The sequence below is a fragment of the Sedimenticola sp. genome (assembly GCF_050289425.1).
Classification (GTDB): domain Bacteria; phylum Pseudomonadota; class Gammaproteobacteria; order Chromatiales; family Chromatiaceae; genus Sedimenticola.
Genome location: NZ_JBNKFS010000029.1, coordinates 1 through 42,224 on the forward strand (window position 1 = coordinate 1; position 42,224 = coordinate 42,224).

General features: G+C 55.9%; 48 protein-coding genes. 26 read left to right on the forward strand and 22 right to left on the reverse strand.

Annotation, left to right across the window (positions count from 1 at the left end; translation table 11 throughout):
• Both ACQY5R_RS16360 and tnpA read left to right on the forward strand, forming a co-directional pair.
• A partial coding sequence (locus tag ACQY5R_RS16360) for an exosortase-associated EpsI family protein (RefSeq protein WP_428610191.1) occupies window positions 1–222 on the forward strand: 222 nt, incomplete at its 5' end.
• Window positions 223–325: 103 nt separating this feature from the next.
• Entirely contained in the window at window positions 326–757 is a 432-nt protein-coding gene (tnpA, locus tag ACQY5R_RS16365; protein WP_428610192.1) for an IS200/IS605 family transposase, read from the forward strand.
• A gap of 298 nt (window positions 758–1,055) precedes the next feature.
• Here tnpA and ACQY5R_RS16370 read toward each other — a convergent pair whose 3' ends face one another.
• Genes ACQY5R_RS16370 through ACQY5R_RS16380 form a run of 3 tightly spaced genes read right to left on the reverse strand, consistent with a single transcriptional unit; the run spans window position 1,056 to window position 3,006 of the window.
• Complete coding sequence (locus ACQY5R_RS16370) at window positions 1,056–1,814, reverse strand: Mut7-C RNAse domain-containing protein (RefSeq protein WP_428610193.1); 759 nt, start codon at window positions 1,812–1,814, stop codon at window positions 1,056–1,058.
• A gap of 6 nt (window positions 1,815–1,820) precedes the next feature.
• Window positions 1,821–2,507, reverse strand: coding sequence for a protein-L-isoaspartate(D-aspartate) O-methyltransferase (locus ACQY5R_RS16375; protein ID WP_428610195.1), 687 nt, complete (start codon window positions 2,505–2,507; stop codon window positions 1,821–1,823).
• Window positions 2,508–2,529: 22 nt separating this feature from the next.
• Entirely contained in the window at window positions 2,530–3,006 is a 477-nt protein-coding gene (locus tag ACQY5R_RS16380) for a YbhB/YbcL family Raf kinase inhibitor-like protein (RefSeq protein WP_428610196.1), read from the reverse strand.
• A 152-nt stretch (window positions 3,007–3,158) separates the two neighbouring features.
• Here ACQY5R_RS16380 and ACQY5R_RS16385 point away from each other — a divergent pair, with 152 nt between their 5' ends.
• The 4 genes from ACQY5R_RS16385 to ACQY5R_RS16400 all read left to right on the forward strand — a co-directional run bounded on the left by ACQY5R_RS16385 (window position 3,159) and on the right by ACQY5R_RS16400 (window position 5,968).
• Window positions 3,159–3,620 (forward strand): OsmC family protein, encoded by a 462-nt coding sequence (locus ACQY5R_RS16385; protein WP_428610197.1) that lies wholly within the window; start codon window positions 3,159–3,161, stop codon window positions 3,618–3,620.
• A gap of 33 nt (window positions 3,621–3,653) precedes the next feature.
• The gene (locus ACQY5R_RS16390; RefSeq protein ID WP_428610198.1) at window positions 3,654–3,845 is read left to right on the forward strand and encodes a CPXCG motif-containing cysteine-rich protein; all 192 of its coding nucleotides are present in this window, start codon (window positions 3,654–3,656) and stop codon (window positions 3,843–3,845) included.
• 89 nt (window positions 3,846–3,934) lie between these two features.
• Complete coding sequence (locus ACQY5R_RS16395) at window positions 3,935–5,650, forward strand: GNAT family N-acyltransferase (protein WP_428610200.1); 1,716 nt, start codon at window positions 3,935–3,937, stop codon at window positions 5,648–5,650.
• Window positions 5,651–5,677: 27 nt separating this feature from the next.
• Window positions 5,678–5,968 carry a TraR/DksA C4-type zinc finger protein gene (locus ACQY5R_RS16400; RefSeq protein WP_428610202.1) on the forward strand — a complete coding sequence of 97 codons (291 nt, stop codon included), beginning with the start codon at window positions 5,678–5,680 and terminating at the stop codon, window positions 5,966–5,968.
• Window positions 5,969–6,073: 105 nt separating this feature from the next.
• Here ACQY5R_RS16400 and ACQY5R_RS16405 read toward each other — a convergent pair whose 3' ends face one another.
• From ACQY5R_RS16405 to ACQY5R_RS16425, 5 genes are all read right to left on the reverse strand, one after another.
• Window positions 6,074–6,736: a thiopurine S-methyltransferase gene (locus ACQY5R_RS16405; RefSeq protein ID WP_428610204.1), complete on the reverse strand. Its 663-nt coding sequence runs from the start codon at window positions 6,734–6,736 to the stop codon at window positions 6,074–6,076.
• 8 nt (window positions 6,737–6,744) lie between these two features.
• Entirely contained in the window at window positions 6,745–7,686 is a 942-nt protein-coding gene (gene hemF / locus ACQY5R_RS16410) for an oxygen-dependent coproporphyrinogen oxidase (protein ID WP_428610205.1), read from the reverse strand.
• A 28-nt stretch (window positions 7,687–7,714) separates the two neighbouring features.
• Window positions 7,715–8,329, reverse strand: coding sequence for an NADPH-dependent FMN reductase (locus ACQY5R_RS16415; RefSeq protein ID WP_428610207.1), 615 nt, complete (start codon window positions 8,327–8,329; stop codon window positions 7,715–7,717).
• A gap of 529 nt (window positions 8,330–8,858) precedes the next feature.
• Window positions 8,859–9,227: a hypothetical protein gene (locus ACQY5R_RS16420; RefSeq protein ID WP_428610208.1), complete on the reverse strand. Its 369-nt coding sequence runs from the start codon at window positions 9,225–9,227 to the stop codon at window positions 8,859–8,861.
• 156 nt (window positions 9,228–9,383) lie between these two features.
• Complete coding sequence (locus ACQY5R_RS16425; protein ID WP_428610209.1) at window positions 9,384–9,956, reverse strand: transglutaminase-like cysteine peptidase; 573 nt, start codon at window positions 9,954–9,956, stop codon at window positions 9,384–9,386.
• 390 nt (window positions 9,957–10,346) lie between these two features.
• On the opposite strand from ACQY5R_RS16425, the gene ACQY5R_RS16430 reads away from it, so the two are divergent.
• From ACQY5R_RS16430 to ACQY5R_RS16465, 8 genes are all read left to right on the forward strand, one after another.
• Window positions 10,347–10,562, forward strand: coding sequence for a hypothetical protein (locus tag ACQY5R_RS16430; protein WP_428610211.1), 216 nt, complete (start codon window positions 10,347–10,349; stop codon window positions 10,560–10,562).
• Window positions 10,563–10,593: 31 nt separating this feature from the next.
• Window positions 10,594–11,031 carry a GFA family protein gene (locus tag ACQY5R_RS16435; RefSeq protein ID WP_428610213.1) on the forward strand — a complete coding sequence of 146 codons (438 nt, stop codon included), beginning with the start codon at window positions 10,594–10,596 and terminating at the stop codon, window positions 11,029–11,031.
• A 298-nt stretch (window positions 11,032–11,329) separates the two neighbouring features.
• Window positions 11,330–11,908: an ANTAR domain-containing response regulator gene (locus ACQY5R_RS16440; RefSeq protein WP_428610215.1), complete on the forward strand. Its 579-nt coding sequence runs from the start codon at window positions 11,330–11,332 to the stop codon at window positions 11,906–11,908.
• 318 nt (window positions 11,909–12,226) lie between these two features.
• Window positions 12,227–13,663 (forward strand): CmpA/NrtA family ABC transporter substrate-binding protein, encoded by a 1,437-nt coding sequence (locus ACQY5R_RS16445; RefSeq protein ID WP_428610217.1) that lies wholly within the window; start codon window positions 12,227–12,229, stop codon window positions 13,661–13,663.
• Between the two features lie 63 nt (window positions 13,664–13,726).
• Window positions 13,727–14,749, forward strand: a complete 1,023-nt coding sequence (locus ACQY5R_RS16450) for an ABC transporter permease (protein ID WP_428610219.1) — start codon at window positions 13,727–13,729, stop codon at window positions 14,747–14,749.
• Window positions 14,750–14,760: 11 nt separating this feature from the next.
• Entirely contained in the window at window positions 14,761–15,627 is an 867-nt protein-coding gene (locus ACQY5R_RS16455; protein ID WP_428610220.1) for an ABC transporter ATP-binding protein, read from the forward strand.
• Window positions 15,628–15,816: 189 nt separating this feature from the next.
• Window positions 15,817–16,773 carry a DnaJ C-terminal domain-containing protein gene (locus ACQY5R_RS16460; protein ID WP_428610221.1) on the forward strand — a complete coding sequence of 319 codons (957 nt, stop codon included), beginning with the start codon at window positions 15,817–15,819 and terminating at the stop codon, window positions 16,771–16,773.
• A complete protein-coding gene (locus ACQY5R_RS16465) occupies window positions 16,774–17,094 on the forward strand; it encodes a chaperone modulator CbpM (RefSeq protein WP_428610222.1) in 321 nt (106 codons plus the stop codon).
• 120 nt (window positions 17,095–17,214) lie between these two features.
• Here ACQY5R_RS16465 and ACQY5R_RS16470 read toward each other — a convergent pair whose 3' ends face one another.
• The 5 genes from ACQY5R_RS16470 to ACQY5R_RS16490 form a co-directional block, all read right to left on the reverse strand.
• Window positions 17,215–18,534 carry a TRAP transporter large permease gene (locus ACQY5R_RS16470; RefSeq protein WP_428610224.1) on the reverse strand — a complete coding sequence of 440 codons (1,320 nt, stop codon included), beginning with the start codon at window positions 18,532–18,534 and terminating at the stop codon, window positions 17,215–17,217.
• Window positions 18,531–19,046, reverse strand: coding sequence for a TRAP transporter small permease (locus ACQY5R_RS16475; RefSeq protein WP_428610226.1), 516 nt, complete (start codon window positions 19,044–19,046; stop codon window positions 18,531–18,533). Before ACQY5R_RS16475 ends, ACQY5R_RS16470 begins: the two co-directional genes overlap by 4 nt.
• Window positions 19,043–20,101, reverse strand: a complete 1,059-nt coding sequence (locus tag ACQY5R_RS16480) for a TRAP transporter substrate-binding protein (protein WP_428610227.1) — start codon at window positions 20,099–20,101, stop codon at window positions 19,043–19,045. Before ACQY5R_RS16480 ends, ACQY5R_RS16475 begins: the two co-directional genes overlap by 4 nt.
• Window positions 20,102–20,149: 48 nt before the next feature.
• Window positions 20,150–21,727 carry a benzoate-CoA ligase family protein gene (locus ACQY5R_RS16485; RefSeq protein WP_428610228.1) on the reverse strand — a complete coding sequence of 526 codons (1,578 nt, stop codon included), beginning with the start codon at window positions 21,725–21,727 and terminating at the stop codon, window positions 20,150–20,152.
• Between the two features lie 336 nt (window positions 21,728–22,063).
• Window positions 22,064–23,029, reverse strand: coding sequence for a sigma-54 interaction domain-containing protein (locus ACQY5R_RS16490; protein WP_428610229.1), 966 nt, complete (start codon window positions 23,027–23,029; stop codon window positions 22,064–22,066).
• Between the two features lie 245 nt (window positions 23,030–23,274).
• On the opposite strand from ACQY5R_RS16490, the gene ACQY5R_RS16495 reads away from it, so the two are divergent.
• Window positions 23,275–24,522: an MFS transporter gene (locus ACQY5R_RS16495; protein ID WP_428610230.1), complete on the forward strand. Its 1,248-nt coding sequence runs from the start codon at window positions 23,275–23,277 to the stop codon at window positions 24,520–24,522.
• A gap of 337 nt (window positions 24,523–24,859) precedes the next feature.
• Here the strand turns inward: ACQY5R_RS16495 and ACQY5R_RS16500 are convergent, their stop codons facing one another.
• From ACQY5R_RS16500 to ACQY5R_RS16510, 3 genes are read right to left on the reverse strand one after another with little or no spacing between them, the layout of a single operon-like run.
• Window positions 24,860–26,074, reverse strand: a complete 1,215-nt coding sequence (locus ACQY5R_RS16500) for a vWA domain-containing protein (protein WP_428610231.1) — start codon at window positions 26,072–26,074, stop codon at window positions 24,860–24,862.
• 18 nt (window positions 26,075–26,092) lie between these two features.
• Window positions 26,093–26,662, reverse strand: a complete 570-nt coding sequence (locus ACQY5R_RS16505) for a hypothetical protein (RefSeq protein WP_428610233.1) — start codon at window positions 26,660–26,662, stop codon at window positions 26,093–26,095.
• On the reverse strand, window positions 26,659–27,195 hold the full coding sequence (locus ACQY5R_RS16510) for a PspA/IM30 family protein (protein WP_428610235.1): 537 nt from the start codon (window positions 27,193–27,195) through the stop codon (window positions 26,659–26,661). The genes ACQY5R_RS16505 and ACQY5R_RS16510 overlap by 4 nt, the downstream gene beginning before the upstream one ends.
• A gap of 187 nt (window positions 27,196–27,382) precedes the next feature.
• Here ACQY5R_RS16510 and ACQY5R_RS16515 point away from each other — a divergent pair, with 187 nt between their 5' ends.
• Entirely contained in the window at window positions 27,383–28,084 is a 702-nt protein-coding gene (locus tag ACQY5R_RS16515; RefSeq protein WP_428610236.1) for a response regulator transcription factor, read from the forward strand.
• Window position 28,085: 1 nt separating this feature from the next.
• Entirely contained in the window at window positions 28,086–30,185 is a 2,100-nt protein-coding gene (locus ACQY5R_RS16520) for a sensor histidine kinase (RefSeq protein ID WP_428610238.1), read from the forward strand.
• On the opposite strand, the gene ACQY5R_RS16525 is transcribed toward ACQY5R_RS16520, so the two are convergent.
• Together ACQY5R_RS16525 and ACQY5R_RS16530 are read right to left on the reverse strand one after the other, a co-directional pair.
• A complete protein-coding gene (locus ACQY5R_RS16525; RefSeq protein WP_428610240.1) occupies window positions 30,170–30,613 on the reverse strand; it encodes a CBS domain-containing protein in 444 nt (147 codons plus the stop codon). The two genes, ACQY5R_RS16520 and ACQY5R_RS16525, sit on opposite strands and share 16 nt — an antisense overlap.
• Window positions 30,614–30,707: 94 nt before the next feature.
• Entirely contained in the window at window positions 30,708–31,007 is a 300-nt protein-coding gene (locus tag ACQY5R_RS16530; protein ID WP_428610242.1) for a hypothetical protein, read from the reverse strand.
• A 175-nt stretch (window positions 31,008–31,182) separates the two neighbouring features.
• Between ACQY5R_RS16530 and ACQY5R_RS16535 the strand changes: the two genes are divergently transcribed.
• The 5 genes from ACQY5R_RS16535 to ppc all read left to right on the forward strand — a co-directional run bounded on the left by ACQY5R_RS16535 (window position 31,183) and on the right by ppc (window position 36,952).
• On the forward strand, window positions 31,183–31,635 hold the full coding sequence (locus ACQY5R_RS16535; RefSeq protein ID WP_428610243.1) for a YHS domain-containing (seleno)protein: 453 nt from the start codon (window positions 31,183–31,185) through the stop codon (window positions 31,633–31,635).
• Window positions 31,636–31,761: 126 nt separating this feature from the next.
• A complete protein-coding gene (gene nosD / locus ACQY5R_RS16540; protein WP_428610244.1) occupies window positions 31,762–32,973 on the forward strand; it encodes a nitrous oxide reductase family maturation protein NosD in 1,212 nt (403 codons plus the stop codon).
• A 74-nt stretch (window positions 32,974–33,047) separates the two neighbouring features.
• Window positions 33,048–33,557: a HugZ family protein gene (locus ACQY5R_RS16545; protein WP_428610246.1), complete on the forward strand. Its 510-nt coding sequence runs from the start codon at window positions 33,048–33,050 to the stop codon at window positions 33,555–33,557.
• A gap of 6 nt (window positions 33,558–33,563) precedes the next feature.
• Window positions 33,564–34,280, forward strand: a complete 717-nt coding sequence (locus ACQY5R_RS16550) for a tRNA1(Val) (adenine(37)-N6)-methyltransferase (RefSeq protein ID WP_428610248.1) — start codon at window positions 33,564–33,566, stop codon at window positions 34,278–34,280.
• 68 nt (window positions 34,281–34,348) lie between these two features.
• Entirely contained in the window at window positions 34,349–36,952 is a 2,604-nt protein-coding gene (gene ppc / locus ACQY5R_RS16555; protein ID WP_428610249.1) for a phosphoenolpyruvate carboxylase, read from the forward strand.
• 99 nt (window positions 36,953–37,051) lie between these two features.
• On the opposite strand, the gene ACQY5R_RS16560 is transcribed toward ppc, so the two are convergent.
• From ACQY5R_RS16560 to ACQY5R_RS16575, 4 genes are all read right to left on the reverse strand, one after another.
• Complete coding sequence (locus ACQY5R_RS16560; RefSeq protein WP_428610251.1) at window positions 37,052–37,633, reverse strand: PhnA domain-containing protein; 582 nt, start codon at window positions 37,631–37,633, stop codon at window positions 37,052–37,054.
• Window positions 37,634–37,871: 238 nt separating this feature from the next.
• Window positions 37,872–38,279 (reverse strand): DUF4332 domain-containing protein, encoded by a 408-nt coding sequence (locus tag ACQY5R_RS16565; protein WP_428610253.1) that lies wholly within the window; start codon window positions 38,277–38,279, stop codon window positions 37,872–37,874.
• Window positions 38,280–38,558: 279 nt separating this feature from the next.
• On the reverse strand, window positions 38,559–39,536 hold the full coding sequence (tal, locus tag ACQY5R_RS16570; protein WP_428610254.1) for a transaldolase: 978 nt from the start codon (window positions 39,534–39,536) through the stop codon (window positions 38,559–38,561).
• Window positions 39,537–39,568: 32 nt separating this feature from the next.
• Complete coding sequence (locus ACQY5R_RS16575; RefSeq protein WP_428610255.1) at window positions 39,569–40,042, reverse strand: Lrp/AsnC family transcriptional regulator; 474 nt, start codon at window positions 40,040–40,042, stop codon at window positions 39,569–39,571.
• A 515-nt stretch (window positions 40,043–40,557) separates the two neighbouring features.
• Between ACQY5R_RS16575 and ACQY5R_RS16580 the strand changes: the two genes are divergently transcribed.
• The 4 genes from ACQY5R_RS16580 to ACQY5R_RS16595 all read left to right on the forward strand — a co-directional run.
• On the forward strand, window positions 40,558–41,316 hold the full coding sequence (locus tag ACQY5R_RS16580) for a 3-hydroxybutyrate dehydrogenase (protein WP_428610256.1): 759 nt from the start codon (window positions 40,558–40,560) through the stop codon (window positions 41,314–41,316).
• 124 nt (window positions 41,317–41,440) lie between these two features.
• Window positions 41,441–41,803, forward strand: a complete 363-nt coding sequence (locus tag ACQY5R_RS16585) for a hypothetical protein (RefSeq protein ID WP_428610257.1) — start codon at window positions 41,441–41,443, stop codon at window positions 41,801–41,803.
• A gap of 6 nt (window positions 41,804–41,809) precedes the next feature.
• Window positions 41,810–42,001, forward strand: a complete 192-nt coding sequence (locus ACQY5R_RS16590; protein ID WP_275096609.1) for a DUF5522 domain-containing protein — start codon at window positions 41,810–41,812, stop codon at window positions 41,999–42,001.
• Window positions 41,998–42,224 (forward strand): helical backbone metal receptor (locus ACQY5R_RS16595; RefSeq protein WP_428610259.1); only part of this gene is annotated, 227 nt, incomplete at its 3' end. The genes ACQY5R_RS16590 and ACQY5R_RS16595, both read left to right, overlap by 4 nt.

Here is a 42,224-nt window from a genome sequence, read left to right on the forward strand (position 1 = left end):
TGGTATCGAGTAGGTGGTTATCACACTTCAAGTCGGTACAAGGGAAAGTTACTTGAGGCATATTATAAATTGACCTTTGGTAGGCAGGATGGTGCTAGGTTTGTTATTACCATTCCTACGCAGAGTGTAGTTAACAGTAAAGAGAAACCAGATCAGGCGTTTCTCGATAAAATGATTACGGCAGTAGAGATAGTGCTAGATACAATGGCTGATGCTAATTAATCATTGGTAAACCCCCGGCTATGCCGGGGGGACTCGACTAGGTTTGACCGAGGCTACGGTCACTTATCCTTAAGTTTCGACCAAGAAACGAGAGGACTAACCTATGAGAGACTTTAAGAGTTTGGCTCATACGCGCTGGGATTGTAAATATCATGTGGTGTTTATCCCGAAACGGCGGCGGAAACTGATATACGGAAAGTTGCGGAAAGGATTAGGTGAGATATTTCATGAGTTAGCCAACAGGAAGGAATGCCGGATAGAAGAGGGGCATTTAATGGCTGATCATGTGCCTATTTGCATCAGTATTCCACCTAAGTATTCGGTATCGAGCGTCGTGGGCTATTTGAAAGGGAAGAGCGCAATTACGATAGCCAGGCGTTTTAAGGGTAAGCAAAGGAATTTTGCAGGAGAACATTTCTGGGCGAGAGGGTATTACGTTTCAACTGTGGGGTTGGATGAGGAAATGGTTAGAGAGTATATCCGTAATCAGGAGCAAGAAGATGTTCGCCGAGATCAGCTGGCTCTAGGTGTTTAGTGCCTTGGGCGCAATGAGAGCCCTTTGAGGGCGTAACCTAATAAGCCTCCGGCTATGCCGGAGGTAACTTAACTCGACAATCAACACGTCCTGGGCGGTGTCTTCAGGATATTCACCGAGTAATTCATAATTGCTGGGTACGAAAGGGCCAATCAGAATGGTGATTCGGCTGTTTATGGGAATAATATTCTCAATAAGAGATTCCCCTTCAATCTCTTTTGTGGTCGTATTCTGGTTTCCTACGGTGATCTTTTTTGTTGATTACCGGGATCTTGAGTTTGGCAGGCTGAAGGCCAGGTCAATGTGGGGTGGCCATCAACCGGCTGATGAGCTGCTGCATATGCTGATAGTGGCTCCCTTTCCAGTAGATCTTTCCACACTCCATGCAGTTCCAGAAGTGATTGTGCTGTTTCCGGGTATGGGGTAACAATTGATCCAGGATCTTCCCTTTCTCTACCGGTAAAATTTTTCCGTTGCAGTACATACAGCGGGTAAACGGCTGCAGGCCGCCGTACAGGTCGAGGCGGCTGATGATTTCCAGCAACTGCTGGCGGGGTTGGCGCGAACGTACAAAATAGCCATGTGTGATCTGCTTGCGCATCAGCAGTTTACGGTCGCAGGTCAGCAGGATGCGTTGCTGTTGGATCGAAATTGCTGCCAGGGTGGGGTCGTCGTAGTCATTGCGATACAACGTGTCGAAACCGAGCATGCGCAGGTAAGCGGCGAGACGGCCCAGGTGGACATCCAGGACAAAGCGGGTTCTGCGTAAAGGCTTAGGGCGTAAATGGGTGAGCGGGGTGATGTCCAGGGCTTCAAACATTGGGTAGACACTGATCCGGTCGCCATTTTGTACCCGGTACTGAAAATCAACCGATCGGCCATTGACCAGGATGAGGTCAATCTCGGTATGGGGCACCCCCAGTGATTCGATTACATCCTTGATCGACGCCGCCTGATGGTAGTAATGCACAAACTCGACCTTGCGCTGCTCCGCGGGTAAGAAGTCGTTCAATTCCGCGTAAAAACGCAGACTAACCTGGAGTGGTGTCCCGCTCATTTGCCGCTACTCGGCATCCGGCGGCGCGTGACTGTCTACCAGCGGCACGAAGGCGACACCGAGAATGTCGCGGGTTTGGGTGTGGCCTTGCCGGTCCTTTTCCAGCAACAGCAGTCGCTGTGACAGATGCGGTGAGCCCACGGGGATAACCAGATGTCCGCCTAGCGTGAGCTGCTCAATCAGCGCGTTGGGGATATACGGCGCGGCAGCCGTGACGAGGATACCGTTAAAGGGTGCGTACTCGGGCCAGCCTTGATAGCCGTTACCGCTTCGGGTCAGGATATTGGTATAACCGAGGTGTTGAAGCCGGTCGGTCGCTGCGTCACTAAGCGGTGACAGCCGTTCCATGCTGTATACCGTTTGGCACAATAGCGAGAGCACCGCCGTCTGGTAGCCGGATCCGGTGCCAATTTCGAGTACGCGATGGCCGGGTTGCGGTGCCAGCAGGTCGGTCATTAGCGCGACAATATAGGGCTGGGAAATGGTTTGCCCGTGGCCGATCGGTAGCGGTCCATTATCGAAAGCCTGCGCCTGCATATTTTCCGGCACAAACGCATCGCGCGGCACCCGGGCCATTGCGTCCATCACCCGGGTGTCCAGCGCTGACTTTCCAATCATATGGCGGGTATAGCGTACTTCACTGTCGATATCCGCCAACATCTGCTGCATACCGGGGTTATGTGGGCGAGTCATGTGTCGCTACCTGCCCGTCCCATTACCGTTGTTTTTGATAGGTTCCCATCAACTGCGCTTGTGCAATGATGTGACCCTGCATAGCATTTTCCAGTTCGGCTTTTGAGGGGTTGTGCAGGTCACCAAGAAGTCTGTCCAGGGCGTAGAGTTTGAAGAAGTAGCGGTGCCGGCCGATGGGTGGGCAGGGGCCGCCATATCCGGTACGGTGCCAATCGTTGATGCCTTCCCGGGTACCCGGGGGTAACTGCTCAGTCGTGGTGTGCTCAGGCAAGCCCGTGGTGGTGGGAGGAAGGTCATAGAGCAGCCAGTGCACCCAGGTCATCTTGGGCGCTTTCGGGTCCGGGGCATCGGGATCATCCACGATCAAAACCAGACTTCGGGTTGTTCCGGGGAGACTTTGCCAAGAGAGAGGAGGGGAAGTGTCTTCACCTTCACAACTGTATGGCCGAGGTATTGCCTGGCCGTTTTCGAAGGCGCTGGAGGTCAGTGTTAAGGCCATAAGGGTCTCCTTATCTGAGTGCGTTGGCTCAATGGCTATCCTGTTTGATTATTACCATAGTCCAGATTTCTCCAAACTTTTATGTCTATGTTCCGCGCGGTCGTACGCGTGCGCTACACTATCCGTGGTGGTGAAAAAACAGGAGATCATCCATGTCTGAATACAGTGCCCGGGTCGTCTGGGAACGCGGTGAAGCCAACTTTCTGGATAACCGGTACTGCCGGGGGCATCGTTGGGAGTTTGACGGCGGCGCCTCCGTACCCGCCTCTTCATCGCCCCATGTGGTACCGCTGCCACTTTCGGTCGAAGCCAATGTGGATCCGGAAGAGGCATTTGTCGCGTCGCTTTCCAGTTGCCATATGCTGTTCTTTCTTTCATTGGCCGCCCAACAGGGGTTTTTGGTGGATAGTTATGTGGATGATGCCATCGGGGTGATGGGAAAGGATGCGAACGGCAAGACGGCAATGTTACGGGTGGCACTGCGACCGCTAATCCGCTTTGGTGGGGAACAACAACCGACCGCATCGCAACTGAATGCCCTGCATCATCAATCCCATGAACTCTGTTTTATAGCCAATTCCGTGAAGACAGAGGTGGTGGTCGAACCGGCCTAGTCATCGGCCAGAAACTTTCAGGGGAGTCGCGTTATGGATCTGATTCAGCAACGTACTGTCAACTGCCCGTATTGTGGTGAGCCCTTGCTGTTGTTATTGGACTGTTCCGTTCCGGAGCAGGAGTATATCGAAGATTGCCAAGTCTGCTGTCAGCCGATCACCGTTACCCTGAATTGTGATGATCCTGATGATCTCTATCTCTCGGTCAGACGCGAAGACGACTGATATTGACTGTCATCATTCGTTAACCTGGGCGTAAATCCGCCGTCATCTAGCCCGGTTACTCTGCAGCAAAACCGATGTGGAGATGACTGGTGCTAAATGTTGAACAGGTTATAACCAACCGATTCCCGGAGTTTTTTGAAACTAAACCACGGTTGTTGTCCCGGCCGTTGGTACGCTTTCTCCGCCTGTTATTTAATGAGCGTGAGATCAATCATTTTCTTGAGCGCAATGCGGGGATTACAGGACTCGATTTTATCGAGAAGGTGCTGGAGTATTTCGATCTGGATTACTCCCTGAGCAGCAAGGAGTTGGAAAATATCCCCCCCAGCGGCCGGGCGGTGATCGTTGCCAATCACCCGTTGGGTGCACTGGATGCCCTGGCGCTGATCCTGATGGTCAGTCGGGTGCGTAGCGATATCAGAGTTATTGCCAACGATCTGTTGTCATCGTTGAAACCGTTGAATGAACTACTACTGCCGGTAGATAACTTTGGCGGTGGCTCAGCGAAATCCCATATCAAGCGGATTTACGATTCCCTGCAGAAAGAGCGGGCGGTCATTGTGTTTCCCGCCGGTGAAGTGTCGCGCCTACGACCGAACGGCGTGCGGGATGTGCACTGGAAACCGGGGTTTCTGCAATTTGCCAAACGCACGGCCTCACCGATCGTCCCGGTGTATATCGACGCCAAGAACTCCCCACTGTTCTACGGCGTGTCGATGCTCTCCAAACCGCTGGCCGCCCTGTTGCTGGTGCGTGAAATGTTTCGCCAACGGCGGAATACCATCGGCTTTCATATCGGCGAAGCGATACCGATCCACACCATCAGCGAGTCCGGTATTACGCCCAAGGCTCAGGTCAAAATGTTGCGTAAGCATCTGTATCGTATCGGTCAGCGACGCAACGGTATATTCGCTACGGAAAAAAGTATCGCCCATCCGGAATCACGACAGTCACTGCGTGCCGAGTTACGTGAGGCGGAGTTGCTGGGAACGACCACCGACGATAAGCAGATCATACTTTCCGACTGGAAAACGGACTCCAGTTTCATCCGCGAGATCGGTCGGCTACGCGAGTTGAGTTTCCGCAAGGTGGGTGAGGGGACCGGACAGCGGCGGGATGTGGACAACTATGACCAATATTACCAACACCTGGTGCTCTGGGATGACACACAACTGGAAATCGCCGGGGCCTACCGGTTCGGCGATGCGGCGTCTATTGTGGATGGCCGTGGTCTGGAGGGGCTTTACAGTGCCAGTCTGTTCAAACTGGATCCGGCGTTCACGGCATTCTGCACGCAGGGGTTGGAGTTGGGTCGTAGCTTTGTCCAGCCGGCATTCTGGGGATCGCGTGCACTGGATTATCTCTGGCAAGGGTTGGGTGCTTATGTCAGACATCATCCGAATGTGCGCTACCTGTTTGGACCGGTCAGTATCAGTTCGCGCTATCCGGTTCCTGCCCGTGACATGATTGTGTATTACTTCAGCCACTACTATGGATCAAGACGGGGGTTGGCGGAGTCTTACAATCCCTATCGGATAAACCAGGGCGCGCTGGATGAGTGTAAACAGATCTTTTCGGGAGAGGATGCGAAGGGGGATTTTCAGGAGCTGAAGCATCAGTTATCCCTTTTCAATCTGACCGTTCCCACGCTCTATAAACAGTATACGGAGTTGTGTGAAGAGGGGGGCGTGCAGTTTCTGGCGTTTGGTGTCGATCCCCAGTTTGCCGATTGTGTGGATGGCCTGATTTTGGTTGATCTGGACAAGGTGAAGGCTTCCAAACGCAAGCGTTATATCGGGGAGTGATTCCCGCAGGGAAAAATGGAGAGAGTGATGGATATTGCAGATATGGCGGACAAGTTTATTGAGGATCAGGTGCTCATCTCGGTGATGCGCATCCGTGAACATAAGGTGGCCCAGGAAGCGTCGCTTTGTGGAGCGGATCGTTATTGCGTCACCTGCGATACGGCTATACCCCGAGCACGTCTGAAAGCGGTGCCGGGTAGTGTGCACTGCATTCATTGCGCATCCAAGCAGGAGCGGGAGCGGCCGGGGATGTTTACAACAGTGGAACGGCATCGCATCAACACAGAGTTGGATGATTATCTGCTGAATATCTGTTAACCCGGAGGTCCCCAAATCTTGGGCGAAGACCGGGTATCCGGAAAGAGGCAGCCGGATAACTCTTTTATTCGTTGTCATCCTGCTGAGCGGGATGACAACGGTTTATTATCTGGGTTGAGGCTGCAGCAGATAGACCTGTTCAGACATGGCCGTCACGCCCCTGTTTTGGAAGCGGGGATTGTCGGCAAGAATATCGCGGTTTAGGATGGTCTTGATTCGATAGCGGTCGGCATAGTGACGCTGCACCTCCGCTTCCTGCACCGAGAAGGGTGGACCATCCATCTCCTGTTGCGGATACGTCATCGTGACCAGCAAGGTTGGAAGTGGGGCGGGAAAGAGTGTTTGCAATGTTTCCACATAGATCGGCCGCATGGCCGGGGGCATGGCGATGAGGGCGGCACGGTCATAAATGGCGCGGCAGTTTGCCACATCATCAGCCGTTAGGGAAAAGAGGTCGCCGCAAAAAATGACCAGTTCATCACAGCTCCAGCGTTCGAGGCCATTGGCAACGGTCACTTCGGGTTGTAGCTGGTTCTCTTTAAAAAAATCGGCTACGGCAATAGGGCTGATCTCAACCCCCAACACCTTATAGCCTTGTTCCAGCAGCCAGAGCATATCGCGGCTCTTCCCGCACAGCGGCACAAATACGCTGGAGCCGTGCGCCAATTGCAGCCGTGGCCAGTACTGCTGCAGATAACTGTTCACCTCTTGCTGATGGAAACCGATCTGGTTTTGTGCCCAGCGATCATGCCAAAACTGCTTATCCATATACGTCCTCAATCTGCGTCAGCTGGCTCTGCCAGCCAGCTTTTCGGTTTCAGGTATTGCTCATACAACTGCGCCTCTTCCGATCCCGCTTCAGGTCGCCAGTCATAGCGCCACTTTACCAGTGGTGGCAGTGACATCAAGATGGATTCGGTTCTCCCTCCGCTCTGTAATCCGAACAGGGTGCCCCGATCGAAAACCAGATTGAACTCTACGTAGCGACCGCGTCGGTACAACTGAAAGTCGCGTTGCCGCTCACCGTACTCTTGCGCTTTACGGCGTTCCACAATGGGTAGGTAAGCGGGCAGGTAGTGGTCACCCACACTCCGCATAAAGCGGAAACAGTCATCAAATCCCCACTCGTTCAGGTCGTCGAAAAACAGCCCGCCGATGCCGCGGGGTTCATCCCTATGGCGCAGATAAAAGTAATCGTCACACCACTGCTTGAAGCGTTCGTAGGTGTCCGCACCGAATGGTTTGCAGGCGGCGTGCGCGGTGCGGTGCCAGTGTCGGCAATCCTCATCATTGCCGTAATAGGGGGTTAGGTCGAAGCCACCGCCAAACCACCAAATTGGGTCTTCATCTTCCCGCTCGGCAATAAAAAAGCGCACATTGGCGTGGGAGGTGGGGACGTAGGGATTCCATGGGTGGATGACCAGGGATAATCCCATCGCCTCGAATGCCCGTCCGGCCAGTTCCGGTCGATGGGCGGTGGCGGATGGCGGTAGGCTTTCACCTACTACATGAGAGAAATTGACACCTCCCTGTTCGATTATATGGCCATCGGTGATTACGCGGGTGATGCCTCCACCCCCCAAGCCGTGTCGGGCATTGCGGCTCCATTCATCGGTGTTGAAACGCGCCGCACCGTCGCACTGTTCAAAGGCATCGCAGATCTGCTGTTGCAGTTGTTGCAGATAGTGAGCGACAGCCGCTTTGTCCGGACTGTTCATGGTTTGATTCCTCGGTCTGGATGTTTGATTACATACCATTGCCAAATTTTTTGTGCAGCGCGATGCCGCTGTCACGTACCGTCTTTAGCGCTGATCCATATTGGCCGAGTAGTGCCAGCGCCCAGGCGATACGCTCTCTGAAATAACCGTCGAAGCTCGGATTGTTTTTCTCGGGATCGTCGTTGAGAACCGACTCCACATGACGCACGATAACTTGTTCCGGGATATAGCAGAGACGATTGTTTTTATAACTACTCATACGTAGCTCGGCCACCGGATAAGCTCCGCCATCACCGGCTGAGACGGTTACGATCAACGCCGGTTTGTGTCCCACTTCGTTTTTACTACAGAGTAGGAACAGGTTTTTCAATCCGGCCGGGACCTGGCCGTGCCATTCCGGCGAAACCACGACAAAGGCGTCGCTGCTGCCAAACAGGGTGCGCATCGGTTTTAAGATTTCGTTCCATTCCGGGTCATCCTCCCAGACACGCTGATCCCATAGCGGGAGAGGGTTGCCGGCCAGACTGAAGATTTCCGCACTCTCGCAATAGTCCGAATCCTGCAATACCTGCTGGATGTGCCGGGCCACCTTCATACTCTGGGACGGGGTGCGATGGCTTCCGCTGATAATGGTAACGTTCATCTCAACTTCCTGAGGCTAAAAAATGCCCACGGTGTGTGGGCGACTAATAACCGACGATAATGGTAGGATATTAAGATGTCAATCCTGTTGGTCCGCTGCCTGTCACGCGCTGTGCAAATCCTGTCAACTCCCTACCGTGACAATTACTATGCCCGACTACCGGGACATTTCTAGCAATAGACTGCTTCGAGTCTGCAGGCAGACATCAATCCGATTAGCGTTGGCCTGGATGTGGCCTGCTTGCCTGATCTTGACCCGGAAATATTAAATCCGGATGAATTAGCCGCCAGGTTTGACGACTTGTTGCCTCGATGTGGACTGAGCGGTTTGGTGAGAGATGGGCCACAAAAGCGGCGGGGTGAGCAGGCGATGTCGAAACCCCGTGAGTGCAGCCAAAACCGGTGACTACCAACCGGTTGATCATTTGCCGAGTCTGTAGTGCCACCTACTGGATGAACAGCCGGAACCGCGATGCTAGGTAGAAGTGGAGCCGGTTGAATTGGCCCAGGTTACGCCTCCGAAGCGGGTATCAACTAATGGATATCTCCAGATTACGCCGCCGCTTGCAGGCGATCTGTCCGTCCGGGAGATTTTTCCTGCCCGCCACCATCAGGGTGCGGTCGACCCATTTTCTGGCGCTGAGCCGGTAGTCGTTCAGCTGTTTTCCAGCCAGTGAGCGGATCGCTTTTTCCGCCGTTTGCTCCGGATAGACCTCGACTAAACCGTGATATTCGACGCTGCCGGTATCCATATCGAGAATTCGAATCAGGTTGCACTTGGCAACGGTGCCGCCTTTGCTGAAAGGGAGAAACCATTTGGGTTGCACGGCATCCTGAACCAGGGAGAGCAGTTCCTGGCGCTTTGCGGCAGCGGGGACATGGGGTATGAAAATTTTCATCGCATCCTTGAACGTGAGACAGCAATTTCAAGAACAATTATAAGTGACAAGCTTGTCCTAAATGGTGAATTAATCAACTATTTTGTTAATTTTCTACATTTTTTGCGATGGGGTAAAAAAGGGGGCGTTGTTAAAGACCGGTTTCACCGGTCCGCATTAATACGCGGCGCTGAGTTTCAATTCAGAAAGGATTAACTCGAACTTTTCAAATTTCGGATGAGACTCAAGGAAATGGTCGTTCTGGTAGACACGCCCGGCAGCATCCAACTGGTAGACCGGGTGGTAACCCGATTCCGCCAGGGTCTTGATTTCATCGAACAGATTGTCCAGCACCAGCGCGTTGTCACCCTGGCCGATAATCAGCACCATGTGGGGCACCCCTTGCGGCGTGTGGACATAACTGAGCCTCAGCTGATCTTCCGGGATGGATTTACGAATCGCCGGGTCCAGCATCTTGGCAATGCTGATATCCTCGCAATCGCCGGTTCGAAGCTTGACCGTCTCTGTGGGGGATTGCCAATGATCCTGCAGGCTGTCCGGTTTGTACGTAACAAACAGGTTCCATTGGCGGTTGATCTGGGCCAGTTCACTTTTGGTGAGTGTGCCGCGGCTCTTATTGACCTGGGTTTTCTGCTGTACCGTTTGGGTCTTGATTTTATGGGTGGCACAGCCGGACAAAAGGGCGGGCGCCGCCAAGCCAATCAGGAGATAACGAAACAGAGTCTTCATCAGGCAGATACCATAAATCCAAGTCCAATGTTCTGTTTAGGGGCGTTTTGCATAAAAACTTGAGCAAGGCTAGCAAACAAATAGCAATTAATCCATCTCTAAATGCCTGAGTAACTTACTGTATTATTTAGTAAAAAAGAATATAAAGATACATTGGGCGTGGGTAGGCGACAGCAGGATTTGCATCTTGATGGGCGCCCAAATAGCTATTTGGATCGGTGAAGGAAGAAGAGTAACTTGTTGATTTATAATTTTTTACAGAAACCCTGTCGGTGGGCGGATGTTAGTTTGTGTGTCCGATTGGCACAGGGTGAGAGTCAATCTTGGGTGTGAGGGTCGCCTATTGACAGGGGGGCTCCAGATCACCCATCACTTAACTGGATAAGATCGATGGAAACTTCAGAGTTTGGATTCTGGGCTATGCTGATTTTCTGGGGTAGCGCCGTGGGTGGCATTGTTTTGGCCATCAACTGGGCCCGTTTGAAGGGGCGCAACCCGGTAAAACGTGAACTGTTGGAAAAATCCCTTAAGCAGCGACTGGAAAGGGGAGATCTAAGCCGGGAAGCGTATGATCAAAAGCTGGCGGCATTGAAGGACAGCGATTAGCCGTCACGTATCGCTAAAATCGGAGAAGTGAATGAGTAACCCCATACAACCCCCCCTTCGCGGCCAGTGCCTCTGTGGTGGCGTGAAGTACCAAGTGGATGCTATCGAACCCAGGATGGCCCACTGCCATTGCTCGATGTGCAGAAAGTTTCATGGCGCGGCTTTTGCCACCTTTGGCGAAGCAAAATCAGCATCGTTTCATTGGCTGGAAGGGGAGGATCTACTTAAGAGTTATCGTGCGGAAAACGGAACAGTGCGTCGTTTCTGCGCCAATTGTGGCTCCAGCCTGACCTTTGCACCGCCCAAGGATACGGGGGAATACGTCGAATTTACCCTGGGCACCTTGGTGGATGACCCAAAGCTGACACCGGACGCCCATATCTTCGTCGGCTCCAAGGCGGGATGGGATCATATATGCGATCAATTGCCGCAATATGAGGCGGGTAGGGGGAGTCAGCAACTGGATTGAATCCGGTGCCGTATAGTTGACTAACCGTTTGGTCGGCGGTTGTAACGATTTCTATTTTCTGTCGTCGGTTTTATCCGTGCCGGCGGTGTGCTCTCTCTGTTCCCTCTCTTCCTTCCTCTGCACCGTTCCAGGCCGGCCTGTCTGCCGCTGTTGCCAGTTTTCTAGAGTTGGCACAGGGACTGCATAGTCCGGTTATCGCAGTAAATGATTGGGAGAGGACCGTGTCAGATTTCAAACGATCTTCAATGCCTGAAGTGGTGGGCGGTTTGAATCGCTTGCCCGGTTTGGAGCGGGTGTGATGAGTCAACGAGTATTGGTGATCAATGCCCGTGCCGGGCAGGCGGAGCGTCTCACTTTGGCGTTGCAGGAGAACGGTCATGTTGTGTTGGCAACCGAGCCTCTGACTGAACAGTTGGAGACGCAGGTCGAGACCCTGCAACCGGACTTGCTGGTGTTGGACGTCTATCAGCCGGATCAGTCGATGCTGGAGCAGATCAGCCAGATCAGTCGTCGTATACCGCGTCCGGTGGTGATGTTTGCCGATCAGGGCGATAGCGAAACGGCCGCTGCCGCGGTGGATGCCGGTGTGCACGCCTATGTGGTGGATGGCTTCGATGCGGCGCGCCTGGCTTCGATACTGGATGTGGCGATTGCACGGTTCAGGGTTTATCAAACTTTGCGTGATGAGCTGGATCGCACCCGTAGCTTGTTGCGGGAACGCAAAATCGTGGATCGGGCGAAAGGTCTGTTGATGAATAAACGGGGCTGGTCAGAGGAGCAAGCTTACCGCTCATTGCAGAAAATGGCGATGGATCAAAATCGTCGTCTGGTCGACGTGGCGGAGCGGGTCATTGATATGTCGGAGCTGTTTCAATGATCTGCACACTCCCTGGGCGGATTCGTCGAGCAGGCACCGGAATTGTGCAAATCGGGTGGAATAGATGGATGAAAAAAGGGATAGGGGCCGGATTTTCCAGCACTAATCGTACTTTCTTGCCCATTTGTAAAAAGTTGGCCCGCAGTTTGCTGTAGTGAGGATTAACCAGTTTGAAACGCCACGTGGGTGGTTTCAATAGACATTAAGCGGTAGGCCAACGGCGGTCTGCCACGACGGACAAAGGCGTCCATCGCAGCGGGGTTCTGTCCCGCCGTGATGGGCGCTTTTTTATTTTCTGGTCATTAGGAGAGTTAAAAGATGAAAAAGTACCCTCAACGGTATGATTCCTTGGTAAACCAATCGGCGGCATCACAGCCGGGGTATCGCCGCGCCGTGCGATCGACGCTGCTCTGTGCCGGGATTGTTGCCGGAGCTATCCTGGCTACGACAGGTAGTGCTTCGGCTGAAGTGGGCCCACCTGAAAAGGAAGATCTCAAGTTCGGCTTTATCAAGCTGACGGATATGGCGCCGTTGGCAATCGCCTATGAAAAGGGGTACTTCGAAGATGAAGGGCTCTATGTAACGCTGGAAGCGCAGGCCAACTGGAAGGTGTTGCTGGATCGGGTGATCGACGGTGAACTGGACGGGGCGCATATGCTGGCCGGGCAACCGCTTGGTGCCACCATCGGATTCGGTACCCAGGCGCATGTTATCACCGCCTTTTCCATGGACCTGAACGGCAACGGCATCACCGTTTCCAATGATATCTGGGAACAGATGAAACCCTATGTGCCGCATAAAAACGGCAAACCGGTACACCCGATCAAGGCGGACGCCCTGAAGCCGGTAGTAGAGAAATATAAGGACCAGGGCAAGCCATTCAAGATGGGCATGGTGTTCCCGGTATCAACCCATAACTATGAGTTGCGTTATTGGCTGGCGGCCGGCGGTATCAACCCCGGTTACTACGCACCGGCCAAGGGCGATACCAGCGGTACCCTGCAGGCCGATGCATTGCTGTCGGTGACGCCACCACCACAGATGCCGTCCACCATGGAAGCCGGGACTATCTACGGTTATTGCGTCGGCGAACCGTGGAACCAGCAGGCGGTGTTCAAGGGAATTGGCGTACCGGTGGTTACCGATTACGAGATCTGGAAGGATAATCCTGAAAAGGTGTTCGGTGTTTCCAAGAGCTGGGCGGATGCCAATCCCAATACCCATATCCGGGTGGTGAAGGCGATGATCCGCGCCGCCAAGTGGTTGGATGACAACAGCAACGCCAATCGCCCCGAAGCGGTAAAAATCCTTTCACAATCCAATTATGTAGGTGCCGATTATGAGGTGATCGCCAACTCTATGACCGGGACCTTTGAGTACGAGAAGGGTGATAAACGCGAGGTGCCAGACTTTAACGTCTTCTTCCGTTACAACGCTACCTATCCCTACTACTCCGATGCGATCTGGTATCTGACCCAGATGCGTCGTTGGGGACAGATCAGCGAGCAGAAGCCGGATAGCTGGTACATGGATATCGCGAAAAAGGTCTATCGACCGGATATCTACCAGATAGCGGCCAAAGAGTTGATCGCCGAAGGTAAGATCGCTGCCAGCGAGTTCCCCGACTTCTCCAAGGAAGAGGGTTTCCGCGCACCGCAGACGCATTTCATTGACGGTATCACCTATAACGGAAAACAGCCGAACGCCTATCTTGAACAGTTCAAGATCGGGCTCAAGGGTGCTGACAAAATCTGATCGCCACCTCCCCCTCCGCCAGCCGGAGGGGGAGTGCCAAACGGATAACGCAGGACAACTATCATGAGCACAACGATGATCAATCCCGGTAAAAGTATTGAGTCCAAGGAGCGGCAGTCACCGTTTGCCTTTTTCGGCGGCGAGCGGATGGCTAAGGCAACGTCTGCCTTTTTTAAAGCGCTGATGATTCCACTTGCCGCTCTGGCACTGTTTCTGGTGTTGTGGAGTGCCGGAGCTGCTTCGGTGACCACTTCACTGGGACAGTTGCCGGGGCCGGTACAGGTCTGGGAGCAGGGCGTACAACTCTACAAGGAGCATCAGGCCGAACGTCAGAAGGAGGTGGCTTTTTACCAGCGCCAGGAGAAACGCAACCAGGCCAAACTGGCGAAGAACCCGGATGAGGAGATCAAGGTTCGTCCCTATACCGGCAAACCGACCTTTCTGGACCAGATTGCCACCAGCCTGTTGACCGTGGCGACCGGTTTCCTGATCGCTTCGTTGATTGCCATCCCCATCGGCATTATCTGCGGTATGAGTGCCACGCTTTACCAGGCGATCAACCCGGTCATCCAGCTGTTCAAGCCGGTGTCGCCACTGGCGTGGCTGCCGATCGTGACCATGGTGGTGAGTGCGGTCTATATCAGTGATGAACCGATGTTCGACAAGGCGTTCATTACCTCGGCTATTACCGTCACACTCTGTTGTATCTGGCCCACCATTATCAATACCACGGTCGGCGTTTCGTCGATCGATCGGGATCTGATCAACGTCAGCCGGGTGCTGCGCCTGGGATGGTTCACCAAGACGGTGAAGATCGTGCTGCCGTCGTCGGTACCGATGATGTTTGCCGGCCTGCGTCTGTCGCTGGGTATCGGCTGGATGGTACTGATCGCCGCCGAGATGTTGGCGCAAAATCCGGGGCTCGGCAAATTTGTCTGGGACGAATTCCAAAACGGCAGTTCCAACTCTTTGGCTCGTATCATGGTGGCGGTCCTGGTGATCGGTTGTCTCGGCTTTATATTGGATCGCAGCATGCTGCTGTTGCAGCGGTGGGCCACCTGGGATCGCAATGCGGTTCTACGATAAGGAGTAATAGCATGAGCAATTATCTGAGTCTGGAAAATATCTGCATCACTTTTGATACCGATAATGGTCCGCTGAATGTCCTTGACGATGTCTCGCTCAAGGTGGAGAAGGGCGAGTTTATCTCGCTGATCGGTCACTCCGGCTGCGGTAAGTCGACCGTACTTAATATCGTCGCCGGCCTGCTCAATGCCACCACCGGCGGCGTGCTGCTGGAGAATCGGGAAGTGGTTGAACCGGGACCGGATCGCGCGGTGGTGTTTCAAAACCACTCCCTGCTACCCTGGTTGTCGGTATACGACAACGTGCGACTCGCCGTCGACCAGGTATTCGGTAAACAGAAGAGCAAGCAGGAGCGCCATGACTGGACCTTGCACAACCTGGAACTGGTGCATATGAGTCATGCCATCGATCGCCGGCCCGACGAGATCTCCGGTGGCATGAAACAGCGGGTGGGTATCGCCCGGGCACTGGCTATGGAGCCCAAAGTACTGTTGATGGACGAGCCGTTCGGTGCGCTGGATTCGTTGACCCGCACCCATATGCAGGACTCTCTGATGGAGATCCAAAGCGAGCTGAACAACACCGTCATCATGATCACCCACGATGTGGATGAGGCGGTTTTGCTGTCGGACCGTATTGTGATGATGACCAACGGTCCCTCCGCCTCCATCGGCGAGATACTCAACGTCGAACTGGAACGGCCGCGTCACCGCCTGCAGTTGGCGGATGATCCGACCTATAATCATTACCGTGCCGAGGTGCTGCGCTTCCTGCACGACCGTCATGCCCAGCCCGATGTGCCGGTCAGCAAACCGAAAAACGAAGCGGAAGCACCGCAGGAGGAACCGACTGCTCGACTCAAGTTGGCTATGGGATAGTTACCGCAGGGTGGGCACGAGCGATGTGCCCACCCTACAACTGAACAGGGGGCCATCAAGCGGCTATAGTTCAGATGTGGGGAGTGCCTTGACGGACTTGCCTGCGGTGGTCGCGCGGAGCGCTGGAAAACCGGCCGTCTCAACCCCACCTCATATAACAACAAGGTTGCCACGAGTCAGGTGGGGGTTATGCAATACAAAGACTATTACGCGGTGATGGGGGTCAACAAGGAGGCGACGCAGGATGAGATCAAGCGCGCCTATCGCCGGTTGGCGAGAAAATACCATCCGGATGTGAGCAAGGAGGTGGATGCCGAGAAGCGCTTCAAGGAAGTCGGGGAGGCCTATGAGGTGCTCAAGGACCCGGAGAAGCGGGCCGCCTATGATCAACTGGGCGCCAACTGGAAAGCGGGACAGGATTTCCGTCCACCGCCGGACTGGGATGCCGGTTTCGAATTCAGCGGCGGCGGTTTCACCGGGGGCGATGCCTCGGAGTACAGCGACTTTTTCGAATCCCTGTTCGGCCAGGGCTTCGGTTCGGCATTTCGTTCGGCCCACCAGGGTAGGGGGCAGTTCCACGCCCCGGGCCAGGATCACCACGCCAAGGTGTTGATCGATCTGGAAGATGCCTTTCACGGCGCGACCCGTTCCATCACCCTGCATGCACCGGAACTTGATCCGCGTGGGCATGTAGTCACCCGTGAACGTACCCTCAATGTACGTATTCCGAAAGGGGTGCGGCAGGGTCAGCAGATCCGCCTGGCCGGTCAGGGTACCCCCGGTATCGGCCAGGGCGTAGCCGGCGATCTCTATCTGGAAATCGAGTTCAAACCACATCGCCTCTACCGGGTGGATGGGCGGGATATCTATCTCGACCTGCCGATCTCTCCCTGGGAGGCGGCACTGGGTGCCAAGGTAAAACTGCCGACACCGGCGGGTGTGATCGATCTGACCATTCCGGCCGGTTCCAGCAGCGGGCGCAAGCTGCGGCTGAAGGAGCGCGGCATACCGGGTCGTACCCCGGGGGATTTGTATGCGGTGCTGCAGATTGTCTTGCCGCCTGCGGACACGGAGCAGGCGCATGCGCTGTACCGCAAAATGGCTCAAGAGCTGGCGTTTAATCCACGCGCCGCATTGGGGGTATAGATGAAAGGGGAAAATGAGGCGGTTGTTGGCCTGTTACTGGACGATGAGTGTTGCCTCACGCTGGGCGAGCTGAGCCGTGCCTGCCAGGTGCATGCCGAATGGGTCGTGGAACTGGTTGAACAGGGCATTATCGAACCAAGTGGTGGCGACTTGCGCCATTGGCGTTTCAGCGGCAACTGCCTGAGTCGGGTGATGCAGGTACAGCGGCTGCAGCGTGATCTGGGTGTCAACCTGGCCGGCGCCGCCCTGGCGTTGGATCTGCTGGATGAGGTTCGCCGCCTGCGAAGGCGTTTGTCGATCATCGACCGCGAGCTGTTTTGAACCAACCCGGTTACGCGACGCCCGGTTCGGCTCGTAGACTGACTCTCCAGTCCGTTGGTCGGGCTGAGGGAGGAACCCCAACATCAGGCGCTTAACGGTTACCCCCCAAATCGATAGGCATCAGCCGAGCAGTCTTGGCAGCAACAGGGTGATAGAGGGGAACAGGATCAGGATCACCACCCGTACAATGTCAGAGAGCAGAAACGGCATGACACCCTTGAAGCTTTCGATCATCGGCACATCCTTGGCCATTTTGTTGATAATAAAGACATTCATCCCCACCGGCGGGGTGATCAATCCCACCTCTACCACGATCAAGGCGATGATGCCGAACCAGACCTTGAGCTCTTCCGGGTCGAGGCCGAAATCGAGCCCCATCAGGATCGGCCAAAAGATCGGGATGGTGAGCAGGATCATGGAGAGCGAATCCATGACGCAGCCGAAGATCAGGTAGAGTACCAGCATGGAGATCAACACCAGATACGGCGACAGCTGACTATCGCCGATCAGTCGGGCGGCCTCTACCGGCATTTGGGTTAGCGCCAGGAAGGCATTAAAGACATCGGCGCCGAAGATAATGAGAAAGATCATGCCGGCAGCGCTGGCGGTACCCAGCAGACACTCTTTTAGCCCCTTCCAGCGCAACTGACCATGAAACAGGGCCAGCAGACCGGTGGATATCGCCCCCACGGCGGCCCCCTCGGTGGGGGTGAAGGCGCCGGCATAGATGCCCCCGATCACCACCAGGAAGATTGTGGCGACAGCCCAGATATCGCCCAGGCTGGCGAATTTTTCCCTCCAACTGCTGGCTTCTCCCGCCGGACCTGACTCCGGATGCAGTCGCACGTAGACCGAGATGGCGACCAGATACCCCAGTGCGGCGAGAAAGCCGGGTATGAAGGCGGCCTGGAACATGGTGGCGATATTGCCTTCGGTGAGAATGGCATAGATCACCAGAATGACCGACGGGGGAATCAGGATGCCCAGGGTGCCGCCGGCGGCCAGGGCGCCGGTGGCCAAAGAGCCGGAATAGCCATGGCGTTTCAGTTCCGGCAGGGCCACCTGGCCGATCGTGGCGGCGGTGGCCAGGGAGGAGCCGCAGATAGCACCAAACCCGGCGCAGCCGCCAATCGCCGCCATGGCGATACCGCCGCGACGGTGCCCCATCCAGACACTGGCGGTATGGAATAGGGCACGGCTCAGCCCCGCCTTGCTGGCAAATTGGCCCATCAACAGAAACAGCGGTACTACCGATAGGTCATAGGTGCTGAAACGCCAGTAGGCGGCGGTCTTGAGATAGTTGATCAAGGGGTCCCAGCCGGAGAGGATGACATAGCCGATCATGCCTACAAACAGCATGGCGACACCAATGGAGATGCGCAGCGCGATCAGCAGCAACAGCACGCCGAACATCAGGCTCCCGAGGACAATACCACTCATGGTTTTTGGTTACTCCATTGGCGAATGCCGGTGTAGAAACAGACCAGGGTCAGCAGGGCAAGCGACGCAACGATCGGGATAAAACCCCACCAGCGTGGGATACCCAGGATCATGGTCTGTTCGCCATAGTGATACATATCGACGCCACCCAGGGTGAGACGCCAGGTGAGTAGCCCGGCTATCAAGCCAAAGATAAAGCTGTTGATACTGTCCATGCGATTGCGGATGCCGCGATTGATATGCAGGGTAAAGAAATCCACCACCACATTGCCGTTGTGCAGTTGGCAATAGGGCAGGAAGGCAAAGACGGAAATGGCGCAGCCGATCTCCACCAGCTCGAAATCCCCGGGAACCGGCAGGCTGAACAGGTAACGACCGATAATGCTGGTAACGGTCATCAGTGCCAGTCCCAGCAGGACCAATCCTCCAGCGATAGCAAACAGATTGCTCAGGGTATGCAGGGACCGGCCTGGCAAGCCGGGTCGGTCCCTGTTGTCGACATGGGTTGTCATTTTTGTGCTTGTTTCATCTCGGCATGGCTGTACTTGGCGACCAGTGCCTTGGCATCCTCATACATCTGCTTGCCGTTCATCCCCTTCTCATCCATCGCCTTGATCCAGTGATCCACCACCGGTTGTGTCGCCTGCTTCCAGTGCTCCAGTTCCGCCCCTTCGATAGTGTTGAAATGATTGCCGCGTTTTTTCGCCGCTTCGCGTCCCGGATTATCCGCTTTATCCCAGGTCTCGCCGATCTGCTTGGCCAGCGCCAGTCCCGAGTTGTTATCGATCACCTGCTTCAGATCCGCCGGTAAGCTGTCATATTTTTTCTTGTTCATGGCGAACAGGAACATGGCGGTATAGATGCCGCGGTCCCCGCCGATCTCGGTATGGTATTTGACCAGTTGATGGACTTTCAGGGGCAGGGTGACTTCGTAGGGGAGCATAGCACCGTCCACCACACCCTTGGAGAGTGCTTGGGGCACCGCCGGGACCGGCATACCCACCGGCGTGGCACCTACCACGGTCAGCGCTTCGTTGATGGTGCGGGTGGGCGCCCGGACCTTGGCGTTTTGCAGGTCGGCCAGGGTTTTGATCGGCTTATCCCGCATGTGGAATTGTCCGGGAGCGTGGGTGTGGATCAGGATCGGGTGCACATCCTTGTACTCTTCCTTCATGTATTTTTCATAGAATTCCCAGGCCGCCTGACTGGTTGCTTCTGCACTTCCGGCAACGAACGGGAGTTCAAACACTTCGGTCATCGGGAAGCGCCCGCGGGTATAGCCGGGTACCGTCCAAACGATATCGGCCACCCCGTCGCGTACCTGGTCGAATAGTTGGGGGGGCTTGCCGCCCAGCTGCATGGCCGGATAGATCTTGATATCGATACGTCCGTTGGACTCCTTCATCACCTTGTCGGCCCAGGGTTTGATGAATTGGGCGTGGGCGGTGGACGGGGGCGGCAGGAAGTGGTGGATCTTCAGTTCCACCTCTGCCGCCATGGCTGAAGCTCCCGACAACGACAGTGCCATGAGCAGTGACTTCAACAGTGTTCTGGTGTGCTTTTTCATGGGTCTCCTCCTGGTGTAATAATCCGGCCTGAGCGGATGGATAGCTGTTCAGCTGGCCGATACGTTCTCTTCAAGTAATTGTTGTAATTTGAATTTTTGTATTTTTCCGGTCGCCGTTCTGGGCACCTCGTCAATGATGCGCAGATCCTGCGGGCACTTAAAATGGGCCAGCTGATTGCGCAGGGTCTCCCGGACCTGCTGCACCAGTGCCTGGTGATCGGCTATTGGCTGTTTCGGTTCCAGGAACAGGACAATCTGCGTCGACCCTTCCCGGTTGGGTGCCTCTACCGCAGCGGCTTCGGCGATATCCGCTACCGTCAGGGCACAGCATTCAATCTCGCTGGGACTCACCCACTGCCCGGAAATCTTCAGCATGTGGTCGGCCCGCCCCTGGTGATACCACCAACCCTGCGCATCGAAACTGAAGATGTCGCCGGTGCGATACCAGACGCCACTGAAGGCGTGACGGGTCATATCCTGGCGGTTCCAGTAGCGATCGCATACCGAAGGCATGCGCAACCAGGCCACGCCCGGCGTATCGGGGGTATCGATCGTTTCGCCCTGTTCGTTGGTCAGGCGCACCTCTGCCCAGGGTACGACCCGGCCGCTGGCGCCCGGTTTGTAGGCGTCCGGCTTATTGACGATAAACAGGATCAAGGTCTCTGTGGTGCCAATCCCCTCATAAATCGGATTACCGGTGGTTGCCTGCCATTCGCTGAACAGGGTTTCAGGGAGCTGTTCGCCGGCGGAAACACAGCAACGAATGGTTTTAAATGCGTCGCCTTCGGCAATCCCTCCCTGCAGCAGCTTTCGGTAGAAGGTCGGGACACTGAACAGCAGGTCAGGTCGGTGCGTGGCCACCAGTTCGCCAGTCCGTTCCGGTGTCGGCCAGCCATCGAACAGGATCAGCGTGGCGCCACAACGCAGGCCGGCGAATAGACCGTGTGCCAGCGGGTAGGCAAAAAACAGCTTTGAGGTGCAGAGGATCTTTTCACCGGGCTGGACCCGCAGATTTTCCCGCAGGTGCAGATCGCTCACGATCACGTCGTGATGCAGGTGGACCGCCGCTTTGGGTTTGCCGGTGGTACCGGATGTGTAGATCCAGAACGCCATGTCGTCCGGTGACATGGATATTGAAACCGGTGTGGAAGAACTCTCCTCCAGCACTGTTTGCAGCGGCAGATGATCGCCGTTGTATTGACCGCGCACGATGAGTGAACAGGGATGCTGAATCTTTGGCAGCAGCGCCTCGATGGTGGCGACCGTGTCGGCCTCGACGAGTAGAAAAGACGCCCGACTCTCATTGATGGTGAATAACAGATCCCGTTCCACGGCCATGCGGTTATAGGCGATCGCCACCGCACCGATACGTAGGGTGCCGATGTAGGCGGCAGCCAGGTCGGCGGAATCCTCGAGCAGGAACATAATGCGCGCTTCCGGCATGACGCCCCGTGCGCGTAACGCGTTGCCGAAGCGATTGGCGCGTTGATCCAGCCCGCTATAGGTGAGGGTCTCCGCTCCATCAATAATCGCGACCTGTTCGCCTAGGCCCAGGCTCAGAGCGGGGCCCAGTATTTCATCTCCAGCGTTCATGGCGCTTTCGATATAGGGTTGTTGAAGGGTCATGTCGAGTCCGCCTTTCGGTACATGATAAATAATTCATCACGCTTTTTATTGTGAGGAAAAATAATGCATGCCTCGAGCCAATATCAGTATATTTTCTATGGAATATATCTATCATATTGAAAATAAAGAGATAAATCGGATCATTTGGGGAGTATTGGTGGTGGCAGCGGTAGATTGAGTCTGTTCAATAACTGAACAATTTTCGGCTGTTTGAAGGGGGGGTTGGCTGTTATACCCTGAAAAATAAAGGGGAATGTTCGTTTTTACCAAATCTGGACGGCTGTTCAGAAAATGAACAGATTAATGAACAGGTTTAGGTTGTCGATCCGGTGTGGGCTAGTTTTCCACTGATTTGAGTATGCGGTAGATGGTGGTACGGGAGACCGCCAGAGCTTTTGAAGCCTTACTGACATTACCCTTGCACTGCTCCAATACCCATTCCACATACTGCTTTTCCAGTTGGGCGAGGGGCATGACGTGGGAAAAACCGGAGGCGGCCGTTTCTGTTGAATCGATCGGGTATCCATCCAGCATGGTGGTGATATGGGCGGCACCGATCTCTTGCTCACAATGTACCCGCAGACGTTCGACGACGTTCTTCAGCTCCCTCACGTTGCCGGGCCAATGATGGGCCATCAGTTGTTGCATGGCGTCTTCAGTGATGGTCGGGCGTGGGGCATTGCCCAATGGCTGTTGCAGGAAAAAATCCACCAGCAGCGGGATATCCTCCACCCGTTGGTTTAGCGGTGGGATATCGATAGTCAGCACATTGAGTCGATAGTAGAGGTCTTGGCGAAAACGTCCCTGGGAGATCATCTTCTCCAGGTCGCGATGGGTGGCGGCGATGATACGTGCATGGGTGCGCTTTATCGTGGTACTGCCGAGAGGACGATACTCCCCGGTTTCCAGCACACGCAGTAGCTTGGCCTGGCAGGATGCGGTTAATTCACCGATCTCGTCCAGAAACAGGGTGCCGTCATTGGTTGCCTGGAATAGGCCGTCATGATCATGGGTCGCACCGGTAAACGCACCCTTGCGGTGACCGAACAACTCGCTTTCCAGCAATTGGTCCTGAAGCAGACCGCAGTTCAACGGGATAAAGTTTCGGCCTTCACGTTCACTCCAGTGGTGGAGGATCTGGGCAATCACCTCCTTCCCTACGCCACTCTGACCCGTGATCAGTACCGGCATCTGTAGCGGGGCCATCTTTTGTGCCATGGATATCACCCGACACCATGGGACGCTGCGGCCGATGACGGCAGGCGTTCTATTCGTGACGATATTAGTTGCGTCAGTAAGCATGTCAGCCTAATCCCCTGTCCCGACAATCAATTCGGGCCACTCAGAATAACAACAGAGAAACGTCCATTGCAAAGACCACGTGAGCATCCAGGTTGGTTGAACCGGCATCAATCCTGTCATGGCTCCGATGGCCGATCGGTTGCATCCAGGTGCGCCGCAACGCTGCCCGCCTGGGAGCGAGGTTCAAGCAACGGGGTTTCGTTTCGCTTATGATTCGCTCTTGAAGCGGGTAAAAGGATCTGTTGATGACGCCGACGATTTTGATATTGCTAAGCGGATTGGGGCTGCTGCTGGTGGGGGTGGGGCTGTTGGGTACACTGTTGGGCGTGCGTGCCACGCTGGCCGGTTTCAGTAACATCGATATCGGTCTGATTATGGCGGGCTACTATGCCGGCTATATCGTCGGCACCTTGTCGGTACCGCGGATGATTCGCAACGTCGGGCATATTCGTGCCTTTGCCGCTTTTGCTGCCGTGGGTGCATCCGCCAGCCTGGCTTTCGGGTTGATTATCCACCCTTGGGTCTGGCTGGTATTGCGGATACTGAGTGGTCTCTGTGTGGTGGGGCTCTACATGGTGGTAGAGAGCTGGCTGAATGAGCAGAGTGCCGGCCCCGCACGCGGCCGCATCTTCTCTTTCTACATGATGAGTACCCTGGTGGCGCTCGGGGCCGGTCAGCTGTTGCTGCTGGCGGGTGATACGACGCAGCTGACCCTGTTTGCCCTGGCGGCGATACTGATCTCCCTGGGCGTTGTGCCTGTAGCCATCACCCGGGTGCATGAACCGCGTATAGAACAAGAGGTATCGGCAAAATTTACCGAACTGCTGCGGGCGAGCCCGCTCGGCTTCATCGGCGCCCTGAGTGCCGGCCTGGTTAATGGCGCCTTCTGGGGGATGACGCCGGTCTTTGGTCAACGGTTGGCGCTGGAGGAGGGGCAGATCGCGATGCTGATGAGTGCCACGATCCTGGGCGGCGCCCTCCTGCAATGGCCGATCGGCCATCTCTCCGATCGACTGGACCGAAGAGTGGTCCTGACCGTGACCAGTCTGGCCACGGCAACCGTGGCGGCGGTGACCGCACTGATAGTGATTCGTGGCTATCCGGGCCTGATCGGGTCGGCCTTTTTGCACGGTGGCCTGATGTTTTCGCTGTACGGCATCAGTGTGGCCTATGCCTATGACCATCTGGAACAGGGCCAAGTGCTGGAAGCGACCCGGGGATTGTTGCTGATTTACGGGGTGGGTGCACTGAGTGGGCCGCTGCTGGCCGGTATTGCGATGGACCTGTTCGGTCCGGTGGGGTTGCCGGTGGTGTCGGCCACTACGGCAACGATTCTGGCCCTGTTTGGGTTGTATCGCATGTCGCGCCGCGCCGCTACGCCGGTTGCCGAGCAGACTGAATTTGTACCCCTGGTACGCACGTCACCCGTCGTTTTGGAAATGCACCCGGATGTGGACCCGGCACCGGAATTTGATCTGCCCGAACAGCGATAAAGTGGCGGATGGAGCAAGGCGGCTTGAAACTGCTTTAGGGCTGTCGATTGGATAAATCGGCGGTAGTGTGCGACCTGGAATTGTTCCAAGCCGTTGTGGCTGAAGGAAAAGAACAAAAATATGCCGCTGAGTCGCTGATTCACGATGGCTGCTCTCCGTCACACCGAAATGTTATGCCGGTGTCATGGCCGATGCGGTGTAATCGACCAGTAGTTTAGAGTGCCCGGTCAGTCATGCGGCGTAACTGTTGTGGGGCGCTACTCATCTGTTGCCAAGATGGCGTGATGAGTGAAGGCCCCCCAACGGCGATGTATCGCACGAAGGGGAGCCGGGTTAATCAGTAATCAGGGGCGTCGGTTTCATAGTGCAGGCCCTTGGTTTCTGCCTGCTCTTTGATGGCACTGAAAATCTTGTAATCCAGCGAGTCGGACGCGGCGCCGCTCTCCTCGACCTTTTGCTTGATGAAATCGGCGCGTTGCCGGGCCAGTTCGTCGATTTCCTGCTCCAGCACTTTGCGTGACGCGGCCTTCTCCTCGATCAACGCCTGCTGCTCGGCGGGTGCCATGGCCTGCATCGGCGCCGGCAGCTGTTCGGGTTTGATTTTGGCGATATCGATGCGGCCACTGGCTACGTCATCCACCAGCTCTCCCTTGCCGAGAAAGTTCGCTTTACCACTCTTGGTGGCATTGAAGGTGGCGCGCCGCGCGCGGGATTCGACGGAGGCATCGTCATGCAGTTTCTCGGCGGCGGCGAGTCGCTTTTTCTGCGCGCGTTTATCCTCTTCACTACCGTAGTAGAGCCGCGTCTCGTCCAGCTTTTCCGAGAGTGTGGCAATCTTTTCATCGAATGGGGTGGAGATAGCCACGGCGCTGCCGTTCTGCTCAACCTGGAAATAACTGCCGCTACCCAGCTGGGCGATCTGGTTCCAGTTTTGACGGGTGGTGCGGTCGCTGCCGCACTGAATGGTGTTGATGACGATACCGCGCTGTTTCGCCATCTTTATGATCTGCGGGTATTTAATGTCATCCGAGTAATCCATATGCGGGGGGGCGTCACCTACCAGAAACACCACTTTGTAGCTCTCTTTGTCTTGCCCCCAGGAGATCCGGTTGACGGCGTCGTCGAGGGCTTGATTGACACTCTCGGGACCGTCACCGCCGCCCGCCGCCTGGAACTCCATCAGTGCCGCATACATGCTGTCCAGATCGCCTGACAGATCCAACACCTGCGTAACATAACTGTCTCCCCGGTCGCGGTAAGCCACCAGGCCCATACGGATTTCCGGCGCCGATTGAGCCGAGGCCATGGAGCTGGCGATAGACCAGATCTTCTCCTTGGCCGCCTCAATCATGCCACCCATGCTGCCGGTGGTGTCGAGGGCAAACACCACTTCGATACGCGGCGGCGGTTCGGCGAGAGGCGTTGCGTTCGGTGGAGGAAGCGGTTGAAGTGTGAGAGGTGTTACCGCACCGATACTTTGGTAGGCCGGGTAGAGGGCGATGGCACCCGCGGTGGCGGCGAATAACGACAGGGCGATGATTTTTGATTTCATAATGGCTCTCCTGGGATATCAATGGGTGGCGGTGAGTCGGCGCAGGGCCGCCTCGGCGATTTGTTCCGCCTGGTAAAAGCGGTCGGCTGCGGCGTCCGGTGAGGGGTTTGAACGGTGGCGTCGCTTCCAGTCCGCCGGAATGGCGCTGAACAGGGCTTGCAGCAGAAAGAAACACCAGATACTGAGCAGCAGGCTGCCGGTTGCGATGGCGGCCCAGCAGGCGGTTGCCAGACCCAGTCCGCTGAGCCCCAGATCAGCCAGTGCCGAAAACAGGCTGTTGTAGAAATAGAGTGAACGTATCAGCCAGATAAGCGTGATATGTAGCAGCAGATAGAGCGGCAAGGACGGATTGAGCAGCCAGATAGCCGCGGCACAGAGGAGCCAGCCGGCGATGCTGACCAGCCGGCCGATCCGTTGCCGGCTGCGTCTGATCAGGTACAGGCTGTAGGCGAGGCCCAGACCGGCAATCAGCCATTTCAACAGGAGTCGGCTGTCCAGTACAGGTGACAGGGCGCTGAACAGGATCGCACCGGTCAAGCTGGCGGCCAGGGCGATGCCCACCCCCTCGAAAAAACGGGGACGTTTCATGATAGGCTCCTTTTCTGTTTTTCACGTAGGAAGGCCACCTCGACATCCGCCTCTTCGACGGGGTTGCCGGGTGGCTCGGCCAATGTATGTTCACAGTGGTCGTCCGCGGTGTTCTCCAGCAGTTCGACCTTTTGCCGCATGCTCTCCAGTTGGGTGCGGTTTTCCGCCAACCGTTGGGACAGATCGGTGAGTTGCTGCTGCACGCTCTTTGCGCGACTCTCCTGTTGCTGTATATGCCGGGCCAGGGTCAGCTTTTTTCGGATCAGCTGTTTTGCCAGCGCTTCATTGTTCGACTGGAAACAGATATCCAGTTGTTCTTCCATTTCCGACAGTTTGTGCTGTCCATCATCCAGTTGGGCGGTTAGTCGCATCCGTTCATGCTGTAGCAGCCGGTGACGCTGTTCATCCCCGGCAAACGCCGCCTCCATTTCCCGGATGGCCTGTTTCAGCAATAGGTCCGGCTCTTCCATACGGTCGAGCACCGCGTGCATATCGGCACGAAAGAGTCTTGCTATCCGGTTGATCAGTGCCATGAATAACCTCCGTAAAAAGGGGTGTTGTGATTGGGTGAGATCAGTCTAGGTTTATCGGTCAAGCGGATGTAGGCGCGGTTTTGTAAAATCGTCACACGTCCGTTTACAAAAGTTTTACATGTCGCTGGGAGCCGAAGCTGGTAGTCTTTTAAGCGCTGTTTGTTACCTCTGGAGAGTCGGATAAGGCATGTCACGCAAGATTCGTTTATTGATCGTTGAAGACGAGGTGGCTATCCGCACCGGGCTGGTAGATCTGTTCGTGTTTCACGGCTATGAGGTGGCGGCGACAGGCGACGGCCGGGATGGGCTGCAGCAGGCATTAAGTGGCCACTACGATCTGATTCTGTTGGATGTGATGTTGCCCGGTATTAACGGCTTCGATATCTGCGCCCGGATACGCGACCGGGATCGGGAACAGCCGATCATTCTGTTAACCGCCAAGAGCGGTGACGAGGATGTGATACAGGGGTTGTCGCTGGGGGCGGATGATTATGTGGCCAAACCCTTTTCCGTCGCCCAACTGGTGTTGCGGGTGCAGGCGGTGTTGCGGCGTTCACGTATCGCTACGGAACTGCAAAACCAAATCCGTCTCGGTGATCAGGTTGAATTGGATTGCCAGAATCTCTGTGGGCGTTGTGGCGAATCCGAACACACTTTTACCCGCCGTGAGATGGAGCTGCTGCAGTATCTGCACGCCAACGCCGACCGGCCGGTATCGCGCGATGAGTTGTTGACCCGGGTTTGGGGGTATGCCAAAAACCTGGATCTGGAGACCCGTACCGTGGATATCCATATCGCCAAGTTGCGCCGCAAGATCGAACCGGATGCCAGCCAGCCCCGTTTTCTGGTGACGGTGCGCGGCGCCGGTTACCGGTTGTTGGTCGATTGATATGAGACGTGGCAATCGACTCACCGGTCTTGATCCGGCGCAACTGCGGCGCTGGTTGTTGCTATTTTTTCTCGCCCTGCTGATCCCGTCCGGGGTGTTGATCCAGCAATCCTATAGTCAATTGAAGTGGGAGGCATTTCATCAGTATCGATTGCAGGCGGAAGCGCTGAGTGGCCGTATCAATGACCGGCTCATGCGCCTGGTCGCTACGGAAGAGCAGCGCCGTTTTGGTGATTACGCCTTTCTGGTAGGGGCGTCTGGTGCCGCTGTTCGCCCACCGCAACGGTCTCCTTTGTCGGCTTATCCGGTTAATGACACTGTGCCGGGGGTGATTGGCTACTTTCAAGTGGATGAAGCGGGTCGCTTCAGCACGCCGCTGCTGCCGGTGCGCGTCGAACAGGCAAGCGATTTCGGTATCGTCGGCGATGAACTGGACCAGCGGTTGACGCTGCACAGTCGTCTACAGCAGATCCTCAGTGAAAACAGTCTGGTACAGAGTGCCGCAAGCGGACGCCTGCCAAAACCGGGCGAATTGGAACGGCAAGCCTCGTCGGTTGACGCCGCGTCAGGGCAGCCGGCGATCGCTTTTTCTGAACCGGGGAAAATGCTACGGGAAGCGGATAGGGAGCTGGCGGACAGTATCGACCGCCCTCAGGCAGCTTTCGATCGATTGAATCGGGCACCGCTATCCACAAAAGGTCAATCCAAACAAACGTTCTCCGGATCCAGAAAACTGGGACGGGTGGAGGATCTGAAACTGGATCGTCGTCTCGAATCCCAACTGGTCGAGGAACAGACCGTGCAGGAGTCGAAAGCGCGCCGTCTCAAGAAAGAGGAGACATGGCCGTCGGCACCAGCCCCGATCACGGCGGAGGAGCTGTTGGCGCCGGCGAAACCACCCCGCCAGGATGGGCTACGCATACACACTTTTGAGAGCGAGCTGGATCCGTTCGAGTTCAGTTTGCTGGACAGCGGTCATCTGGTGTTGTTCCGCAAGGTCTGGCGCGAGGGGCATCGCTTTATCCAGGGCTTGCTGATTGAACAGCAGCCCTTTCTCCAGGCCAGCATTGCGGAACGCTTCAAGGAGACCACCCTGCCGGCGATGAGTGAATTGACGCTTGCCTATCGGGGAGAGCTGTTCAGTACCTTTAGCGGCAAAGATGCCCAGAGCTACTACAGTCGCGCCGAGGAGCTGTCCGGGGCGCTGCTTTACCGCAACCGTCTCGCCGCGCCGTTCAGCGATATGGAGTTGATCTACAGCATCAGGCAGTTACCGGCCGGCCCTGGCGGCCGCCTGCTGCTGTGGGTGACGGCGATATTGTTGTTGGTGCTTTGCGGTGGGTTCTATCTGTTATATAGGCTGGGGATGCGGCAGATCGAACTGGCCCGACAGCAGCAGGATTTTGTCTCCGCCATCAGCCACGAGCTGAAGACACCGCTGACCTCAATCCGCATGTACGGAGAGATGCTGCGCGAAGGTTGGGCCAGCGAAGAGAAAAAACGCAGCTACTATGACTATATCCATGACGAGAGCGAGCGCTTAACGCGCTTGATCAATAACGTGTTGCAATTGGCGCGCATGACCCGCAACGGATTGGAGTTGGCGTGTCGGCCGGTTGCCGTGGCGAGTCTGCTGGATAATATGCGTTCGAAAATTGCCGCTCAGGTTGAGCGGGCCGGTTTTGAACTCAACCTGCATGCCGATCAGCAAGCGGCAACGGCCCACGTCAAGCTGGATGACGACAGTTTCAACCAGATCATGATCAATCTGGTGGATAACGCGCTGAAATTTTCCGCTCAATCCCCGACCAAACGGATCGATATCTCCGCCGCGGTGGAACGGGATCGGCAACTGGTATTCACGGTCAGGGATTATGGTCCCGGGGTTCCCCGGGACCAGATGAAGAAGATATTCCGCCTGTTCTACCGTTCTGAAAATGAATTGACCCGTGAAACCATCGGTACCGGTATCGGCTTGGCCCTGGTGAGTCAGCTGGTCACGGCCATGGGGGGACGGGTAGACGTGATCAACCAACAACCCGGTGCGGCATTCCGGGTGATTTTTCCTGTCTATGGCGCCGACGATCAGTGCGGTGAGTAGTAGACCCCGTTGATATAGTTGTACAGGTCATCGATGACGATCTCCTGCTCACTGATGATGCTCTTCACCACATCGCCGATGCTGATCAGGCCGATAAGCCGGTTGTTTTCTATCACCGGCAGGTGGCGAATCCGCTTGTCGGACATGATGGCCAGGCACTCGTCCATGCGCTTCTTTTTATCCACATAACAGACTTCGGTGGTCATCACCTCTTTGACCAGGGTCTCTTTGGACGATTTGCCCCGGATGATGATTTTACGGGCGTAGTCACGCTCCGAAAGAACCCCGATCAGCCTATCTCCCTGCATGACCAGCAGTGCACCGATATTTTTCTGGTCCATCAGTACCAGTGCTTCATATACCGTGGCATCCGGTGTGATGGACCAGATCTGGCCATCTTTTTCCGCCAATAGATTTTCAACAAACATGGCTTCACCTCTCCGCTCTAAACGCTGGATATACTCTTAAGTATAGTAACGGCGTGAATAGTGGTCTATCTGTCCCATTTGGGATAGAGAGGGGCTAGTCGCGATAGCTGATCAGTACATCTCCCACAACCGGGTCGGTTATGCCCACCCCCGGCCCCTGATCTTCCAGGGTGTCTCTGAATTGGTCGAGCAACGTCACCATCTCCTTCTCCGCCGCCAGCGAATGGGCGGCCGAATCCCATTCACCGATAAAGCAGTAAGCGTGATCGCCGGTCTGGATGACGTACCCTTTTCTGAAGCCGCTGAAGTGGGGCTGAAACTGACGGTGTGCGTCGAGAAATTGCTCTTCCATTCCCGCCTTGACCTTGAACCGAACCACATTGAATGCCGTCATGATCTTCTCCTTCGCTGTGCAGGAAAAAGGTGCCAACATGATCAAGTATAATTTCCCTGACGTTTTTTTTCCGGCTGAGGCCGGGAAAGGTTTTCGGATCTGTAACGATTACGTGACCTGGCTGTGATGATTTCCTGTCAACATGGCGACGCCGGTATAGCCAAACGTGGTGTGAATGAAGGAGGGTGAAATGATGAAATGGAGTCTGTTGCTACTCAGTCTGTGGGCGAGTGGTCCGAGTGCCTGGGCGGGTAAGGCAGAATTTTTCAGCACCGGAGAGGGTGCCATCAGGGGCTACGATCCGGTGGCCTATTTCACCGAGAGGAGACCAGTCAAGGGAAAGGAGGCATTCCATCTCCGTTACCGCGGCGCCGATTGGTATTTTGCTTCGGCTGAGCACCAGAACAGATTCCAGCAAGAGCCGGAAAAATACGCGCCCCAGTATGGCGGCTACTGTGCCTGGGCGGTATCCAAGGGTTATACCGCCTCTACCGATCCCCAGGCCTGGACCCTGCACGATGGGAAGCTCTATCTAAATTACAGCCTGGGTGTTCAGCAGGATTGGCGAGAAGATATTCCGGGTAATGTTACCAAGGCCGATGCCCGCTGGCCGAAGGTGCTGAATTGATTTTTCTTAAGGAAGTCGTCACCCAATAACCTTACTCTGTGTCAGAATTAAGGTACCGCCGGTCTCTAACGACCGGCGGTACCTGTGCTGTGAATTCGACTCATTTGGAAGTGTGGCTGATCTGTCATGAAGCGGTTAGGAGTGATGATCTGGCTGTGGGCGGGGTGTCTGGTTTCCTCTGTGGTATACGCCTTGCCACCGATGCAGCTGTTTGTCGACATTACACCGCCAGGAGGCGTGCTGACCCTCCCGGCTGGAAGTTATGCCGGTCCGGTGGTGATCAGGCGCCCGATTACCATTGATGGCAAGGGTGAAGTGACGGTGGACGGGGAAGGCAGCGGTACCGTCATCTCGGTCGAAGCGGACGGCGTCACGCTACGCGGTCTGCACCTGACCCACTCAGGCGATTCCCACGATCAAGTCGATGCCGGCCTGTTATTGGCGGCGGATGACGGGGTGATCGAAGACAATCAAATCGATGATGTGTTGTTCGGTATTCATCTGCGTCAAGCCAACGGCAATGTGGTGCGCAATAACCGCATCCGTTCGCGCGCGGGTGAGCCGAGCCTGCGGGGCGAGGGTATACGTCTCTGGTACAGCATGGACAATCTGCTGGAGGGTAACCGGATCAGCCAGGTAAGGGACGTATTGTTCACCAACTCGTCGGACAACCGCTTCATCGGAAACGTAATCGAGAACAGCCGTATCGGTATGGAATTCATCTTTTCACCTGATAATGAAGTGAAGCAAAACCGGCTGGTGGGCAATACCTCCGGCATCGTGGTGCTCTACTCCAATCGGGTGACGATCAGCCACAACAAACTGTTGAACATGCCCGACGCCACCAGTTCGGCGCTGGCGGTAAAGGCCAGCTCCCAGGTGCGGGTCGAGTCCAACGATATCGTCCGCTGTGCTATCGGAATCACCGCCAATTCGCCCGCCTTTCCGGAAAATATCATCTACCTCAACGACAACCATTTTGCCTACAACGATGTGGCGATGTATTTCCACGGTGAGAAGGGGGGGCATATCATTCACGGCAACCGCTTTACCGGCAATATCATCCCGGTGGCGGTCAGTGCCGCCACCAGTGCGCGGGGTAACGATTGGCGCGACAATATCTGGGATACCTATGAGGGGTTCGATCGGGACCAGGATGGTGCCGGCGATACCCCTCATAACGTCTACCTCTACTCCGACCGGCTCTGGATGGATCGTCCCATGGTCCGTTTTTTCCGCGGCTCGCCGGTACTGGAGTTGGTGGACTTTATCGAACGTCTGGCGCCTTTCTCCCATCCGGAGCTGATCCTCTCCGACCCCACGCCGCGCATCCACTGATTGCCGGCCTGGGGTTTATCTTGTCGTGCTGTCGTGTCAGCATGCACGCTGTGTACTCCTTTAGCAGACGAACGATGACGACGACACCGGATCCTTCCGAACTCAAGCAGGCGGAGGCGGACTGCCAGGCGCTGATAGAGGCCTATCAGACCCTGCTGCTTTCCACCGTCGCGGCCGACGGCCAGCCGGAAATCAGTTATGCCCCCTTTGTGCGGGATGCGTCGGGCCAATTCTATATCTTTGTCAGCGAATTGGCGGGGCATACCAAAAACCTGCAGCGGCAGGGGCGCGCCGCGGTGCTGTTTATTCGCGACGAAAACGAAACCCGTAACCCGTTTGCCCGGGAACGGCTGGTCCTGTCATGCCAGGTGTTAGAGGTTCCATCGGACGATCCCAGGCATGAAGAGATGCTATCTCGAATGACACAGCGTTTTGGCGATACCGTGGCACTGCTGCGCTCCCTGCCGGACTTCCATCTGTTTGTCCTGATACCCGACTCCGGACGCTACGTGGTGGGGTTCGGCAAGGCCTATGACCTGGCGTTACCTGAAGGCCGCCTGTTGCCGGTTACCCCGCCGGGTTGAGACCAGGTGTCGACGTTTCGGTTTCAGCAGTTCACCGTTCAACAGGGTGAATCGGCCATGAAGGTGTGCACTGATGCCACCCTGTTTGGGGCGATGGCGCCGGTGGCCGGTGGTGAGCAAGTGCTGGATATCGGCGCCGGAGGCGGCTTGTTGTCACTGATGCTGATGCAGTTGGGCGCCGCTCAGGTCACGGCCGTGGAGTTGACGGAGTCGGCGTGCCGCGATGCGGCGCTCAATTTTGCCGCTTCGCCCTGGTGTGACCATCTGGAATGGGTGCATCAGTCGATCCAGGATTTCGCCGCCGATTGCCAACGGCGCTATGACCTGGTGATCAGCAATCCGCCTTTTTTTCAGCAGCACAGTAAAAGCCGGGAAACGCTGCGCAACCTGGCCCGACATAGCGACCGACTGCCGCATGCGGAGTTGGTGGGGATAGCCGCCCGCCTGTTGAGCGAGTCGGGTTGCTTTTATCTGCTCATTCCGCGGCATGCCGTGGCCCCGGTAACGGCGTTGGCCGAAGCGGCCGGCCTGTTCGCGGTTGGGCGCGCCGACTATGCCGGCTACCGTGAAAGCCAGGCCAAGGTGACGGCTCTCAGTTTTCGCCGTCGCCGTGAAATGTTCGTCTCCCGCCGGCTGGTCATCTATAATGCGCCGCGCGTTTACAGTGAAGAGAGTACCCGCTACCTCTCCCCATTTTTGCTGCGATTCGCGGCGACGACCTGATTTCACCCCGTTGCCGTGTCGTGATCAGGGCCACCGGCGCCACTGATGCTATGTTGGAGTACGAACCTATGACTGATCTGGATGAATCCTTACGCGACGATGTGCGCATGCTGGGCGAAAGCCTGGGACAGACTATTGAAAACCATCTCGGGTCGGCTTTTCTGGACAAAATCGAACGCATCCGCCACCTGGCCAAAGCCGGCCGGTTGAATGCCCGCTCCAATCACGAAGCACTGTTGCAAGAGCTGTCGGGCTTGAGCGAAGACGAGGTGTTGCCGGTGGCGCGCGCCTTTACCCAATTCCTCAATCTGGCCAATATCGCCGAAGAGTTTCACCGGGTGCGGCTGCATCAGGATGTGTGTGAACTGGATGCGGAAGACTCTTTTGCCCAGCAGATCAAGCAGTTGCAGGATGATGGCGTGGACAAGGCGCAGATTCTCCAGGCCATCGGCCGGATGGAGGTGGATCTGGTACTCACTGCCCACCCGACCGAGGTAAATCGCCGCACCCTGATCAAAAAGTACAATGCCATCACCGACTGCCTGCGCAAGCTGGAGTTGGGCGAATACCGCCAGCGCCGTCTGAACGAGTTGATCAGCCAGATCTGGCATACCAATGAGATACGTCAGCAGCGGCCCACGCCGATCGATGAGGCGAAGTGGGGTTTCGCTGTGATCGAAGGGTCGCTGTGGCAGGCGGTTCCCAACTATCTGCGCAAACTGGATGAGTCGATGCAGGCGGTGCTGGAACAGCCGCTGCCCCTGGATTGTTCACCGGTGCGTTTCTCCTCCTGGATGGGTGGGGACCGGGACGGTAACCCCTATGTGACGGCGGCAATCACCCAGGAAGTGTTGTCGCTGTCGCGCTGGATGGCGGCCGATCTGTATGACCGGGACCTGGACGAATTGCGTTCCGAACTCTCCATGTACCAGTGTAATGCCGAATTGCGTGCCCGGGTCGGCGATGTGGCGGAGCCCTATCGGCATCTTTTGGCCAGTCTGCGCCGTCGTCTGGATCAGACCAAAGAGCTGATCCAGCAGGGGTTATCCGGTCGCCCGATCGATACTCGGGCCTTGCTCTCCGTCGACGAGCTGCTGGAACCGTTGATGCTTTGTCACCGCTCACTCATCGACCACGGCATGCAGATCATCGCCGGCGGCCTGTTGGAAGATATCATTCGGCGTATCGCCTGTTTTGGCGTCACCCTGGTGAAGCTGGATATTCGCCAGAATGCCGACCGGCATGCGGCGGTATTCGATGCCCTGACCCGGTTTTACGAGCTTGGCCACTACCTGGAGTGGGACGAGGCGGACAAGCAGCGTTTTCTGTTGCAGGAGTTGCGCAGCAAGCGGCCGCTGATCCCGCCCCAGTGGGCACCGGATGAGGAGATTCGTGAAGTACTGGATACCTGCCGGGTGATCGCCCAGGCCGATCCCGCTTCGCTCGGCTCCTATGTCATCTCCATGGCGAGCCAGCCTTCGGATGTCCTGTCGGTCATTTTATTGCTGAAGGAGATGGGGGTGGCGCATGACATGCGGGTGGTGCCGCTGTTCGAGACCCTGGCGGACCTGCAGAGTGCCCACCACTGTATTGACCAGTTGCTGGATATCGACTGGTATCGGGACTATACACAGGGACACCAAGAGGTGATGATCGGCTATTCCGACTCATCCAAGGATGCCGGCCAGTTGGCCGCTGTATGGGGACAGTATCAAACCCAGGAGGCGCTGACCGCCACCTGCCGCGCCCGGGGCGTGCACCTGACGCTGTTTCACGGTCGCGGCGGCACCGTCGGTCGCGGCGGTGGGCCGACCCACCGGGCGATCCTGGCCCAGCCGCCCGGTTCGGTAGACCATACCTTGCGGGTGACCGAACAGGGTGAAGTGATTCGCTTTAAATTCGGTATCCCGGAGATCGCCGAACGCAATCTGGAACGCTACACCGGTGCCGTGCTGGCCGCCACACTGCGTCCGTCTCCCGCACCCAAGCCGGAGTGGCGGGCGATGATGGAGCAACTCGCCCAGACCGGTTTCCGCGAGTATCGCTCCGTCGTGCGGGACGATCCGCGATTTGTGCCGTTCTTCCGCGCCTCCACACCGGAGCATGAGCTGGGGAAATTGCCGTTGGGCTCGCGCCCGGCGAAACGGCGCGCCGATGGCGGGGTCGAGAGTTTGCGCGCCATCCCCTGGGTATTTGCCTGGACCCAGATTCGTCTGATGCTGCCGGCCTGGCTGGGGTCGGACAGCGCGCTTGGCCAGGCGATCGCATCCGGTCAGTTGACCCGGCTGCATGAGATGTATGCGGCCTGGCCCTTTTTTACCAGCTATGTGGATATGCTGGAGATGGTCCTGTCCAAGAGTGACCCGGTGATTGCCGAATACTATGCCTCCCGCTTGGTGCCCGAAGATTTACAACCGCTTGGGGATAGCCTGCGGGAGCGCCTGCAGGGGACTTTCGACATGGTGTTGCAGATCAAACAGACGAAAAAACTGTTGGCGGACTTCCCGCTGATCCGCCGTTCGATCAATGTGCGTAATCCCTACATCGATCCGCTGCACTTTCTGCAGGCTGAACTGCTTCACCGCGATCGCAATGCGCCCAATCAGCGCCTGGAGCAGGCGCTGATGGTGACGATGGCGGGCATATCGGCCGGTATGCAGAATACCGGCTGAGGTTAAGCGCCGCGTGGGCACCCGCGGAAAGCCTGCATCGGACCTGGGCAGGCCCAGGGGCCTGCCGCGATAGTATTTATGGGGTCTGTGAAGCGGAGGTTAGCCTGACTTTTTGACAAACTGGGTCAGGATGACGATTTGCTGGCCATTAACCCGGCCTTCGATTTGTCCCGGGTTGTCCGCCACCAGGAAGATGCCACGTACGGCGGTACCGCGCTTGGCGGTAAAGTTGGCGCCTTTGACGTTCAGATCCTTGGTCAGGGTGACGGTATCGCCCGCTTCGAGTTGCGCGCCGTTACAATCCAGATGCACCACCGATGCCTCACCTTCACCGCCTTCGTCACCGGCTTCCGCCCAGGCTTGGGTCTGTTCATCCAGATAGAGCATATCCAGCAGGTCTTGTGGCCAACCCTCGCTGCTCAGTCGCTTGAGCATGCGCCAAGCCATCACCTGAACCGCCGGAACTTGACTCCACATGCTGTCATTGAGGCAGCGCCAGTGGTTGGGGTCGCTCTTTGCCGGTTCTTCTATCTGTTCACGGCAGGTGTCACAGAGCAGCACGGATTGATCGGCGCTGCCATCCGAAGTGGGCGGGACGGCATAGATCTGGAGATTGTCGGTGGCACTGCAGAGTTCGCATTTGGAGCGGCTGCGCTCAAGTAACGCCTGTTCTGTACTCATGGTGGGGATGCTCGTTTCGGAAAGGTTTGACGAAAATTTAACATGCGTGACCAACCGATGAGGGTATCCGGTTCTCAGGCAGGGCACACCATACCCGGCAACCGGCCCGTGGACAAGTCCGGCCGGGTTATTTGACCATCGCTGGATAGATGGGCTGGATGGCGTGGAATCGGCGTGACGAATTGGTGGTGTGGGCCGGGATAGCAGACGATCCCGGCCCAAGTTCAGATTGAACCGTTCAATAGCTGATCACCCGCGGCAGCTCTTTTGCCTGGGCTACCCATTTTTCCACCTCGGATTGAGACGGCACGCGACGTACGACATTGCCACGTGTTTCTGCCACTTCCTGCATTTTTTGCTGAAGGTTGGCAGCATTGCGCTGGGCCAATTCGGGGACGGTGTCGACCCCGGATAGTTCCAGTAGATCGGCATACTCTTCTCCAATACCCTTTACCCGTGCCAGATCCGCACGATTGACCCAGCCCAAAATCAGCTTTTCGCTGATAGTGGATTGATCGGCCAATGCTTTTCTCCCTTTTGGTGTGCTGCCCGCAGCGAGTAACTCCTCCTGGGTTGCAATCCCGGCTTCCTGTAATTTGCCGCTGTATTTTTCACCGATACCTTCAATCTGTGTCAGTTTCGTCATGGCTCTCTGCTCCCTGTTATCACTATCGGTTGGAATCCTGTCGTGCTCAGTTGACCCGTTTACTATATGCCGGTTGATAGTTGGATTGAATCCGAAAAAGGGGCTGAGAAATAACAAATGACAATTGTTTACAATCGAATCCGCAGCGGTGATGGGCGTCTGGCTTGATTCAATGGGTAACGCACCCCGTTATTCCGGCTTTGAACGGGATAACGGGGCGTGATGGTGAATAAACGGCGGGTGTGGTGGACCGGGTCGACAGGGGAGGGAAGATCGGTTTCACCCTTCTGTCCGTTGGATAATCGCCTGTTCCAGTTTTTCCAGATCGCGGCTGAAGAGGCGAATCCCTTCCGCCAGTTTCTCCGTAGCCATGGCGTCCTCATTCAGTAGCCAGCGGAAATGTTGTTCATCCAGTTCCAGGCGTTCGATATCGATACCCCGGGCACCCTCCGCCGAGAGCTGCTGCGGCAGGGCAGTTTGCTGGCTCGCCAGTTCGTTCAATAGGGCCGGGCTGATGGTGAGTCGATCGCAGCCGGCCAGGGCTTCGATCTCGCCCAGGTTGCGGAAACTGGCGCCCATCACAATGGTGGGATAACCGAATTTCTTGAAGTAGTTGTAGATCTTTTTTACTGACAGCACGCCCGGATCTTCATGGGCGGGATAGCTGTCACGGCCACTCTGCTTTTTATGCCAATCTAGAATGCGTCCGACGAAGGGTGAAATCAGGGTGATACCGGCCTCGGCACAGGCGACCGCCTGCACAAAGCTGAATAGCAGAGTGAGATTACAACGTATGCCCTCGGCCTCCAGCACTTCACCGGCACGAATACCCTCCCAGGTGGAGGCGATCTTGATCAGTATGCGTTCACGTGAGATGCCCTGTTGCTCATACAGTTCAATCAAGCGGCGGGCTCTTCGGACAGTGGCTTCGCTATCGAAAGAGAGGCGTGAATCGACTTCGGTAGAGACCCGGCCCGGAATCAGTTTCAACAGTTCGCAGCCAAAGCTGACCGATAGCCTGTCGACGGCATCATCCATAAACGCATCCGGATTGCCCTGCTGTCGGGCCCACTGGATGGCCTGATCCATCAGCTCGGCATACTGCGGTTGTTGAGATGCCTTCAGGATGAGGGACGGATTGGTGGTGGCATCTTCCGGGGTGTACTGTTCGACCAGCTCAAACTCGCCGGTGTCCGCCACGACGACCGTCATGCGTTTCAATTGATCGAGTTTGCTGAGCGTGGTGGATGGGTCCATTTTTGTCCTCGGATTCTGTATCGAAAGATTGATTAGTCCAGATAGTCCAGCGGCAGTTCGGTCTTGTTGATAATCTGGCGCATGACGAAGCTGGATTGTACCCCTGAGACCCCGGCGATGCGTGTAATTCTGCCCAATAACAGATCCTGGTAGGCATCCATGTCGGGTACCACCACTTTCACCAGATAGTCAGCAGTCTGTCCGGTGATCAGGCTGCATTCGATCACTTCGGGAAATTCTGCCACCCTGGACTGGAAATTCTCGAAACGGTCAGGGGTATGTCGGTCCATGCTGATCTGTATCAGTGCGATCAGTTTCAGGTTCAGTTGGGTCGGATTAAGCAGGGTGACATGCTTCTCGATGATGCCGGCCTCTTCCAGTTGCTTGACCCGCCGGGAGCAGGGAGTGGGGGAAAGGCCTACCCGTTCCGCCAGCTCCAGGTTGCTGATCCGCCCGTCATGCTGCATTTCCGTCAGGATACGGCGATCGATACGGTCAAGTTTCATGGGTTCGCCCGGCAAAATAGAGTTTGATTGGCGTAATTATAAAACATAAAGCTATAAATCACTATATATATATAAATTTATAGATAAAAGCTCTATAAATTCAAGGTTTCATTGCTGTTTTTGCACCCACTCACTCACGTTTGCTCGCTATACTGCACCCACTGAACAAGCTTGGCCCAGGCTGACTCTCAGGCAAGACCTCACAAGGGTCTGTTGTCCGGATGGCTCCACAAGAGCGAAAAAGACGCGTGCACCAGGAGATTGGCTACTCAGGAACAAGCGTGTTGGTAACAGGGGAAACCTGATCTGAGGTGGGCCGCATCCCGGCCCACCGCTTTCCCCTGCTTTCCCCGTCCCTCCATTGAATCAATCCAGTTTAAGACAACGGTTCAGAGGCAAACGAACCGCACGTATTTTGTTGTTTTTTTCATCAATAAATCGTCATCCCACTGGGTTATAATTTTCCCATGCTGAATCGGCAGTGGTGCCGGCTTTTTTATCAGGAGAACGATCAGATGCAGAATAAAGTGGCCGTGGTAACCGGCGGGGCGAGTGGTATCGGGCGGGCGGTTGCCGAGAAATTGGCGTCTCTCGGATGTAAGGTGGTTATTGCCGATTTCAATCAGGAATCCGGCAGTGCCGCCGCCGGGGAGATGGGTGCCAGTTTTATTCAAGCCGATCTTTCCGACGCCGAGCAGTGTCGCTCGCTCATTGCCCAGGCTACCGCCCTGCATGGCAGTGTCGATATTTTGGTCAACAACGCCGGTTTTCAGCACATCTCACCGATCGAAGAGTTTCCGGTTGAACAGTGGAATAAATTGCTGGGCGTCATGCTCACCGCTCCTTTCCTGCTGATGCGTTATGCCTGGCCGATGATGAAGCAGAACGGTTGGGGGAGGGTGATCAACATCGCCTCGGTTCATGCCATGGTGGCCTCTCCCTTCAAGGCCGGTTACATCTCCGCCAAGCACGGCGTGATCGGCCTGACCAAAACCGCGGCCCTGGAAGGCGGCGAGTTCGGTATTACGGTCAATGCCATCTGTCCGGCCTATGTCAGGACACCGCTGGTGGAAAATCAGATCGCCGACCAGGCCCGTACCCGGGGTATTGCTGAAGACCAAGTGATCACTGATGTGATGTTGAAAAATGCGGCGATCAAGAAGCTGATCGAGCCGGAAGAGGTGGCCAACCTGGTAGCTTTCTTGGCCAGTGATCAGGCCTCCTCGATTACCGGCTCTTCCCTGACTATCGATTCGGGCTGGACGGCCCAGTAGCAGTAGCCCCACATCGCCCTTGTGAGATCCGCTGAGGGCGGTATAGGCCGCCAGATATTGGGACGGTGAACTATCCTTCTAGATAGGGACATGTTTATGGCAGATGGCTGAAAGGGGGTTGATAATGTGGAAAACGAATCCGTTTTTGCTGGCTGGAGTTTATTTCGGCGGATTGTTGGCAATATTCTCAACCGTAGTGTATTCCGCCGCTTATCGGTGTGAGCAGGATGGCGTGACGGTTTATTCCGATACCCGGTGCGGACCGAATGCGCAACAGAGCGGTGAGGTGCAAAACGTTTACCCGGGCGGCTTGCGTGCGGGTGAACAGCAGATGCTCAACCAAGCCGGATCGCGTCAGGCGGCACCGGCTGCTGGCGATAGTTCCGGTAGTAGTTATGGCGAGCGGCTCAAGGAACAGAATGAACAACGCAAGAGTGAGGGAGATAAGCGGCGTATCCCCTCGAACACTACCAGTCCCTGGCGTTGAGAAGCGATGAGAGAAGAAAACGAGACCGAAGCGATTGATCCCTGGCCGCTTGAGCAATTGGTGGAAGGGAGGCATTACTACTGGGAGGATGGATTGATGGTATTCACCGAATGCTATCATCGCAGCCGGGGTAACTGTTGCGGATCCGCTTGTCGCCACTGTCCCTTCGATCACGTGAATGTGAAACCGGCGAGATGAGGGTCGTTTCACTTATCCCTTCCATCACCGAAAGCCTCATCGATTGTCACGTCAACCTGGTGGGCCGCTCCCGTTTCTGTATCCATCCTGTACCTCAGGTGGGACATATCCCTGTGGTGGGGGGGACCAAGCAGGTGGATTGGCAGGCAATGGCTTGCCTGGCGCCTGATCTGGTGGTACTGGACAGGGAAGAGAATACCCGAGAGATGGCGGAGAGCTGTCC

Coding starts and splice junctions, on each gene's coding strand:
- tnpA (WP_428610192.1), top strand. CDS start 326: ATGAGAGACTTTAAGAGTTTGGCTCATACGCGCTGGGATTGTAAATAT.
- ACQY5R_RS16370 (WP_428610193.1), bottom strand. CDS start 1,814: ATGAGCGGGACACCACTCCAGGTTAGTCTGCGTTTTTACGCGGAATTG.
- ACQY5R_RS16375 (WP_428610195.1), bottom strand. CDS start 2,507: ATGACTCGCCCACATAACCCCGGTATGCAGCAGATGTTGGCGGATATC.
- ACQY5R_RS16380 (WP_428610196.1), bottom strand. CDS start 3,006: ATGGCCTTAACACTGACCTCCAGCGCCTTCGAAAACGGCCAGGCAATA.
- ACQY5R_RS16385 (WP_428610197.1), top strand. CDS start 3,159: ATGTCTGAATACAGTGCCCGGGTCGTCTGGGAACGCGGTGAAGCCAAC.
- ACQY5R_RS16390 (WP_428610198.1), top strand. CDS start 3,654: ATGGATCTGATTCAGCAACGTACTGTCAACTGCCCGTATTGTGGTGAG.
- ACQY5R_RS16400 (WP_428610202.1), top strand. CDS start 5,678: ATGGATATTGCAGATATGGCGGACAAGTTTATTGAGGATCAGGTGCTC.
- ACQY5R_RS16405 (WP_428610204.1), bottom strand. CDS start 6,736: ATGGATAAGCAGTTTTGGCATGATCGCTGGGCACAAAACCAGATCGGT.
- hemF (WP_428610205.1), bottom strand. CDS start 7,686: ATGAACAGTCCGGACAAAGCGGCTGTCGCTCACTATCTGCAACAACTG.
- ACQY5R_RS16415 (WP_428610207.1), bottom strand. CDS start 8,329: ATGAACGTTACCATTATCAGCGGAAGCCATCGCACCCCGTCCCAGAGT.
- ACQY5R_RS16420 (WP_428610208.1), bottom strand. CDS start 9,227: ATGAAAATTTTCATACCCCATGTCCCCGCTGCCGCAAAGCGCCAGGAA.
- ACQY5R_RS16425 (WP_428610209.1), bottom strand. CDS start 9,956: ATGAAGACTCTGTTTCGTTATCTCCTGATTGGCTTGGCGGCGCCCGCC.
- ACQY5R_RS16430 (WP_428610211.1), top strand. CDS start 10,347: ATGGAAACTTCAGAGTTTGGATTCTGGGCTATGCTGATTTTCTGGGGT.
- ACQY5R_RS16435 (WP_428610213.1), top strand. CDS start 10,594: ATGAGTAACCCCATACAACCCCCCCTTCGCGGCCAGTGCCTCTGTGGT.
- ACQY5R_RS16440 (WP_428610215.1), top strand. CDS start 11,330: ATGAGTCAACGAGTATTGGTGATCAATGCCCGTGCCGGGCAGGCGGAG.
- ACQY5R_RS16445 (WP_428610217.1), top strand. CDS start 12,227: ATGAAAAAGTACCCTCAACGGTATGATTCCTTGGTAAACCAATCGGCG.
- ACQY5R_RS16450 (WP_428610219.1), top strand. CDS start 13,727: ATGAGCACAACGATGATCAATCCCGGTAAAAGTATTGAGTCCAAGGAG.
- ACQY5R_RS16455 (WP_428610220.1), top strand. CDS start 14,761: ATGAGCAATTATCTGAGTCTGGAAAATATCTGCATCACTTTTGATACC.
- ACQY5R_RS16460 (WP_428610221.1), top strand. CDS start 15,817: ATGCAATACAAAGACTATTACGCGGTGATGGGGGTCAACAAGGAGGCG.
- ACQY5R_RS16465 (WP_428610222.1), top strand. CDS start 16,774: ATGAAAGGGGAAAATGAGGCGGTTGTTGGCCTGTTACTGGACGATGAG.
- ACQY5R_RS16470 (WP_428610224.1), bottom strand. CDS start 18,534: ATGAGTGGTATTGTCCTCGGGAGCCTGATGTTCGGCGTGCTGTTGCTG.
- ACQY5R_RS16475 (WP_428610226.1), bottom strand. CDS start 19,046: ATGACAACCCATGTCGACAACAGGGACCGACCCGGCTTGCCAGGCCGG.
- ACQY5R_RS16480 (WP_428610227.1), bottom strand. CDS start 20,101: ATGAAAAAGCACACCAGAACACTGTTGAAGTCACTGCTCATGGCACTG.
- ACQY5R_RS16485 (WP_428610228.1), bottom strand. CDS start 21,727: ATGACCCTTCAACAACCCTATATCGAAAGCGCCATGAACGCTGGAGAT.
- ACQY5R_RS16490 (WP_428610229.1), bottom strand. CDS start 23,029: ATGCTTACTGACGCAACTAATATCGTCACGAATAGAACGCCTGCCGTC.
- ACQY5R_RS16495 (WP_428610230.1), top strand. CDS start 23,275: ATGACGCCGACGATTTTGATATTGCTAAGCGGATTGGGGCTGCTGCTG.
- ACQY5R_RS16500 (WP_428610231.1), bottom strand. CDS start 26,074: ATGAAATCAAAAATCATCGCCCTGTCGTTATTCGCCGCCACCGCGGGT.
- ACQY5R_RS16505 (WP_428610233.1), bottom strand. CDS start 26,662: ATGAAACGTCCCCGTTTTTTCGAGGGGGTGGGCATCGCCCTGGCCGCC.
- ACQY5R_RS16510 (WP_428610235.1), bottom strand. CDS start 27,195: ATGGCACTGATCAACCGGATAGCAAGACTCTTTCGTGCCGATATGCAC.
- ACQY5R_RS16515 (WP_428610236.1), top strand. CDS start 27,383: ATGTCACGCAAGATTCGTTTATTGATCGTTGAAGACGAGGTGGCTATC.
- ACQY5R_RS16520 (WP_428610238.1), top strand. CDS start 28,086: ATGAGACGTGGCAATCGACTCACCGGTCTTGATCCGGCGCAACTGCGG.
- ACQY5R_RS16525 (WP_428610240.1), bottom strand. CDS start 30,613: ATGTTTGTTGAAAATCTATTGGCGGAAAAAGATGGCCAGATCTGGTCC.
- ACQY5R_RS16530 (WP_428610242.1), bottom strand. CDS start 31,007: ATGACGGCATTCAATGTGGTTCGGTTCAAGGTCAAGGCGGGAATGGAA.
- ACQY5R_RS16535 (WP_428610243.1), top strand. CDS start 31,183: ATGAAGGAGGGTGAAATGATGAAATGGAGTCTGTTGCTACTCAGTCTG.
- nosD (WP_428610244.1), top strand. CDS start 31,762: ATGAAGCGGTTAGGAGTGATGATCTGGCTGTGGGCGGGGTGTCTGGTT.
- ACQY5R_RS16545 (WP_428610246.1), top strand. CDS start 33,048: ATGACGACGACACCGGATCCTTCCGAACTCAAGCAGGCGGAGGCGGAC.
- ppc (WP_428610249.1), top strand. CDS start 34,349: ATGACTGATCTGGATGAATCCTTACGCGACGATGTGCGCATGCTGGGC.
- ACQY5R_RS16560 (WP_428610251.1), bottom strand. CDS start 37,633: ATGAGTACAGAACAGGCGTTACTTGAGCGCAGCCGCTCCAAATGCGAA.
- ACQY5R_RS16565 (WP_428610253.1), bottom strand. CDS start 38,279: ATGACGAAACTGACACAGATTGAAGGTATCGGTGAAAAATACAGCGGC.
- tal (WP_428610254.1), bottom strand. CDS start 39,536: ATGGACCCATCCACCACGCTCAGCAAACTCGATCAATTGAAACGCATG.
- ACQY5R_RS16575 (WP_428610255.1), bottom strand. CDS start 40,042: ATGAAACTTGACCGTATCGATCGCCGTATCCTGACGGAAATGCAGCAT.
- ACQY5R_RS16580 (WP_428610256.1), top strand. CDS start 40,558: ATGCAGAATAAAGTGGCCGTGGTAACCGGCGGGGCGAGTGGTATCGGG.
- ACQY5R_RS16585 (WP_428610257.1), top strand. CDS start 41,441: ATGTGGAAAACGAATCCGTTTTTGCTGGCTGGAGTTTATTTCGGCGGA.
- ACQY5R_RS16590 (WP_275096609.1), top strand. CDS start 41,810: ATGAGAGAAGAAAACGAGACCGAAGCGATTGATCCCTGGCCGCTTGAG.